40 protein-coding genes (1 of these 40 running past the window's edge) are annotated in these 57671 nt (G+C 66.1%); 18 read left to right on the plus strand and 22 right to left on the minus strand.

Translation table 11 applies throughout. The features are described 5' to 3' along the window. Nucleotides 1-287: 287 nt before the first annotated feature. From LDN95_RS17165 to LDN95_RS17175, 3 genes are all read left to right on the plus strand, one after another. Entirely contained in the window at nucleotides 288-1028 is a 741-nt protein-coding gene (locus LDN95_RS17165) for a sterol desaturase family protein (RefSeq protein ID WP_226018839.1), read from the plus strand. A 56-nt stretch (nucleotides 1029-1084) separates the two neighbouring features. Then, on the plus strand, nucleotides 1085-2236 hold the full coding sequence (locus tag LDN95_RS17170) for a GNAT family N-acetyltransferase (RefSeq protein ID WP_226018801.1): 1152 nt from the start codon (nucleotides 1085-1087) through the stop codon (nucleotides 2234-2236). A gap of 137 nt (nucleotides 2237-2373) precedes the next feature. Further along, nucleotides 2374-3564, plus strand: a complete 1191-nt coding sequence (locus LDN95_RS17175) for an AI-2E family transporter (RefSeq protein WP_226018802.1) — start codon at nucleotides 2374-2376, stop codon at nucleotides 3562-3564. Nucleotides 3565-3629: 65 nt separating this feature from the next. Here the strand turns inward: LDN95_RS17175 and LDN95_RS17180 are convergent, their stop codons facing one another. Both LDN95_RS17180 and LDN95_RS17185 read right to left on the minus strand, forming a co-directional pair. Beyond that, nucleotides 3630-4244 (minus strand): superoxide dismutase, encoded by a 615-nt coding sequence (locus LDN95_RS17180; RefSeq protein WP_226018803.1) that lies wholly within the window; start codon nucleotides 4242-4244, stop codon nucleotides 3630-3632. 134 nt (nucleotides 4245-4378) lie between these two features. Further along, the gene (locus LDN95_RS17185) at nucleotides 4379-5719 is read right to left on the minus strand and encodes a dicarboxylate/amino acid:cation symporter (RefSeq protein WP_226018804.1); all 1341 of its coding nucleotides are present in this window, start codon (nucleotides 5717-5719) and stop codon (nucleotides 4379-4381) included. A 124-nt stretch (nucleotides 5720-5843) separates the two neighbouring features. Here LDN95_RS17185 and glmM point away from each other — a divergent pair, with 124 nt between their 5' ends. Next, the gene (glmM, locus tag LDN95_RS17190; RefSeq protein ID WP_226018805.1) at nucleotides 5844-7181 is read left to right on the plus strand and encodes a phosphoglucosamine mutase; all 1338 of its coding nucleotides are present in this window, start codon (nucleotides 5844-5846) and stop codon (nucleotides 7179-7181) included. A 14-nt stretch (nucleotides 7182-7195) separates the two neighbouring features. Next, nucleotides 7196-7423, plus strand: coding sequence for a DUF1272 domain-containing protein (locus tag LDN95_RS17195; RefSeq protein WP_226018806.1), 228 nt, complete (start codon nucleotides 7196-7198; stop codon nucleotides 7421-7423). Between the two features lie 54 nt (nucleotides 7424-7477). On the opposite strand, the gene LDN95_RS17200 is transcribed toward LDN95_RS17195, so the two are convergent. Then, nucleotides 7478-8461: a CsgG/HfaB family protein gene (locus tag LDN95_RS17200; RefSeq protein WP_226018807.1), complete on the minus strand. Its 984-nt coding sequence runs from the start codon at nucleotides 8459-8461 to the stop codon at nucleotides 7478-7480. A 190-nt stretch (nucleotides 8462-8651) separates the two neighbouring features. On the opposite strand from LDN95_RS17200, the gene thiD reads away from it, so the two are divergent. Then, a complete protein-coding gene (gene thiD, locus LDN95_RS17205) occupies nucleotides 8652-9401 on the plus strand; it encodes a bifunctional hydroxymethylpyrimidine kinase/phosphomethylpyrimidine kinase (RefSeq protein WP_226018808.1) in 750 nt (249 codons plus the stop codon). 1 nt (nucleotide 9402) lies between these two features. Here the strand turns inward: thiD and LDN95_RS17210 are convergent, their stop codons facing one another. Next, nucleotides 9403-10401 (minus strand): TIGR00730 family Rossman fold protein, encoded by a 999-nt coding sequence (locus LDN95_RS17210; RefSeq protein WP_226018809.1) that lies wholly within the window; start codon nucleotides 10399-10401, stop codon nucleotides 9403-9405. 330 nt (nucleotides 10402-10731) lie between these two features. On the opposite strand from LDN95_RS17210, the gene LDN95_RS17215 reads away from it, so the two are divergent. From LDN95_RS17215 to LDN95_RS17225, 3 genes are read left to right on the plus strand one after another with little or no spacing between them, the layout of a single operon-like run. Beyond that, nucleotides 10732-12753 carry a TadE/TadG family type IV pilus assembly protein gene (locus LDN95_RS17215; protein WP_226018810.1) on the plus strand — a complete coding sequence of 674 codons (2022 nt, stop codon included), beginning with the start codon at nucleotides 10732-10734 and terminating at the stop codon, nucleotides 12751-12753. Continuing rightward, nucleotides 12750-13364: a TadE/TadG family type IV pilus assembly protein gene (locus LDN95_RS17220; protein ID WP_226018811.1), complete on the plus strand. Its 615-nt coding sequence runs from the start codon at nucleotides 12750-12752 to the stop codon at nucleotides 13362-13364. Before LDN95_RS17215 ends, LDN95_RS17220 begins: the two co-directional genes overlap by 4 nt. A 44-nt stretch (nucleotides 13365-13408) precedes the next feature. Next, on the plus strand, nucleotides 13409-14029 hold the full coding sequence (locus LDN95_RS17225; protein WP_226018812.1) for a TadE/TadG family type IV pilus assembly protein: 621 nt from the start codon (nucleotides 13409-13411) through the stop codon (nucleotides 14027-14029). Nucleotides 14030-14083: 54 nt separating this feature from the next. Here the strand turns inward: LDN95_RS17225 and LDN95_RS17230 are convergent, their stop codons facing one another. The 5 genes from LDN95_RS17230 to LDN95_RS17250 all read right to left on the minus strand — a co-directional run bounded on the left by LDN95_RS17230 (nucleotide 14084) and on the right by LDN95_RS17250 (nucleotide 25660). Next, nucleotides 14084-15196 carry an acyl-CoA dehydrogenase family protein gene (locus LDN95_RS17230; protein ID WP_226018813.1) on the minus strand — a complete coding sequence of 371 codons (1113 nt, stop codon included), beginning with the start codon at nucleotides 15194-15196 and terminating at the stop codon, nucleotides 14084-14086. A gap of 5 nt (nucleotides 15197-15201) precedes the next feature. After that, complete coding sequence (locus LDN95_RS17235; protein WP_226018814.1) at nucleotides 15202-16398, minus strand: acyl-CoA dehydrogenase family protein; 1197 nt, start codon at nucleotides 16396-16398, stop codon at nucleotides 15202-15204. Nucleotides 16399-16658: 260 nt separating this feature from the next. Beyond that, nucleotides 16659-18821 (minus strand): penicillin-binding protein 1C, encoded by a 2163-nt coding sequence (gene pbpC, locus LDN95_RS17240; protein ID WP_226018815.1) that lies wholly within the window; start codon nucleotides 18819-18821, stop codon nucleotides 16659-16661. Next, entirely contained in the window at nucleotides 18809-24580 is a 5772-nt protein-coding gene (locus LDN95_RS17245) for an alpha-2-macroglobulin (RefSeq protein ID WP_226018816.1), read from the minus strand. Before LDN95_RS17245 ends, pbpC begins: the two co-directional genes overlap by 13 nt. A gap of 123 nt (nucleotides 24581-24703) precedes the next feature. Beyond that, complete coding sequence (locus LDN95_RS17250; RefSeq protein ID WP_226018817.1) at nucleotides 24704-25660, minus strand: LysR family transcriptional regulator; 957 nt, start codon at nucleotides 25658-25660, stop codon at nucleotides 24704-24706. Between the two features lie 153 nt (nucleotides 25661-25813). Between LDN95_RS17250 and LDN95_RS17255 the strand changes: the two genes are divergently transcribed. Further along, nucleotides 25814-28288 carry a TonB-dependent receptor gene (locus LDN95_RS17255; RefSeq protein ID WP_226018818.1) on the plus strand — a complete coding sequence of 825 codons (2475 nt, stop codon included), beginning with the start codon at nucleotides 25814-25816 and terminating at the stop codon, nucleotides 28286-28288. A gap of 49 nt (nucleotides 28289-28337) precedes the next feature. On the opposite strand, the gene LDN95_RS17260 is transcribed toward LDN95_RS17255, so the two are convergent. From LDN95_RS17260 to LDN95_RS17300, 9 genes are read right to left on the minus strand one after another with little or no spacing between them, the layout of a single operon-like run. Beyond that, entirely contained in the window at nucleotides 28338-29300 is a 963-nt protein-coding gene (locus LDN95_RS17260) for a YncE family protein (RefSeq protein WP_226018819.1), read from the minus strand. A 59-nt stretch (nucleotides 29301-29359) separates the two neighbouring features. Next, nucleotides 29360-31129, minus strand: a complete 1770-nt coding sequence (atzF, locus tag LDN95_RS17265; RefSeq protein ID WP_226018820.1) for an allophanate hydrolase — start codon at nucleotides 31127-31129, stop codon at nucleotides 29360-29362. After that, nucleotides 31126-34725 carry an urea carboxylase gene (gene uca / locus LDN95_RS17270; protein ID WP_370631710.1) on the minus strand — a complete coding sequence of 1200 codons (3600 nt, stop codon included), beginning with the start codon at nucleotides 34723-34725 and terminating at the stop codon, nucleotides 31126-31128. Before uca ends, atzF begins: the two co-directional genes overlap by 4 nt. A gap of 5 nt (nucleotides 34726-34730) precedes the next feature. Then, entirely contained in the window at nucleotides 34731-35366 is a 636-nt protein-coding gene (locus tag LDN95_RS17275) for an urea amidolyase associated protein UAAP2 (RefSeq protein WP_226018822.1), read from the minus strand. Between the two features lie 16 nt (nucleotides 35367-35382). Further along, complete coding sequence (locus LDN95_RS17280; protein WP_226018823.1) at nucleotides 35383-36219, minus strand: urea amidolyase associated protein UAAP1; 837 nt, start codon at nucleotides 36217-36219, stop codon at nucleotides 35383-35385. Then, the gene (locus tag LDN95_RS17285) at nucleotides 36216-36695 is read right to left on the minus strand and encodes a CopG family ribbon-helix-helix protein (protein WP_226018824.1); all 480 of its coding nucleotides are present in this window, start codon (nucleotides 36693-36695) and stop codon (nucleotides 36216-36218) included. The genes LDN95_RS17280 and LDN95_RS17285 overlap by 4 nt, the downstream gene beginning before the upstream one ends. Before the next feature lie 13 nt (nucleotides 36696-36708). Next, complete coding sequence (locus tag LDN95_RS17290) at nucleotides 36709-37488, minus strand: ABC transporter ATP-binding protein (protein ID WP_226018825.1); 780 nt, start codon at nucleotides 37486-37488, stop codon at nucleotides 36709-36711. After that, nucleotides 37485-38300 (minus strand): ABC transporter permease, encoded by an 816-nt coding sequence (locus LDN95_RS17295; protein ID WP_226018826.1) that lies wholly within the window; start codon nucleotides 38298-38300, stop codon nucleotides 37485-37487. Before LDN95_RS17295 ends, LDN95_RS17290 begins: the two co-directional genes overlap by 4 nt. 39 nt (nucleotides 38301-38339) lie before the next feature. Further along, entirely contained in the window at nucleotides 38340-39428 is a 1089-nt protein-coding gene (locus LDN95_RS17300) for a putative urea ABC transporter substrate-binding protein (RefSeq protein ID WP_226018827.1), read from the minus strand. 280 nt (nucleotides 39429-39708) lie between these two features. Between LDN95_RS17300 and LDN95_RS17305 the strand changes: the two genes are divergently transcribed. Beyond that, nucleotides 39709-40593: a sterol desaturase family protein gene (locus LDN95_RS17305; RefSeq protein ID WP_226018828.1), complete on the plus strand. Its 885-nt coding sequence runs from the start codon at nucleotides 39709-39711 to the stop codon at nucleotides 40591-40593. Between the two features lie 105 nt (nucleotides 40594-40698). Here LDN95_RS17305 and LDN95_RS17310 read toward each other — a convergent pair whose 3' ends face one another. Next, nucleotides 40699-41715, minus strand: a complete 1017-nt coding sequence (locus tag LDN95_RS17310; protein ID WP_226018829.1) for a class 1 fructose-bisphosphatase — start codon at nucleotides 41713-41715, stop codon at nucleotides 40699-40701. 280 nt (nucleotides 41716-41995) lie between these two features. On the opposite strand from LDN95_RS17310, the gene LDN95_RS17315 reads away from it, so the two are divergent. Further along, on the plus strand, nucleotides 41996-43429 hold the full coding sequence (locus tag LDN95_RS17315) for a sulfatase (RefSeq protein ID WP_226018830.1): 1434 nt from the start codon (nucleotides 41996-41998) through the stop codon (nucleotides 43427-43429). 75 nt (nucleotides 43430-43504) lie between these two features. On the opposite strand, the gene LDN95_RS17320 is transcribed toward LDN95_RS17315, so the two are convergent. After that, nucleotides 43505-44896, minus strand: coding sequence for a HAMP domain-containing sensor histidine kinase (locus LDN95_RS17320; RefSeq protein ID WP_226018831.1), 1392 nt, complete (start codon nucleotides 44894-44896; stop codon nucleotides 43505-43507). After that, nucleotides 44893-45549: a response regulator transcription factor gene (locus tag LDN95_RS17325; RefSeq protein WP_226018832.1), complete on the minus strand. Its 657-nt coding sequence runs from the start codon at nucleotides 45547-45549 to the stop codon at nucleotides 44893-44895. The genes LDN95_RS17320 and LDN95_RS17325 overlap by 4 nt, the downstream gene beginning before the upstream one ends. 93 nt (nucleotides 45550-45642) lie before the next feature. Between LDN95_RS17325 and LDN95_RS17330 the strand changes: the two genes are divergently transcribed. The 5 genes from LDN95_RS17330 (at nucleotide 45643) to LDN95_RS17350 (ending at nucleotide 55303) form a co-directional block, all read left to right on the plus strand. Beyond that, nucleotides 45643-46809 (plus strand): efflux RND transporter periplasmic adaptor subunit, encoded by a 1167-nt coding sequence (locus tag LDN95_RS17330; protein ID WP_226018833.1) that lies wholly within the window; start codon nucleotides 45643-45645, stop codon nucleotides 46807-46809. Nucleotides 46810-46811: 2 nt separating this feature from the next. After that, nucleotides 46812-49928, plus strand: coding sequence for an efflux RND transporter permease subunit (locus LDN95_RS17335; protein WP_226018834.1), 3117 nt, complete (start codon nucleotides 46812-46814; stop codon nucleotides 49926-49928). Beyond that, the gene (locus tag LDN95_RS17340; protein ID WP_226018835.1) at nucleotides 49921-51192 is read left to right on the plus strand and encodes a TolC family protein; all 1272 of its coding nucleotides are present in this window, start codon (nucleotides 49921-49923) and stop codon (nucleotides 51190-51192) included. Before LDN95_RS17335 ends, LDN95_RS17340 begins: the two co-directional genes overlap by 8 nt. A gap of 227 nt (nucleotides 51193-51419) precedes the next feature. Further along, nucleotides 51420-53906 carry a TonB-dependent receptor gene (locus LDN95_RS17345; RefSeq protein WP_226018836.1) on the plus strand — a complete coding sequence of 829 codons (2487 nt, stop codon included), beginning with the start codon at nucleotides 51420-51422 and terminating at the stop codon, nucleotides 53904-53906. A 125-nt stretch (nucleotides 53907-54031) separates the two neighbouring features. After that, nucleotides 54032-55303 (plus strand): cyclopropane-fatty-acyl-phospholipid synthase family protein, encoded by a 1272-nt coding sequence (locus tag LDN95_RS17350; RefSeq protein WP_226018837.1) that lies wholly within the window; start codon nucleotides 54032-54034, stop codon nucleotides 55301-55303. Between the two features lie 545 nt (nucleotides 55304-55848). Here the strand turns inward: LDN95_RS17350 and LDN95_RS17355 are convergent. Continuing rightward, on the minus strand, nucleotides 55849-56940 hold the full coding sequence (locus tag LDN95_RS17355) for an IS110 family transposase (RefSeq protein WP_124809297.1): 1092 nt from the start codon (nucleotides 56938-56940) through the stop codon (nucleotides 55849-55851). Between the two features lie 130 nt (nucleotides 56941-57070). Between LDN95_RS17355 and LDN95_RS17360 the strand changes: the two genes are divergently transcribed. Further along, nucleotides 57071-57671, plus strand: the 5' portion of a protein-coding gene (locus LDN95_RS17360) for a S24 family peptidase (RefSeq protein WP_124809296.1). Its footprint extends 23 nt past the window's final position; only the first 601 of its 624 coding nucleotides appear in the window; its start codon is at nucleotides 57071-57073; its stop codon lies beyond the right edge, outside the window.

Raw genomic sequence — 57671 nt, forward strand, 5'->3', positions numbered from 1 at the left:
CCCGCACCTTCCCGCATATGCTTGCGGCGAGCGGTATCAGTCCAGGGCATGTGCTTCCTCCATCGTCTCGACAACGACGCTGAATCACAACCTACTGATATCGCTCAACCACTTTTCGCTCGGGCTCTAAGGCGATTGCCGCAATACCGCCGCAAAGTTGCGCTTTAACAGTCATCAACGCGCCGCCATCGGCTGTGCGCCTTTGATCAAGGATCCGACTCGTGTCGCAAACCGCCGCCGATAATGCCAAGCTGCCGTTCTGGAAGCGCAGCCACTATCTTGACCGCATGACCCTGCGCGAACTGACGGTCGCCTATTTCCAGCACTACACGATCGTGGCCTATCTTGCGATCACGGCGGTCAGCGTGGGCGTATTCGCGTTCCATCCTGCGGGCCTGATCCCCACGCTCGGGTCGATCGTGGTGGCCTTGCTGGTCTATCCGCTGGTCTGGCACCTGCTGCACCAATATGTGCTGCACAGCCGGTGGATGTGGAAGTGGAAGATGCTCTCGCCGACGTGGAAGCGCATCCACTATGATCACCATCAGGATCCCAACAACCTCAACGTGCTGTTCGGCGCACTGCATACAACGGTGCCGACCGTGGCGCTGGCGACGATCCCGGTCGGCTGGCTGATCGGCGGGATCGGCGGGGCCGCCGCAGCCTTTGCCACCGGCATCCTGACCACCTGCTATTACGAATTCATGCACTGCATCCAGCATCTGGCGTTCAAGCCGCGCTGGAAGTGGGTGCAATTCATGAAGCAGCGCCATAACGAGCATCATTACTTCGACGAGGACGGCAACTTCGGCATCACCAACTATTTCTGGGACCGTGTGCTGGGCACGTTCTATGAAAAGAAGGATCGTCCGCACCGCTCGCCCACCGTGTTCAACCTTGGCTATACCGAGGAAGTGGCGGTGAAATATCCGTGGGTGAAGGCGCTTTCAGGCGGTATCGCCTCTGGACACCCGCGCCGCCGCGTGCTGGGCAAGGAAGCGAACGAGCAGGACAGCAAGGCTGCCTGACGCACGCCCCCGCGGGGTGGGCGTCGGTGCCGGCCTCCGGGGAGCAGACCAGACCAATGACCGCAATCTCGATTACTCCGGTGGTGACCAAGGCCGACCGCGCCGCTTTCGTGGATCTGGCCTATCGCCTCAACGCTGCCGATCCGGCCTGGGTTCCGCCACTGCGGATGGAGGCCATGGAACTGGTCACGCCGGGCAAGAACCCGTTCTTCGAACACGCCGACGTGCAGCTTTTTCTTGCCCGCCGGGACGGCAAAGTGGTCGGACGGATTTCGGCGCATATCGATCACCTTGCCGTTGCCATGGACCCGGTGCAGGGCATGGGACCGGGCACCGGCAACTGGGGCCTGCTTGAGGCTGAGGATCAGGCGACTGCCACTGCCTTGATCGCCCGTGCCGAGGATTGGCTGCGCGAAAAGGGCATGAACCGCGTGCTGGCCCCGCTGTCGATGTCGATCTGGGAAGAGCCGGGGCAACTGACCAAGGGCTTCGACCACGCACCCACGGTGATGATGGGCCACCAGCCCGAACGCTACAACACCTGGATCAAGGCGCTTGGCTATCTGCCGGCCAAGACGCTCAAGACCTTTGAACTGGACATTACCAAGCCGTTTCCGCCGCTGATCCAGCGCATCGTGGCTTCGGGCGAGAAGAACCAGCGCATCCGCATCCGCAATGTCGACCGCAGCAAGTTCGCCAGCGAAGCGGCGCTGATCCTCGACATTCTCAACGATGCGTGGTCGGACAACTGGGGTTTCGTGCCCTTCACCGACACCGAAATCGGCTACGCCGGCAAGAAGTTCAAGCCGATCGTGCGCGAAGACCTGATCATGGTGGCCGAATACGACGGCGAGCCGGTGGCCTTCATGATGACGCTGCCCGACCTCAACGAAGCGATCAAGCCGATGGGCGGCAAGCTGTTCCCGTTCAACTGGATCAAGCTGCTGCGCTGGCTCAACAAGCCGCGCGTGCGCACCATGCGCGTGCCCTTGATGGGCGTGCGCAAGAAGCTGCAGTCGTCGCGCCTTGCCAGCCAGTTGGCCTTCATGATGATCGAATACATCCGCCGCAATTCGGTGGAGCGCTATGGCGCCACCCGCGGCGAAATCGGCTGGATCCTTGAGGACAATCAGGGGATGGTCGCCATCGCCGATGCCATCGACAGCCACGTCAACAAGGAATACGAGATCTACCAGAAGGGGTTGTAAGACCGGAGGCAATGTCGGGTCCGAGCGAACCGGCATCAATTCGGCGCGCACGGCCACGGTTTCGCAACTCTTGCTTTCCGATCAGGGCAGGCAAGGCCTTGATCGCACAGGCATGAAGGCGCAAGACTGAGCAGGTCATGGCCAGCCTTCCGGACCCGTCCGCCCCTCCGATCACCGCCGATCCCGCAGCCCTTGCGGCAGAGGACAACCGCACGCGCACCCAGTCGGCGATCGTGCTGTTGCTGATGCTGGGGCTGTTCCTTGCGCTGCCCTTCGTGCTGTCGATCGGTGCGGTAGTGTTCCTGCCGCCGGTGACGGCCTTGATCTTTTCCATCGTGCTCTCGCCTCTGGCGGATCGGCTGGTGCGGATCGGCGTGCCCAACATGCTTGCCTCGGCATTGTCGCTGCTGCTCATGCTGGCGATCGTGGTGGTGGTGCTGGCGGTGATTCTGGCGCCCGCATTCGACATGGTCGATCAGGTTCCCGCCATGGCGCGCGAGGTGGCACGGCGCTTTGCCGAAGTGCGCAACCAGATGGACTGGCTGACCGATTTCAACCGGCAGTTGGGACGGCTGGTCGGCCATCCCACGCGCGAGGTGTCGCTGGCTTCGCCCTCGGTGATCGAACAACTGGCCTTTGCCACGCCCAGCGTGGTGCTCGAAACGCTGCTGACGATCCTGATGACGTTCTTCATGATCGAGGCGCGGGTGCGGATGCGCCGCCGCCTGCTGGTGCAGCACGCCAGTTCGACCGCCTCGGTACGCATCGCGCGGGTCTTGCGCGATGTGCAGGATCGGGTGGCCAGCTACATCCTGACGGTCGCGCAGATCAATCTTGCGGTCGGCGCGATCGTGGCCGGAGGCGCTTATGGCTGGGGCATGGCCGCGCCGGTGATGTGGGGCGGGCTGGCCTTCGTGCTCAATTTCCTGCCCTATCTGGGCCCGCTGGTGATGGTGTCGCTGCTGGCGCTGGTCGGATTGGGCTCGGCCAGCACGGTGCCGCTGGGGCTGGTGCCGCCGCTGGCATTTCTAGCGCTTCACGCGTTGGAAGCCAACGTCGTGACACCGGCGATTCTGGGCGCGCGGTTCACGCTCAACCCGGTGTCGATCCTGATCGCGTTCGGCTATTTCACATGGATCTGGGGCCCGCTCGGGGCGATCCTGTCGGTGCCGATCCTGCTGACGATATCGGCGTTCATCGACCACCTCGGCCGCCCGAACATCGTCGGTTTCCTGTTCGGTGAACCGTTGTTCGAGCCCGGTCGACTGGCGCATGTGTCGATCTCGGACACGCCGACCGACGAAGCTGAAACCGGCCTGATGCTCTGAAACATATACTCCGGCGCTGCCCGATGCAGCGCCGGAGCGATGTCATGCCGTTACCGGCAGGCCAATCAGGCCGGATACGTCCACAGCGTGCCGCGCGCGAAGTTCTCGGCGGCAAAGCCCCAGTTGAGGTGCTTTTCGGTCACGGCCTTCAGGTAGGCCGGGCGCAGGTTCTTGTGGTCGAGGTAATAGGCATGCTCCCACAGGTCGATGACCAGCAGCGGGTTGCCCGACAGATCGGCATAGGAAGCCGCGTCGTGCGTCTGTTCGACGCTGAGCTTGCCGTCCTTGGCCACCAGCCACACCCAGCCCGACGCGAAGTGTGCAGCGCCTTGCGCGGCCAGTTCGGTCAGCAGACCGGCGAGCGAACCGAACGAGGTGTCGATCGCGGCGGCCAGATCGCCTTCGGGGGTCTGGGCTTCAGCGCTCAGGCTGTGCCAGTAGAAACCGTGGTTCCACGTCTGCGCGCTGTTGTTGAACAGGCCCTTGTTGCCCTGTGCGATGGCGGCGGCAACGATGTCTTCCAGCGGCTTGCCGGCAAGATCGGTGCCTTCGACCGCGGTGTTGGTGCGATCGACGTAAGTCTGATGGTGCTTGCCATGATGGGTCTGCAGCGTGGTGGCCGAAATCGTCGGCTCCAGCGCGGTATCGGCATAAGGCAGCGGGGAAAGGGTGATGGCCATGGGTCGCTCCGGTTGGTTGTAGTTGACGCCTGTGAGCCCTGCGCGAGGCGTGGCTTTCCTTCGACTAGGAAGTTTGCCGGGCAAAGCCAGCAAGTTTTTCTAAAACGACCCGCAAGGACATATGATCATGACAGCTATGCTCGGTCCGGCGCGTGCTCTGCCCGGTCGGTCGCATCGGCGTCAAAGGTCGCCCGATCGACCGCGCACGTGACCGCAACGTCCATCGTCACGTTGCCCAGCGTACGCATCAGGTCGGGCAGAACCTCGACCGCAACGAGCAGCGCCAGCGGCGCCACCGGCACGCCCATCGCCAGCGCGATCGGTCCGACCGAGGCGATGAAACTGATCGTTCCGGGCAGGCTGACCGAACTGAGCGCCACCAGTACGGCCATGATCCCGCCCGAAATCAGCACTTGTGGGGTGAGGTCGACCGCGTACCAGCGCGCGACGTAGACGACGACCGCAAGGTTCATCGCCGGGCTGGTGGCGCGGAACAGCGAAACCGCCAGCGGCAGCACGAATTCGGCAGTGGTCTCGCGCGCCTTCAGGTTCTTGCAGGCGCCGAGCATGGTCGGCAGCGAAGCGAGCGAACTTTGCGTCGACAGGGCGAACGCCTGCACCGGCAGCATCGCGCGGGCAAAGGCGCCCAACCGCTTGCGCGCGCCCACCACCGCGACGGCATAAGCCGCAAGGAACACGACCGAGCCGGTCAGCGTCACCACCACCACGTAATGCGCGAGCGCGCCGATCGCGGCGGGACCGCTCTTGGCGGCCACCGTGAGGCTGAGCGCCAGCACGCCGACCGGCGCCAGCGCCAGCACCCAGCCGATCACCACCAGCATGGCCGAAGCGATCGCGGCAAAAAACGTGGCGAGCAGATCGCGCTGGCTGGCGATCAGTCGCGTGCTGGCGATGGCGAACACCGCCATGAACAGGATCATCGGCAGCATGCGGTCTTTTGCTGCGGCATCGAGCACGTTGGTCGGCACGATCGAGAGCAGGTAATCGGCCAGTCCCGGTACCGGACCGCTTGGTGGCGCTGCCAGACTCGATCTCAGTGCCTCGCCCGCGCTGCCCGGAATCGGCCAGATGTCGAGCAGCAGCGAGGTGATCCCCATCCCGACCACCGCGCCGAACGCCAGCAGCAGGAAGAACGTGGCCACCGCGCGGCGGGCCAGTGCGCCCGCGCTGGCCGTGGCGACGGTCTGGACGATACCGGTAAACAGCAGCGCCGCCACCAGCGGCACGATCGTGGCCTGCAGCGCGCGCAGCCACAGGTCGCCCACCGGACCGCTGATCGCCAATACCGGCGGCAGCGCCTGCGGTGCGTAGAATGCCAGTGCCAACCCGCCCAGCAGTCCGCCGACGAGCGCGGACAGCGTCCAGCCTGCCGGAACCTGCGGGATCGGCGGCAATGTCAATGCTGCGGCGCGGGGCGGCAAATCCGGTGAAGGATTGGTTAGCGGTTGGTTCATGTCTTCGCCAGATTAATGGTCTATGGACGCTTGGCAATCGGTCGTGCGTACATAAGGTGCGCAGGGCCGCATCGGGGCGGCACAGGGGCCGCCAAGGGCTTGGCAAAGGACCGGATTTTTCACGATGGGACGCAAATATTTCGGCACCGACGGGATTCGCGGTCGGACCAATGCAGGCGTGATGACCGCAACCACCGCGATGAAAGTGGGGCAGGCAGCCGGTACGTACTTCCAGCGGGGCGATCATCGCCATCGCGTGGTGATCGGCAAGGACACGCGCCTTTCGGGCTACATGCTTGAAAACGCGATGACCGCCGGGTTCACCAGCGTGGGCATGGACGTGGTGCTGGTCGGTCCGATGCCGACGCCCGCCGTGGCGCTGCTGACGCGCGAGATGCGCGCCGACGTGGGCGTGATGATCTCGGCCAGCCACAACCCCTATGAGGATAACGGCATCAAGCTGTTCGGTCCCGACGGGTTCAAGCTGTCGGACGAGGACGAACTGGCGATCGAGGCGCTGATCGATCAGGAACTGGCGCTTGCCGCGTCCGAGGATGTGGGGCGGGCCCGCCGCATCGAGGACGCGCGCGGCCGTTACATCCACGCGGTCAAGGCCAGCCTGCCGCACAACGTCCGCCTCGACGGGCTGCGCATCGTGGTCGATTGCGCCAATGGTGCGGCCTATCACGTCGCCCCGTCGGCGTTGTGGGAACTGGGCGCAGAGGTCATCGCGATCGGCGTCGAGCCCAACGGCAAGAACATCAACGCCGGGGTCGGCTCGACCCACCTTGACGCGCTCAAGACCAAAGTGCGCGAAGTGCGCGCCGATATCGGCATCGCGCTCGATGGTGATGCCGACCGGCTGATCGTGGTCGATGAACGCAGCCAGACCGTCGACGGCGACCAGATCATGGCGCTGATCGGCAGCCGCATGGCCGACCTTGGCGCGCTGCGTGGCGGTGGGGTGGTCGCCACGGTGATGTCGAACCTGGGGCTGGAACGCTTTCTGGCCGGGCGCGGACTTGAACTGGTGCGCACCGCGGTGGGCGACCGCAACGTGTTGGAACACATGCGCGAACACGGCTACAATGTGGGCGGCGAGCAGTCGGGGCACATGATCCTGATCGACCACGCCACCACCGGCGATGGAACGATCGCCGCGCTGCAAGTGCTGGCCGCGCTCGTCGCCAGCGGCAAACCCGCCAGCGAGACTCTGCACTTGTTCGATCCGGTGCCGCAACTGCTCAAGAACGTACGCTTTGCCGGGGGCAAGCCACTCGAGGCCGAGAGCGTCAAGGCGGTGATCGCCGAAGCCGAAGCGGAACTGGCGGGCAAGGGGCGACTGGTCATCCGTCCGTCGGGCACCGAGCCGGTTATCCGCGTGATGGCCGAAGGCGACGATGCACGACAGGTCGCCGACGTGGTAGAGCGCATTTGCGACGCCGTGCGCCGCGCGGCGTGAGCAGGAGAGAATCGATGCTGGAAATGCGACCCGACTGCGAACGCTGCGGCACCGATCTACCGGCCGAAGCGCCCGGTGCCTTCATCTGTTCGTTCGAATGCACGTTTTGCGCCGAATGCGCCGAAGATCTGGATGACCGCTGCCCCAATTGCAGCGGCGAACTTGTCGATCGGCCGACGCGGGCCAGCGCCGCGCTGGCCAAGCACCCGGCATCAACCGAGCGCAAGTTCCGCCGGGCCTGAGCCGGACAACGCCCCCTCCTGCGCGCAAGAGGGGGCGTCCGGTCATTCTGCGGGTCAGTTGGCCGGGGCGAGCTTGGTGTTGAGCACCCAGCCGACGTTATCGTTTTCATCGGCCACTTCCCACCACAGGCCGTCCTTCTTGCCGGTGGGGTACAGCTTGTCGCCGGGGTTCAGGCTGCGGATCGCCTTGGCCCCTGGCAACGCAGCGGCGCGCATCACGACCGGCGCGATCGCGGCGAATACCTTGGCCGGAGCAGCTTCGGCGGTGCCGGTGGAGCCGACCTCGACCCCGCCAAGCTGGTCGACCAGCTTCCGATAGGCGTCGATGAACGAGAGCGTCACGATGCGGCCGATGTCGGTGTTGTCATAGCCGCCGCCGACCGCGCCCACACCGATCCCGCCGAAAAAGCCGCCACCGCCGCCGAAGCTGATGTCGTTCTTGGCAGCATAACCTTCGACCGTCGCGAGCGTTTCGGTGGTGCGCACGTTGGTGACCGAAAGCACGGTGTTGGCTTCAAGCTTGCGCGACTTGAGCCCGCCGACCAGTCCGCCGAAAGCGCCACCGATCAACCCGCCGATGGCGCCTGCCGCGCCCGACCCTTGCGCATTGCTGTTGGCCGCCTGCACTTCGGCCTGCAGCACGTAGTCGGCGGCCTTGACCTGACCCAATCCAACGTTTGATCCGCGTTGCAGACCCAGCCCGCCGCCGATGTCGCGCTCACGCTGCGCCGCCTGCAGGCCCGTACCGCGATCGACGATGTTGAAGCAGCCCGAGCGCTGGACGATCACCTTGAGCAGCTTTTGCGGCGGGGCAAGGCTGTATTGCGTCCAGCCCGAGGGATCATCGCCATCGACAATCGAGATCGTGCCCAGCTTGCGCACGCAGTGGGGTACGTCGCTGACCGCCTGACGCTGCAGCTTTTCGGCGTTGGAAGGTTTGGCCTGCTGCGGTCCGGCAAGGGCGGCTTCGGGAGCCAGGCTGGCAAGGCAGGCCAGAACGGCTGCGATTGCACCGATATCATGCAAAACCCGCTTCATTACTGTTACCCCCGCCAATGGATTCGTCGCCAATTACTGTGGAACAACCAGAACGCTTATTCAATCCGATATACCTGCCTCAGCAAATAGCGCGCAGTTGACGACGATTTGGCGACATGGCCGCTGATCGAGGGCAAACAAGGGGCAAGGCCCTTGTCAGACCCGCGATAGTTCGGCCAAGGACCGGGGCATGATCACTCCCCCACGCATCCTGTCCATCGCCGGGTCCGATTCCGGCGGCGGGGCCGGCATTCAGGCCGATATCAAGACCATCACCATGCTTGGCGGCTATGCCATGACCGCGATCACCGCGATCACCGCGCAGGACACCACCGGGGTCCATGCGGTTGCGGCGATGGCGGGCGAACTTGTGGCCGCGCAGATCGACGCCTGCATCGGCGATATCGGGGTCGATGCGGTCAAGATCGGCATGCTGGGATCGCCCGAAATCGCCGCCATCGTCGCCGACCGGCTGGAAGGGCTGGGTGTGCCGGTGGTGTTCGATCCGGTGATGATCGCCACCAGCGGTGCGGCGCTGGCCGATGCCGCCACCATCGCCGGGTTCGAACGGCTGATGGCTCTGGCCACGCTGACCACGCCGAACGTTGCCGAACTGGTGGTGCTGGGCGGGGATGAAGCCATGCAGGCGCGCGGCGTTGCCTGGTTGGCCAAGGGCGGCGATGCCGAAGGGCCGGACATTACCGACCGGCTGGCCGTGCCCGGCGAGCCCGTGCGTCAATGGACCGCCCCGCGCATCGTCACGCGCGACACCCATGGCACCGGTTGCACCCTGTCGAGCGCGATCGCCACGCTGCTGGGCATGGGGTTGCCGCTGGATGAAGCGGTGGAGGATGCGCGCGAATTCGTGCGCGCCGCGCTGCTGGCCGCCCCCGGTTTTGGTAAAGGGCACGGACCGCTGGGCCATCACGCGGTGCGGTGAATCAGGTTGCCGCGCCCTCGTTGGCGGACTTGAGATCGTAGAATGCCGCGATGTGCGCCCATGCTTCGTCCGCCGTTTCCACGCGGTGGAAAAGGGTCAGGTCTTCGGCATTGATCATGCCTTCGTCGGCAAGCGCGGCGAAATCGATCACGCGGTCCCAGAATTCGCCGCCGAACAGCAGGATCGGGATCGGCCGCATCTTGCCGGTCTGGACGAGGGTGAGCAGCTCGAAGAATTCATCGAACGTCCCGAACCCGCCGGGAAACACCGCAACTGCCCGCGCGCGCAGCAGGAAGTGCATCTTGCGCAGCGCGAAGTAGTGGAACTGGAACGACAAGTGCGGGGTGACATAGGCGTTGGGCGCGTTTTCATGGCGCAGCGTGATGTTCAGCCCGATCGATTCCGCGCCCGCATCGGCAGCGCCGCGATTGGCCGCCTCCATGATCGACGGGCCGCCGCCCGAGCAGACCACGAAGTGCCGCTTGCCATCCTCGACGATCGCCGCATCGGCGGCAATCTGCGCCAACCGGCGTGCCTGATCATAGTATCGGGCCTTGGCCGCAAGCCGCTCTGCCACGGCGCGTTGCCGGGGGTCGGAGGCTGCGTCGATTCCGGCCTGCGCCTGTTCGGGTGACGGGATGCGCGCCGAGCCATAGACCACCAGCGTCGAGGCGATTGCCGCCTCATCGAGCAGCATTTCGGGCTTGAGCAGTTCCAGTTGGAAGCGCACCGGGCGCAATTCCTCGCGCAGCAAAAAGTCGGTGTCGCGGAACGCCAGCCGATAGGCGGGGTCTTGCTGTTGCGGGCTTTCCTTGGGCTGACTTTCGACAAAGCCCGCTTCCTGTTCGGCCTTGTAGAACCGGCGATGCGTCAGGTCGTGGCCGGATGGCGCGGCATTGGCGGAAGCAGGGGCGGCGGAAGCAGGGGCGGCGGAAGCAGGGGCGGCGGGGGCGGTGGAGGCCGGATCGGCGGGACCGGAGCGTTGGCTGTCATCGTTCATGCGGCGCAACTTCGGCGAGCGGCCATCAAAGTGCAATGGCTGAACGCATTAGGAATTTGGCGTAGGCAATGGGGCAACCGCTTCGGTGATTGCATCGCCAGCGGTAACCGTGATCGGCCGCTGAACTGCGCAATCGCGCGGTTCCCATCCATCGCTTGGTGCCAGATTGGAGCAATCTCCTCGAAATTCCCACTACGCGTTAACCGAATGTCATCCCGTTCCGGTGCTTAAAACGCATTGGCCCGGCCCTGTGCAAGGACTAGGCGAATCACCGGGGCCTCCCCGGTGCAGAGGCACGAAGAAGGACAAGTGCTGGGCATGATCGGGCGCATGAAGTCGCAAACGGTTCAGGCGATGCGGGTGTGGGGCGCGCGGCTGTGGCGCGATACCGCCGGCAACGCGCTGGCCATCGCGGCGTCGACCATCTTCCTGCTGATCGCGCTGACCGGCAGCGGCACCGATCTGACGCGTTCGTACATGACCCGCACCGCGCTGCAGAACGCCTGCGATTCCGGCGTTCTCGCCGGGCGCAAAGCGATGAGCAAGTCGGGCAGCTATTCGACGGCCGAGACCGCCAAAGCCAACAAGATGTTCAACTTCAACTTCAACCCGCTGCCGACCGAGGCCAACAACACGACGTTCGTGACATCGGCCGACACGCAAGGCGCGGTCAACGGCGTGGCGACGACCCAGATGCCGATGGCGGTGATGGGACTGTTCGGGTTCAAGACCGTGACGCTGTCGGTTTCGTGCAGCGCCGAACTGCAGATGGCCAGCGCCGACGTGATGTTCGTGCTCGATACCACCGGGTCGATGGCCTACGATGTGACCAACACCACTTGCTGCAATCGGTCGGACTCGAAGATCGTCGGCCTGCGCAGCGCGGTCAGCTCGTTCTACAAGACCGTGGCCGGAGCGGTGACCGACAAGACCAATACCCGCATCCGCTTTGCCTTCGTGCCCTACAGCTCAACGGTCAACATCAAGACGTTGGTCAGCAGCGGGGCCATGCCGACCAGCTATCTGGCCAGCTCCGCCGATTTCCAGACCCGGCTGGCCAATTTCAGCACGCCGGTGACCGTCAGCAATTCCCCGACGTCGCCAGGACCAGTGACCGAAACTTATGCGTCGGCGATCAGTTCGGCCAATTGCACCAACTACGGCAAGAACACCTACCCCAGCGGATCGGGCGGTACGCCGATCAACGGTGGTGGGCCATCGCCGGCGGCAACCACCGTTACCACCTATGCCTGGCTGTCGTGGGTGCAGACCGGCACCAGCGGCAAGACGGCCATCGGCACGTGCAAGCGGACCAAGACGGTCACCACGACAACCTACAAGACGCTCTACAACTTCACCAACTGGAGCTACACCAAGAAATCGAGCATCGATGTATCGGCGTTCAAGGGGCTGGGCGCGGTCTCGCTGTTCACCAGCTTCAATGCGGGCGCTACCGTTCCCACGTCCGGGCCCAAGGATCGCGTGGAACTGGCCAAGCTGGTCGGCCAGACCGATGTCAGCGGGCTGAACACCAGCAGCTACACCTGGAACGGCTGCATCGAGGAGCGCGCGACCGTGCAGCAACTCTCGATGTCGCCGGTGCCCAGCGGCGCGTACGATCTCGATCTCGACAGCGCACCGACCAGCGACCCAAAAACGCAATGGAAAATGTATCTTGAGCCGCTGGAATGGTATCGCGGGACGGGCACGAGCACCTGGACGACCTGGGACGTGACCGACAGCGACCTGACGACCAAGTACAACTCGGCTTCGTACACCAGCCCACAAGCTGCCTATTGTCCGGCGCCGATGGCACAGTACACCACCGTCGACGTGTCGGACCCTGCCACCGTGCCAAGCTGGCTGACGACTTACCTCAACAGCCTGTCCGCATCGGGCGCGACGTATCACGATCTTGGCATGATCTGGGGCGGGCGGCTGGGCAGCCCGAACGGCATCTTTGCCAGCAACGTGAATGCCGATGCCACCAAGTTTCCGTCGGTCAGCCGCCACGTGATCTTCATGACCGACGGCACGATGGAGCCGACAAGCACGATCTACAACGCCTATGGCACCGAATGGTATGACAACCGCATCGCGCCCTATAACGCGACCAGCGGCTCCACCGGCACGCTGGCCACGTATCACAACAACCGCTTTCTGGCGGCGTGCGACAAGTTGAAGGCGATGGGCTATACCATCTGGGTGATCGGTTTCGGGCAAAGCCTGACCACGCCGATGCAGACCTGCTCCACCGCCAATCGCGCCTATTACGCCAGCAACACCACCGAGCTGACCAATACCTTCAAGTACATTGCGGGGCAGGTCGCCGACTTGCGCATCAAGAAATGAGGCTGCCCTCGGCCCGTCGTGCCCTGCGCAAGGTGCGGGCGCTGATAACCGACAGGCGCGGCGCGGCGGCGGTGGAATTCGCCATGACCGCGCCGATCCTTTTCGTGATCATCGGCGCATCGCTGCAATTTGCGCACTTGTTCTATGTCCGCAGCGTGCTGACCTCGGTCGTCAACGCGGCGGGGCGCAATTCGGCACTGCAAAGCGCGGCCACTTCGCAAACGGCAATCGACACGCGGGTCTCGACGGTGATCCACGAGATCGCGCCCAAGGCGACGCTGACCTTCACCCGGCGCAACTATGCCGACTTTTCGAAGATCGGCGTTCCCGAAGACTTCACCGACACCAACGGCAATGGCGTTTACGATCCCAAGGAATGCTTCGTCGACATGAACGGCAACGGCCAATGGGACGATGACATGGGCAAGACCGGGCAGGGCGGCGCGGACGACGTCGTGGCCTACACCGTCTCGGTCACGTATCCGGCGCTGTTCGGGTTCACCCATGCCTTCGGCTATCCGCTGAGCCAGACGATCAACGCCACGACCATCCTCAAGAACCAGCCCTATGCCACGCAATCGACGCGGACGGGCGTGCAGGTTTGCCCATGACTCACGTATCGCAGCCCGGCCTTCGCCAACGCCTCCTGCGCCTCATGCATCGCTTGAGGCGCGATCGCAGCGCGGTGACGATCGTGGAGATCGGCGTGTCGATGCCGCTGATGCTGGGCTTGGCGCTGGCCGGGGCCGAGACGGTCAATCTGGCGCACCTGCACATGCGGCTCAACCAGCTGGCGATCACCACCGCCGACAATGCCAGCCGCGCCAAGCAGGCCATCGTCGGTGGCGCCCCGCGCATGCGTGAGGTGGACGTGGCACAAGTGTTCAATGGCGCGGCGCTGTCTGTCGCCGACCTCGACTTCACCAACAACGGTCGGGTGATCCTGTCCAGTCTGGAAACGAACGGTTCGGGCGGACAGTGGATTCACTGGCAGCGGTGCTTTGGCACCACCGCCTACAAGTCGCGTTACGGGGTGGAGGGCACGGGGATCACCGGCACCGCCTTTGCCGGAATGGGCCAGACGACGACCAAGATGGTGGCCGACACCGGCAGCGCGATCATGTTCGTGGAAGTCGCCTACAATTACCGGCCGATGTTCTTCGACACGTTCGTTCACAACATGGTGATCCGCAAGGAAGCGGCCATGTACGTGCGCGACGATCGCGACCTGACGCAGCTTTATGCGTCCTCGCCGACAGTCCCTGCTACTTGCTGAGACGGACGCATGGGGCCGAGGCGTTGCCTTGGCCCCATGCGGTTGCGTTCATCGTCAGGCGGCGCGGCCCAGCGCGATGTAGCGCGCGAGATGGTGGTCATCGTCGCCCAGTTGATGGCCCAGCATGATCAGCCGCTTGGCATAGTGCGACAACGGCAGTTCCCAGGTCATGCCGATGCCGCCGTGCATCTGGATCGCCTCTTCGGCGGCCAGCGTGCCCGCCTTGCCCAGCGTGACCTTGGCCGCCGACACCGCGCGTTCGCGCGTCACCCGGTCGGCTTCGAGCGCGGCTGCGGCATTGATCGCGGCAGAGCGCTGCTGCTCGATCTCCAGCGCCACGGTTGCCATGCGGTGCTGCAGCGCCTGGAACTTGCCGATCGGCACGCCGAACTGCTTGCGCGTGCGCAGATAGTCGAGCGTGCTCTGCTTGAGCACGTCGGCCACGCCGACCGCTTCCCAGCTCAACGCGACCAGACCCGCAGCCACCGCATCTTCGATCAGCGGAAGGCCGTCGGTGGCGATCAAGGTTGCCGGCGTGCCCGCCAGCGTGATCTCGCCCCCGCGTCCGCCATCGATCAGCGCATAGGCGCGCACCGACAGACCCGCCGCGCCCTTGTCGACCGCGAACAGGCCGATCCCGGCTTCATCGCCAGGCGCACCGGAAATGCGCGCCGAAACGATCAGCACGTCGGCGGTATCGGCTTGCGGCACCACCGCCTTGGTCCCGGTCAGCGTCCATGCACCGGCGGTTTCGCTGGCCTTGGCGGCGATCCCGGCCAGATCATAGCGGCTGTCGGCTTCCTCATGCGCGAAGGCCAGCACTTTGGCACCGGCGATCACTTCGCCCAGCAGGTCTTCCTGTCCGCCAGCGCGTTCGAGCACGCGGCCCGCCAGCAACGTGCCCAGGAACGGTTCGACCACCAGCGAACGGCCAAGTTGTTCGAACACCACCGCGATGTCGAAGCCCTTGCCGCCAAACCCGCCAGCCTCTTCGCCGAACAGCGCGCCGATCACGCCCAGTTCGGCCAGCGCCGCCCAATGTTCCGCCGACCAGCCCTCGGCCGAAGCCGCGATCTTGTGGCGCACATCGATGGGATAGCGCTGTTGCAGGTAACGGCCCAGCGAATCGCTGAGCATCTGGCGGTCTTCGGTATGGTTGAAATCCATGGTTCTCAGAGCTCCAGCACGGCTTTGGTGATGATTTCGCGCTGCACCTCGTTGGAGCCGCCAAAGATCGAAAGTTTGCGATTGTTGAAGTATTCCGCCGAAATCGGTGCGGCATAGTCGGCGCCCACCGGCTCGGCATTGCTGCCTTCGATGAACGCTTCGGGCACGAAGGGCTGGGCATAAGGGCCCAAGGCCTTGCGGGCGAGGGTGTTGATTTCCTGCCGGATTTCGGTGCCGCGGATTTTCAGCATCGAGCTTTCCGCCGTCGGCGCCGCGCCATGCCCGGCCGCTGCCAGCACGCGCATGTTGGTGGTCTTCATGTTCTCCAGCTCGATTTCGAGCCGGGCAAGCCGCGCTGCGAACAGCGGATCTTCGGCCAGCGGGCGGCCGCCCTTTTTCTGGGTGGCGGCGATGTGGTGCAAGTGGTCGAGCGCGGCCATCGAACTGCCGACCCCGGCAATGCCGGTGCGTTCATACGTCAGCAGGTACTTGGCGTAAGTCCAGCCCTTGTTCTCCTCGCCGACCAGATTGGTCACCGGCACGCGCACATCGGTGAAGAACACTTCGTTCACTTCGTGCTCGCCATCGAGCAGATAGATCGGGCGCACTTCGATGCCCGGCGTGTTCATGTCGATCAGCAGGAATGAGATGCCTTCCTGCCGCTTGCCCTCGTTCGAGGTGCGGACAAGGCAGAACATCCAGTTGGCGTGGTGGCCCAGTGTGGTCCACGTCTTTTGTCCATTGACCACATAGTGATCGCCATCGCGTACCGCGCTGGTCTTCAGGCTGGCAAGGTCGGACCCTGCGCCCGGCTCGGAATAGCCCTGACACCACCAGTCGGTGCCATCCAGAATGCGCGGGAGGTAGTGCTGCTTCTGCTCTTCGGTGCCGAACTTGATCAGCACCGGGGCCAGCATCGACGTGCCGAAGGGCAGGATGCGCGGCGCATGCGCGATCGAGGTTTCCAGATCGAAGATGAATCCCTGCGTCACGCTCCAGCCGGTGCCGCCCCATTCCTTGGGCCAGTGGCTGGCCAGCCAGCCGCGCTCATTGAGAATGGCGTGCCATTCTTCATGGTCGGCCTTGGTCAGGCGCTTGCCGGTGCGGATCTTGTCCGCCAGCCGCTTGGGCAGCTTGTCCTTGAGGAAGGCGCGCACTTCCTGGCGGAATGCCTCGTCTTCGGGGCTGAACGAAAGGTCCATGCCAATTCCTCTCCAAATGAGCGTCCGGTCCACCTGCGGCGCCGGATTTCTGTCCTTTTCCTAGCGCTACTGACACGGCTGTTCAAATGGTGCGCGTTGCCCCGGTGTGCATTTTTGCGTTTCCGCTACGGCACTGCTGCCACCGGGACCGGTGCAATCAGGCAGGGACGAACGGTTGCGCAGCAATCGGGTGCACAACAGCGCCTGATGCCGATTCGAATCGCCCCGTTTCGGCGCGAGTACGAGCTTCCGCCGGTGGCTCATTTCACGGTGAAGCGAACCTGATCGAGCGTCCGGCCGCCCACATCGCGCAAGGCCAGCAGGTGCGATCCCGGCACCAGCGGCAGTTGCGGCAAGCCTTGCGCGCCTGCAAAATCGCGTCCGTCGAGCGCCAGCCGCAAGTCCGATGCCGCGCCGCTGACCGCCACCCCGATCGACTGGCGCGCGGGCGGAATGTCGGGATCCCAGGCATAGACCGCGCCCGAGACCGGGTTGGTGATGCGCGGGCGGCGGGCAAAGGCGGGAGCGGGCGCCATCAGGCCTTGCGCGGTTCCGGCGATGAACCATTCGCTGCGCGCCGGTTCGCGCGCGCCGGCAAAGCGGACGGTCGAGCCGGTGACGTTGGCCGGGCGCGCCGGTTGCACACCCGGTCGGTCGCGGTGCAGCGCGATCATCACGTCGCGCCAGACCGGGGCCGCGCCGCTGGTGCCCGAAACCGCGCGCATCGGATCGCCTTCCAGATTGCCGACCCACACCGCCACGGTGAAGCGGTCGGAAAAGCCGATGCACCAGTTGTCGCGCATTGCCTTGCTGGTGCCGGTCTTGGCCGCCGCCCAGAACGGCAGGCGCAGCGCGGAATCGACGCCGAACGTACTCGCCCGCGCGCTGGCATCGGACAGGATGTCGCCGACGATCCACGCCGCGCCCGGGTCGAGCAAGTGGCGCACCGGCTCGCCCGGATCACCGGGCACCAGCTTCAGCGGCGACCAGCGGCCCAGATTGGCGAGCGTGCGATAGGCGTTGGCCTGTTGCAGCAGCGTGACCTCCGCCGATCCCAGCGCCAGCGAGAAGCCGTAGTACGAGCCATCGTTCTCCAGCCCGACATAGCCCAGATCCCACAGCCGGTCGCGGAACGGCTGCACCCCGTCAAGCAGCAGCGCGCGCACCGCTGGCACGTTGAGCGAGTTGGCCAGCGCCCGCCGCGCCGAAACCGGGCCCATGAAGGCATTGTCGTAATTGCGCGGCACATACAGCCCGGATGCAGTGTCGAGTTGCACCGGCGAATCGTCGAGGATCGAGGCTGCGGTCAGCCACTTGCGCTCGATCAGTTGCGCATAGAGATGCGGCTTGAGCGTCGATCCCGCCTGCCGGGGGGCGGCGGCGCCATCGACTTGCGCCGCCGTCGAATCCAGCCCGACCCCGCCGACATAAGCCAGCACTTCGCCGTTGGCGTTGTCGACCACCACCACCGCGCCATCGCGCGCGCGCCGGGGGCCAAGCCCCTGCAACTGATGGCGCAGGGCGGTGACGGCGATTTCCTGAATCCGCGCATCGAGCGTGGTCGTCACGGTCAGGCCCGGCCGGGTCAGCAGGTGCGCGGCCAGATGCGGGGCAAGGCCGGGATCGAGGCTGCGCAAGTTGGCGCTGCCGCTCACCGCTTCGGCCAGCGCCTGCAAGGCCGGGCAATCGCTGGCGGGCAGCATCCGGCAGGCGCGGCGGGCGACGCGATCGGGCGGGGCGTCGGCGCTGCGCAGCATCGCGATCATCACGGCATCTTCGCGCCGGTCGAGCGCGGCGGGGGCTTTGCCGAACAGTGCCAGCGCGCCCGCACCCACGCCTTGCGTCTCGCCCCGGAAGGGGGCGAGGTTGAGGTAGGCTTCGAGCACTTGCGGCTTGGTCCAGCGATCCTCGATCGCCCACGCCGCGCGCATCTGGCGCAGCTTGTCGAGCAGCCCGCGCTTGCCGGGGCGGCCGATCTCTGGCCACAGGAATGCGGCGGTCTGCATTGTCAGCGTGGAGGCGCCGCGCGTGCGGTGTCCCCGGATGCCGGCACGCAACCGGTCGCGTGCGCTGGCCAGCAGCGCCAGCCAGTCGACCCCGCCGTGGTAGGCAAAGCGCCGGTCCTCGGCCGCGATCAGCATGTGGCGCAGATCGCGCGGCACATCGTCAAGCCGGGTCCAACCGAGCCTGCGGACGCTGAAGTTGACCCGCACCGCGTCGAGCAGGCGCCCATCGCGGTCGCGCAGCCACGCCTCGCTCGATGGCCAGTCCTGCCGCATCGCCACGAAGTCGGGCACGGCAGGCGGCGCGGTCCGCCAGTCCAGCGCCAGCAGGCCGAGCAGCAGCGCGATGGCCGCAACCCATCCCGCCTGCCGTCGGCGGTGCGGCGGCACGCGGCCTGCAGCGCGCTTCAGGAACCCCATACCGTGACCGGTCCGATCGGCAATTGCGCGCGGATGGCCGGGGCATACATCGCTTCAACCCGCGCGGGCGGCAGGCTGAACGTGCCCGGCGCATTGAGCCGCACGGTATATTCGATCACCGTGGTGCCGCGCGGCAACCAGTCGAAATAGGCGCGCCATGCCTCACGCGTGCTCTCGCGATAGCTCGGCGCCGCGCCGCTCGCCTGTTCGCCCTGCTGGAGGATCGCCGACTGGCCGCCCAGACTGGACAGCACTGTCGCGCCGGGCAGCAAGGGATCGGACAGCACCACTTGCGAGCGGTCGGCATTGGCGTCGATCTGCAGGTGCACCCGCACCACGTCGCCCGCGCTCCACCGGCCGGGATGGCGGGCGGTGACGACTGTGACGCTGCGCGACAGGCGATAGCCCGCCATCAGCGGCTGACGCAAAGGCACAGCGGCGCGCACCGTGACCGTGGCCCACGGCCCGGCGCCGCCGCTCTGGCTCAGTGTCAGCGGTCCGGCGGCAAGCGGGAACGACAGCGGCACCGCCTCACCCTTGCGCGGCCAGTTCACGGTCAGGCCGCGTGTGCCGAGCGCGACGCGGGTGGTGCCGGTGATCGCGCTGGCCGGATAGGCCGCGGCAAAACGGCGGCTGGCGATCACGCCCCAGGCGTTGGCAGGCGTGGTGTCCCAGTGTCCGCGCTGTTGCCGCGCGGCGACGCCGGTCATCAGCCGGGGCACATCGCCCGACCAGCCGGGCTTGCCGATCACCGCGTCGAGCGCCTTGATCGCCATTTCGTCGGCGCCGACCATCATCCACCAGGGCGCATTGGCCTGATCGACCAGATCGAGCCGGGTGCCGGAATAGACCAGACGGCGGCGCAGTTCACCCTCTGCCGCCGCTTTCAGACCTGCTGCATTGGGAGCACGCGGCAGCCGGTCGAGCGCGACGATCCAGTCGGCCAGCGTGGCTGTCGGCATGTCGGCGGGGACCATGTCGATCCGCGCCACCAGCCCCGGATCGGCGGCCCCGGCGCGGGCGAGCGCGGCCAATGCGGCGATCCGCACCGGTCGTTCATCCACCCGCAGCGGTCGGTCGCGCGTCAGCCGTCCTTGCACCACGCGGGTCAGCGCAGCGGTGATCTTGGTCTTGCCATCTTCGGGCAAGGGCAGACCCGCCGCGCTGGTCATCGCCAGAACATAAGCGGTCAGTTCCGCCGAGCCTTGCGCCTGCGCTTCGGGCCAGTAACGCACCAGCCCGTCACCATCGAGATACGTCGGCAAGGCGCCCGCCAGCACGCCCCAGCCCGCCGCATCGCCGGTCACGACGATGCGCGACAGCCGCTGTTCGAAGCAGGTGTAGGGGTAGTCCGCCATGTAGGCGCGCACGCCCGCCAGCGGCGCGGACAGGCTGTCGGTCAAATCGACCGTCACCCGGCCACCGGGCAGCGCGCCTTGCGGCACCGCGATCATCGGTGCCGGATCGCCGACCCGCAGCAGGCTGGCCGCCCACACTTCCTCGGGCACGGCGGGGGCCACATCCTGCGTGGTGGTGACGCTGTCCTGCGCGCGGCCATCGTCGGCCTTCACCTTCAGCGTCCATTTCAGCGGCCCTGCGGCATCGGGTGCAAAGACCCCCCAGCGGACCCGACCCGCGCCGCCTGCCGGAATCGTCAGCGTAAGCGGGCCGGGCCGCGCGATCAGCGGTTCGACCGAGGCTTGCGCGGTGACGGTCATCGCATGGTCCGACCCGTTGCGCAGCGTGAATGCCGCCTCGAAATGATCGCCGGTGCGCACCAGCGAGGGCAGGCCGGGATAGGCCGCCAGATCCTGCGCGGTGCGCACGCTCGCTTCGCCCGTGCCGAACAGTTGCGCGCCTTCGGTGGCGACCGCGACCAGACGGAAGCGCGACAGCGCATCGGACAGCGGCACGGCGACCAGCGCCTCACCCTTGGCATCGAGCGCGACATGGCCCTGCCACAGCAGCACCGGCTGGAAGTTCTCGCGGTTGACCGCACTTGCATCGCCGCCGCCGCCGCCCGCAGCCACGGCCTTCTTGCCATAGTGGCGTTTGCCGACCACCTGCATCTGCGCGGTGGAAGTCGCCACCTCAAGGCTGCGCTCGCCCATCATGGCGCCGATCAAGTCCCAGCTCTTGTTGGGGCTGAGTTGCAGCAACGCCTCGTCCACCGCCACGAACGCCACGTCCGCGCCGCTTGCCGGGCTGCCATCGGGCCGGTGGACCGCCAGCGCGACTTGCGCGGTTTCGCGCACGGCATAGCGTTCGCGCTGCGGCTTTAGCGAAACCGCAAGGCGGTGCGCTTCGGCGCCGACGGCGACTTTGGCCATGCCGATGCGGTAACTGGGCTTGGCCAGATCGACCATCGCGGTGGGGCTTGCCGCATCCTGCCGGAAGAACGGCAGGTGCCAGCGCCGCGCCAGATCGGCAAACCACAGCGCCCAGCCGCCCACGCGGCCGCGCACCGCCATGACCGAGACATAGACATTGGGCGCATAGTCGCCCGGCAGCTTGACCTCGACCACCGGATCGGTGCCCGACAGCGTGGTGACGAAGCTGGACAGCACGCCCTCGCGCTCGACCGTGACCAGCGCGGTCGCCTCGCGGAAGGGCATGCGCACCTGGAACTTGGCGACATCGCCCGCCTTGTACTCGGTCGCTTCGGGGATCACGTCCATGCGGTCGCCGTTGTCGCCGCCGAACCACCAGTCGTCCTTGCCCGCCAGCCAGACCGACTTGACCGCGCGCGCCTCGCGCCCCTCGGCATCCTTGACCCGCGCCACGACCGTCACCTCGCCCGATACGCCCGGCGCCAACTGGCACGAAGCGCGGCCCAGTGCATCGCTGCGCGTGGTGCAGCCGCCAGACAGCTTGGTGATTTTCTCCTGATTGTCATAGGCATAGAAGCCGCCGATCAGCCGCCTGCGCGCCGTTATCGTCTCGCGCGAGTAGAGGTCGATGGTCACGTCCTGCCCGCTCACCGGCTTGCCGTGCAGGTCAAGCACGACCATCTGCAAGCGCAAGTCGTCATCGCGCATCAGCCAGCCGTCGCTGCGCAGGCCGACTTGCAGCGCGGAAGGGTAGAGCGTCAGCACGCGCGAGGCGGTCATCGTCTCGCCGTTGGCATCGGGATAGTCCATCTCAACCGTCAGCGACAGCGGGCGGGTGATGGCCTGATTGATGGCGATGTCGGCGCGTGCAGTACCGTCCGCGCCCAGCGATGCGGGCAGGGTCTGGGCATAGGGCAGGGCGGTTGGCGTTTCGGCCTCGTCGGCGCCCAAAGCGCGGGTGCCTTCCTGCACCGGATCGCCACCAAAACTGAAGGCGTCCCAGCCGCGCGGGGTCGGGAACCACGCGCTGAAGTCGGTGCGCAGCGTTACCGGCATGTGCCCGGCGCCCCCGCCCGACAGATAGCCGACGAACAGCGACAGCGGCACGCTGGCGGGCTGCACCAGCGCGTCCTTGGGGCCAGTGATCGTGGCGCGCATCGTCGGCAGCTTGTATTCGTCGACCTTCACCGTCTGGCCGGTGTCGATGGTGCGATCGCCGACGGTGAAGCTCAAGGCATAGTCGCCCAGCGGCGCGCCGGTCGGAACGGTCCACTCACCGGTGCCCGAACCCATGCCATCGATGGTGGCATCCTGTTCGAACCTGGTGTCCGATCCCTGATGCTGGAATACCAGCTTGCCCGAAAAGCCTTGCCCGAAGGCAAAGCCCGGCCCCACCGGCTTGCGCAAGATGTGCTTGAAGTGGACCGTTTCACCCACCCGCACCAATGTGCGGTCGAATACGGTGTGCACGATCTCGTTGCGCTCGTCGCTGCCGAACGACAGGTCGAAATCATAGGGCGAGATGCCCTTGTTCCAGTTCGACAGGGTGAAGCTCATGTCGTCGCCCGCGCGGGCCGAAACCATCAAGGTATGGTCCGCGCCTTCGTCGCAGCCGGTATAGAGCGAGGCCTTGGGCAATCCGGCGCGGATGGTCAGCGTGCCGTCCGCCCCGGTGCGCCCGGTGACAAGCTGGCGGCCATCGCAACTGTCGCTGATCCGCACCGCAGCGCCCGCCACCGGCTTGGCGCTGTCGAGCGCGGTCACCCACACCAGCGAGGCTTCGCGCCCCCATTTGAAATGCACCGCCATGTTGGTGACCAATGCGCCAGCAGCGACATAGCGCGGCACGTTGCGCCCGAGCAGCGCATTGCCCAGCGCCGGGCTGGCCAGTTCGACCACATGGAAGCCCTTGCCGCCCAGCGGTACGCCGACCACCTCGAACGTCTTGCCCTTGCCCGGCAGGTCAAGCTTGATCGCGCTGCCCTGACCGCCCGTCAGCAGGGGCTTTTCGCCGGTGTGGTTGATCGAGACGGTCGGGGCATCGGGCTTTTCGATGCGCTCGATGTTGTCCTCGCCCGCCTTGTCCAGACGGCGCAGCCAGTCGGCGATCTGCGCATCGTTGTCGGCGATCTTGGCCGATATGCCCGCAACGGAGGTGAACTTGCCGGCCAGTTGCGGTTCGACCGCGCGCACCGTGACGGGCAGGTCGTGCGCCTCGTTCGCCTCGATGATGCCGAAGTTGGCGGCAAACTTGACCAGCGGCGGCGCGGGATCGAACCGCACCGGCAGCGGAAAGCGCGCCGCGTTGGCGAGATTGCGGCCCGACAGGTCGCGGATGCCTTGCGGCAACACCACTTGTGCCTGGCTGTCCGCCGGGAACGGCCCGGCAAAGCTGACCTGGCCGACTTGCGCGTTGTTCTTCTCGTTGTCGTCCAGAGTCGGGGTGCGCTCGCTGCCGTCGGCCAGCTTCAGCCGGATCGCCAGCGCCTGATTGCGGTCGATCGCGCTGGAAAAGCGCAAATGTGCCGGCAGGATCGGGTTGCATCCGGCGCTGCCATTGCTGCGGCTGCATTCGAACGTCGCCTCGAAGGCGTGGCGCACGGTGAAGTCGAACCGCTGATCGCGCCCGGCGGCCTTGCCGGCAAGGTCGGTGATCGCCGAAGGCCAGACCAGCGCCATGTCCTTTTCGGGCGGCAGCGGGCGGCGGCATTTGAGCGCCAGCACATTGCCCAGCGCCGCCTGCGCCCGGCGCGGATCGGAAACCACATCCGGGCTGATCTCGGCCTGGCTGAGGAAATCGTTGCGCCGCCAGTCATCCTTGCCAAGCGCCGACAGCACCTTGAGCGCGGTGTCGGCGGGCAGCACGTCGACGGCGGTCGTCTCACCCACGCCGTCGATGGCGCAGGCGGCGTGCGCGGCGACCGAAGCCGGGTCGGCGCGGTCGTTGGTGGCGACGAGGAACACCTGATCCTCGTCGATCTCGCTGCCCTCCTCACCCGGCGCCAGCACCGCGCGCAGCGACGGCCCGGCGGTGTCGATGGTGAAGCTGCGCTGGCCGATCAGCCGGGTGCCCGATGCCGTCGCCACGCCATCTGTCAGCGTGACCTTGCAACTTGTGCCAGCGGGCAGAGTACGTTCGAAATCGAGCACGTACGTCTGCGGATCGACCCAGTTACCGGTCGAGGCCACCTTGCAATCGTTGGTGACCGGTGCCTTGGCGCGTGGATCGCCCAGCGCCACCATGGCTTGCGAAAAACGGATGGTGAAGCGGTCGATCGCCCCGCTGCCGCTGCCGGTCGAACCGGGCGTGGCCAGCGTCACTTGCGCAGGCAGATCGCCGCGCGCGGTCAAGGGCGCCAGCGCCAGCAGCGGCAGCAGCATCCGCCAGCCGCCCCCGACCGATCGGCCATGCCCGAACTTGCGCGCCATCAGCCTACTCCCCCGGCGAATCGCCGCTGCCCGCCATCGCGGTAAATCGTCCGGTAAGGGTCATCCGCGATTGCGCCGGGCCTGTCCATCCATGGTGCGGTCGCCGGGCTGGAGCCAGCCTTGCTATGTCCGCTGCTTGGCGCGCAGGCGGCGGATCATCTCGTCAAGGAACAGTTGCGCCGCCGTGTCGCGCTCGGGCATGGCGCGGGCGAGCAGATAGATGTCGTAGGACGGTTCGGCATCGCGCGTCAGCAAGGGCCACAAGGTGCCCCTTGCCACCAGTTCGGACGCCGCCAGAACCGGCAGAAAGCCGATCCCGACCCCCAGTGCGATCAGCCGCCGCGCCTCGTGAATGTCCTCAGCCCGGCCGTTGACCACCGCGCCCAGCCCATAGCGCTGGCGCAGGCGGGTGATGGTTTCGAGTTCATCCTCGCCGGTCAGGACAAAGCCTTCCTCGCGCAGCTCGCCAAGCCGGGTAATGCGGCGACCGTAAAGCGGGTTGTTGCGGGCGCAGTAGAGTTGCTGCGCCTCGACGAACAGCGGTTCATAATTGAGGCCGGGGCGCACGCCGCTGTCATAGCCGACGCCGATCTCGGCCTCGCCGCGTTCCAGCGCATTGAGCACCTCACGCCAGGGCGACACGCGCAGTTCGATCTGGATTGCGGGCTGGCGGCGGTGGAAGGTGGCGATTGCCTCATCGAATTCGGTCGAGATGATCGACGAGATCGTGTGGATGCGCACCCGCCCTTCGACATGCTTCACGGCCTGGGCGATCTGGTGCGGGGCCATGCGCGCGGCCTCGAACATGTCCTCGCAGATCAGCAGCAGCGCGCGGCCGGCCCCGGTCAGTTCCACCCCCGCAGCCGACCGGTGCAGCAACCGGACCCCGGCGTGGGTTTCCAGTCGCTTGAGCGCGGCGCTGATGGTCGGCTGCTGGCGGTTGAGACGGCGCGCGGCCGCGCCGATCCCGCCCGCGCGCACGATTTCCACGAAAAGGCGCAGCAGGTTCCAGTCGACTTTGGTCGCGAAGTTGCGGTCGATCCGCTGGGCATGATCGATCGGCGGCAGTGTGTCCGGCAAGCAGGCCCCCAAGTCGGCGTGTCGCAGGCGCATCCCTGCAATACGCTCATGCCATAGATCAGTTTTATGACCATCATCGAAAATCAGTGCCTAGCGTGATGCCCTGCGCTGCGGCAACGCATGTGCAGCATTTCGGCGCAGAGGGGCTCCGCCATGACCAAGCATAACACTTCCGTCCGCAGCGATCGCCGCGGCATGGCAACCGCGACCTCGCTGATCGCCATGTTGTGCGCCGCAGCACCGGCGCTGCTGCCCTCGCTCGCCCACGCGGCTGTGGCAGCCGACAGCGCGCAGACCCCCGCTCCGCCCGAAGCCCTGCCCGGCGCCGATCTTGGCGGCGAGATCGTGGTGACCGCGCAAAAGCGCAGCGAGGATATCCGCACCGTACCGATCAGCCTGTCGGTTCTGTCCGGGGCCGACCTCAAGGACCAGCGCATCGCCAGCTACGATGATCTGAGCCGCGCGGTGCCAGGCGTTGCCTTCAATGCGGTGGCCGGTCAGGAAGGGCGCACCAACATCATCATCCGCGGGATCAGCTCCACCTCGGGCGCATCGACCGTCGGGCTCTATCTTGACGATGTGTCGGTGACGATCCCCAACCTCTATCGCGATGGCGCGATCGACCTGCGCCTGCCCGATATCGAGCGCATCGAGGTGCTGCGCGGGCCGCAGGGCACGCTTTATGGCGACAGCTCCGAAGGCGGCACCATCCGCTTCATCACGATGGCGCCCAACATGACCACGTTCGGCGGCGCCGCATCGGGCGACGTTTCGACGACGCTGCATGGCGGCACCAATTATGCGCTGTCGGGGATGATCAACCTGCCGGTGGTCAGCGACGTGCTGGCGGTGCGGGCGAGCGTCAACTACGTCAACGACAGCGGCTGGATCGATCACTTCACCCCCGCCGGGGTGCGCGATGGCAAGGGCGTGAACAGCGAAAACAGCCTGACCGCGCACGTCACCGCCAAATGGACGCCCGCGCCCGACCTCACGATCACGCCCGCGTTCTTCTATCAACGCGCCAACAATGCCGATAACGCGGCGTTCTATCCCGGTGTCGGCCTGTGGCAGCAGAACAAGCTGGTGGCCGAACCCAGCCACGACACGATGACGCTGGGCAGCCTGACGATCGAAAAGGGGCTTGGCTTTGCCGACCTGACTTCGGTGACCGGCGTGTTCCACCGCAAGGCCAGCCGGATCGAGGACGGCACCTATTTCAACAGCACCGCGTTCGCGCAGTTCTTCCTTGATGCGATCTACCCGGAATATCAGACGCAAAACGACACGGTGATCGCCAATCTGCCGTCCTACGTTCACTACGACACCACGTATCAAAGCTTCAATCAGGAACTGCGACTGGCTTCGAACGCAAGCAGTCCGGGGGCAAGCTGGCTCAAGTGGGTAGTCGGGGCCTATTTCAGCTCGCAAAAGGTGCACAACGTCAATTTCCAGCAGATTGCGGGCATCAATTCCACCTTCAAGAGCATTTACGGCATCGCGATGGAGGATTCGCTGGTCGAGACGACCTTCGGCAATCCCGCGTATGGCCAGCCGGGCGGTGGTGCGGCGATCCCGCTGTTCCCCAACGACATCGACGAGTCCGACGACCGTACCTACAAGCAACAGCAGTACGCGATCTTCGGGCAGGTCGGGATCACTTTCGCGCCTGGCTGGAAGCTTGATCTGGGTGGGCGTTTTGCCCATGCGCACGAGGATTTCGTCTCGGTCGAAACCGGGTTCTACCAGATCGGCAATCTGGGCTACCAGACGGCGGGCCAGCCTGCGTCTGCACCCTATACGCAGGCGGCATCGTCAAACGCGTTCCTGCCCAAGGCGACGCTCTATCATGACTTGAGCGCGGGCAGTTCGGTCTATGCCACCGCCGCCAAGGGCTTCCGTCTGGGTGGTCCGACCGGCCCGATCGTGTTCGGCCCGACATCGGTATGCAATGGCGATTTCGAGGCAATCGGCCAGACCACCCAGCCCACGCAGTTCGCCTCGGACAGCCTGTGGACCTACGAGGCGGGATCGAAGAACGAGTTTCTGGGCCGCCGCCTGCGCCTCAACGTCTCGGGCTTCTACACCGACTGGACCAACATCCAGCAGCAGATCTATCTGCCCACGTGCGGGTACTATTTCACCAGCAATGTCGGCAATGCGCGGATCTATGGCGCCGAACTGGAAGCATCGTTGAAGCTGACCCCGCATTTGCAGATCGGGGCGACGGCCAGCGTCAATCACGCCACGATCACCAAGTCGAACAACCCGACCGACATTGCCGTGGGCCAGCATCTGATCGACGTGCCCGGCGTCACCGCCACCGCATCCGCCAGCTACAACACGCCGGTCAGCGCCGACATCGGGTTCACCAGTCTGGTCAACTTCACTTATACCGGCCATTCGTACGGCAGCTATCAGGCAGCCAATCCCAACTACTACAACCCCGCCTATGGCGTGCTCAACGCCAGTATCGGCTTGATTCACGGGCGCGGACAGGTTTCGCTCTACGTCAAGAACCTGCTCGACAACCGCACGATCATCCAGAGCCCGCAGATCAACACGGTGATCGAAGGCTATACCGTGCATCCGCGCACGATCGGCCTGACCAGCCGACTGGTGTTCTGACGACGATCCGGCCGGACTTGCGGTGGTCCGGCCGGATTTGAAGCGAGGGTTACTTTCCGCCCGCTTTGGCCCCCGCTTTGGCCCCCGCTTTTGCCAGCGCGGCCTTGGGCCACCATGACAGGGTGTGCTGATCGTGCGCGGTGGTCCACACGCCCGAGCGGGTATAGCGCAGCGCGCCGCTGCCCGCAGCCTTGCCGATCCGCGCGTCGATCGCCAGCGATCTGGCGTCGATCACGGCGAACACCTGATCGTCGGTCGTGCGCAGCCAGACTTTGCCCGCCCCGGTGTCGATATCGCCCCATTTCAGGTTGTCGCCCACTTTGACCCGGCCGGTCACGGTGACGCTGGCGGGATCGACGCGCACCAGCGTGCCGTCGCCTTGTTCCTGAACCCAGACGGCGCCTTCACCCGCTGCCAGAAAGCCCGGCGTGCGGCCCAGCGCGACTTTGCCGGTGACGGTGTTGGTGACAGGATCGATGCGTTGGAGCGACTGCTGCGTGGCGCTGACTGCCCACAACGCATCAAGCCCGAACGCCAGATACCAGGTGTCGGGATCGACCGCGATCGTGGCGGTCACCGTGTTGCTGACCGGATCGACGCGGGCGACCGCGCCCTTGGTATCGCTGGCGACCCAGATCGAACCGGCCCCTGCGGCCACGTTCAATTCGCCTTGCGGATTGGCGATGCCGGTCGCAATCGTCGCGGTGATCTTTGCCGAGCGCAGGTCGATGCGGTTGAGCGTGCCGTCCTTGCAATCGGCCACCCACAGCGATCCTTGCGCCACCGCCATTGCGCCGCAGGGGTGCGCCATCGGCACTTCGGCCAGCTTGCCCTTGCGCGACCAGTGTTCGACCCGGCCCTTGTTGGTGGCCCACACGGTCTTGCCATCGACCGCCAGGAAGTCGGCAAAGCCCGGCACGGTGATGACTTGCGCCTGTTGCGCCTGCGCGGCGGTGCAAGGCAAAGCGCAACCGGCAAGTGCCGTCAACAGCATCATCCGCAACGTTTTCATGCCGGTTCCCTTTGGTTTGCGTGCAACAATGTCAGCGCAGAAGTTTCAGGCCAGTATTTTCAGGCGCGCTGCGCGATGTAGGCGCGCCAGCCGCCAAGGCTGGTGATGTCCTGGGCCCCTGCCAGCGCGCGCGGTTCGGCGACAAAGCCCTTCACGCTGGTGCCATCGGCCAGCGTGACCGTGCCGATGGCCAAAGGCGCCGGCACTTCGACGACAAAGCTGCCGAATTCGGCCACGCCCAGTTCGTACACCTCCAGCGCGATCGTGCCACCGGTCTCATCATGCACCAGCGCGGGCTTGGGCGGCACGCTGTCAGCCATGGCATAGAGCCGGTAGGTGGGCGCGGTCTCGAACGCGCCGACGAACGTGGCATTGCGCGACGTCAGCTGCCAGTGCAGCGGCATGTCTTTCAGGTGGGCTCCGACAACGGCGAGTTTCACGGTCTGCATTTTGCCCTCCAGGTCGAGCGGGGGTGGAGATGGGAGATCGGCTGCGGCAAGATAGGCATCGGCGGTTTCAAGCAGCGCGCGGTCGGTGTCGGCTGGGCCGATCAGGGTAATGCCAAAGCCGGTGGCATTGGCGCGCGCGCCGGCGGGCACGGCCACCGCCGCCATGTCGAGCAGGTTCACGAAATTGGTGTAGAAGCCCAGATTGCTGTTGAGGGCGATGGGCGCCGCCGCCAGTTCGGCCACGCGATAGGTCGTGCCCGTGGTCGGAAAGGCCAGCACGTCGATCGAGGCCCACACGCTGTCGGCATGGCGCTTGATCTCGGCGAGGCGGTAGATGCCGTTGAACAGTTCGACCGCGCCCTTGTCCCAGCCTTGTTCGACGACCGCGCGCACGGTCGGGTCCACCGCATCGGGGTCGGTGGTGAGCAGACCGGCAATCGCGGCCGTCCGCTCGGCCACCCATGGCCCGCCATAGAGCAGTTGCGCCGCCTCTTGCAGCGGGGCGAGGTCGATCTCGACGATGGTGCCAAGCGACGCCAGATGTTCCAGCGCGCGGTCATAGAGGTATTCGGATTCGGCGTCGCCGAACCAGACGCGCTGGCTGCGGCGTGGCACGCCGATGACCTTGTGGCCGCGCGGGGCATCGGCCAGTGGCTTGGACCATGGATCGGCGGGGTCGAAGCCCGCCAGCACGTGATCCACCAGCGCGGCATCGGCGGTATCGTCGGTGAACACGGTGACGCAATCGAGCGTGCGGCAGGCGGGCACCACGCCGCGCGTGCTCCAGCGGCCCTTGCTCGGCTTGAACCCGATCAGGTGGTTGAACGCAGCGGGCACGCGGCCAGAGCCTGCGGTGTCGGTCCCCAGCGCGAACGGCACCAGCCCCGCCGCCACCGCGACCGACGATCCCGAACTCGATCCGCCGCTGACATAGGCAAGGTTGGAGGCGTTGCGCGGAATGCCATAGGGGCTGCGCGTGCCGACAAGGCCGGTGGCGAACTGGTCAAGGTTGGTCTTGCCCACGCACAGCGCGCCCGCTGCCAGCAGCCGTTCGGCCACGCCTGACGATGCCTCGGGGGAATAGGCGAAGGCCGGGCAGGCGGCTGTCGTTGCGAACCCGGCAACGTCGATGTTGTCCTTGGCCGCAAAGGGTACACCGGCCAGCGGCAGCACTTCGCCCGCCGCCACCCGCGCGTCGATGGCGCGTGCGGCTGCCAGCAGATCGTCGGGCGCGGCCCGGCTGATCCAGATCTGCGGCTGGATGGCGTCATAGGCGGCGATGCGGGCGAGCGTCTGCTCGGCCACCGCGACGGCGCTGGTCAGACCCGAATTGACCGCCGCCGCGATGGCGACGGCGCTATGGCGAACGGGGGCGGTCATGCGTCACTCCTGAGCGCGAGCATCGGCGCGCCGGGTTGCAGGGACTGGCGCTCGGCAATGTAGAGCGCGGCGATCGTGCCCGCGGCCGGGCTTTGCACGGGGCATTCCATCTTCATCGCCTCGATGATGGCGATCGTCTGGCCCGCTGCCACCGTGTCGCCCTCATCGACCAGCAGCTTCCACACGCTGCCGCCGAACGGTGCCTCGACCAGCGTGGCGCCTTCGGGAACCGCGATTTCGCCCACCGGCGGCGCATCGGCCTCGGCAAGGTCGGTCACCCGATCGAATTCGCCGCGCCGCTGCCAATCGGCGCGTTCCTCATCGAAGGCAGCCTGCCGGCGGGATTCGAACGTGGCGATGCCTTGCGCGTTGTCGGCAAGATAGGCGCGGTAGTCGGCCAGCCGGAACTCGGATGGCTCGATCCGGATCGAGCGACGGCCGCTGGGAAAGTCGCGGCGCCATTCGACCAGTTCCTCGGCGCTGACCGGGTAGAAGCGGATCTGGTCGAAGAACCGCAGCAGCCAGGGCTTGCCCTCGATGAAGGCGTCGGTCTGGCGATAGGTGTTCCACACCTGAAGGGTCCGGCCGAACAACTGGTAGCCGCCCGGCCCCTCCATGCCATAGATGCACATGTAGGCGCCGCCGATGCCGACGACATTGGGCGGGGTCCAGGTGCGCGCGGGGTTGTACTTGGTGGTGACCAGCCGGTGGCGTGGATCGACCGGGGTTGCAACTGGCGCGCCCAGATAGACATCGCCCAGCCCCATGACCAGATAGTTGGCCTCGAAGATCAGGTTCTCGACCGCCGCCACATCGGGCAAGCCATTGATGCGGCGGATGAACTCGATGTTGTCCGGGCACCACGGCGCATCATCGCGGACCGCGCCGATGTACTTCTCGATGGTCTCCAGCGTGGCCGGATCGCGCCAACTGAGCGGCAGGTGGACCACGCGCGAAGGAATCGTGAAATCGGCAAGGTCGCCCAGCCGTTCCTCGGCCGCGATCAGCATCGCCAGCGCGGCGGCCTGATCCATCTGCACCCCGTCGAAATGCAGTTGCAGCGAACGGATGCCGGGAACGATGTCGATCACGCCGGGCGCTGCCAGCCGCTCCAACTCGGTCATCAGCGCGTGGACGCGGATGCGCAGCTCGATATCAAGCACGATCGGGCCGTATTCGACCAGGATGTTGCGGTCGCCCTGCTGGCGATAGAGCGTGCGCGGACGGCCGGGCGCTTCGGCGATTTCAGCGAGAATCGGCGAGAGCGCGGCGATCTCGCGCGCGGGGCCGGGTTGCCCGGTGGTGCCACTGTCGAGCAGCGCGTGCTGGTCGGCGGCGGCTTGCGCGGCATCGGCGATGGTCACGGGCACGAAGCGCAGCCGGTCGCCCGGCACAAGCTGGCCGATCTTCCAGCGATCCGCCGCGATGATCACGAACGGGCAGACGAACCCACCCAGCGAAGGGCCATCAGGACCAAGGATGATCGGCATGTCGCCGGTGAAATCGACCGCGCCGATGGCATAGGCGTTGTCGTGGATGTTCGAGGGGTGCAGCCCCGCTTCGCCGCCGTCCTTGCGCGCCCATTGCGGCTTGGGGCCGATCAGGCGCACCCCGGTGCGGTTGCTGTTGTAGTGGACCTGCCAGTCCGCCGACACGATCATGGCGATGTCATCGGGGGTGAAGAAATCGGGTGCGCCATGCGGGCCATAGAGCACCCGCACGGTCCATTCTGTGGGCAGGGCGGGCAGTTCGCTTGCCTCCAGCGGCGCGCGCGTTGCCGCACCGGCCAGATGCAGCACATCGCCCGCCACCAGCCGACGCGCGGCATGGCCGCCGAACTGGCCGAGTTCGAAAGTGCTGCGGCTGCCAAGGTAGGGCGCGATGTCGAGCCCACCAGCCAGCAGCAGGTAGCCGCGCATGCCGCCGCCGGTGGCGCGGCCCAACTCCAGCGTCTGCCCGGCGGCCACCTCGATCACCTGTCCGCGCGGCACGGCCAGTCCATCGAGCGTGGCGCCGAAATCGGCTCCGGTCAGGCAGATGCGGGCGGGCGCGGCGAAGGCCAGTGTCGGGCCGGTCACGGTCATTTCCAGCCCAGCGGTGCCCTCGGGATTGCCCAGCAGGCGGTTGCCGAGGCGGAACGACTGGTCGTCCATCGGCCCCGACGGGGGCACGCCCACCGCCCACAGCTTCTGCCGTCCCGGCCAGTCCTGTACGGTCGTGGCGGTGCCGCCGCTGATCACCCGCAGGCAGTGCGGCCGGAACGCGATGGCATCGAGCGCGCGGGTCGAGACTTCGCCGCTGACGAAGGCGTCCGAGCGCACCACCTCGCGCAGCCAGCGCAAGTTCGTCTCGATGCCGTCGATGCGGCTTTGGCCGAGCGCGGTCTGCATCGCGGTGATCGCTTCGGCGCGGCTGGGGGCATGGACGATCAGCTTGGCCAGCATCGGATCGTACCATGCGCTGACCGTGCTGCCAGCCATGACCCAGGTTTCGGTGCGGATATCGGCCGGGAACTCCACCGCCGTCAGTGTGCCCGAGGTGGGGCGATAATCGAGCGCGGGGTCTTCGGCATAGAGCCGCACTTGCACCGCATGGCCTTGAGGCAGGGCGGGCGCTGCGTCCATGAAGCTGAAATCGCCAGCTCCGCCGCGCACCATCCATTCGACCAGATCGATGCCCATGACCGCCTCGGTCACGCCATGTTCGACCTGCAGGCGGGTGTTCATCTCAAGGAAGAAGAACTCGGCGCGGTCCGCATCGTACAGGAACTCGACGGTGCCCGCCGAGCGATAGCGCGCTGCCTCACCCAGCCGGATCGCGGCGGCATAGAGATCGCGCCGCACCGTTTCGGGCAGCAGCGGGGCTGGGGCTTCCTCGACCACTTTCTGATTGCGGCGTTGCAACGAGCAGTCGCGCTCGCCCAGCGCCACGATGCGGCCCGCGCCATCGCCGAAGATCTGCACTTCGACATGCCGCGCGCGCCGGACATAGCGTTCAAGGAACACGCCCGCGTCGCCGAAGTTGCTCTGGCCCAGCCGGGCGACGGCGGCAAAGCCATCGCGCACGGCGGCTTCGTCCTCGCACACCCGCATGCCGATGCCACCGCCGCCGGCGGTCGCCTTGAGCATTACCGGATAGCCGATCTGCTGCGCGGCCAGCACCGCGTCGGCTTCACTGGTCAGCAAGTTGGAACCCGGCGCCAGCGGCACGCCGTGCCCTGCGGCCAGCGCGCGCGCGCTGTGCTTGAGGCCAAACGTGCGGATGTTGTCGGGCGTCGGGCCGATGAACACGATCCCTGCGGCCGCGCACGCCTCGGCAAATTCGGTGTTTTCGGCCAGAAAGCCATAGCCCGGATGGATCGCGCCCGCGCCCGTTTTGCGCGCGGCGTCAAGGATCGCGGCGATGTTGAGGTAACTGTCCGAGGCCGCCGCGCCGCCGATGCACACCGCCTCATCGGCCTGCGAGACATGCAACGAGGCTTCGTCGGCGTCCGAATAGACCGCGACCGAGCGCAGGCCCATCGTCCGCAAGGTGCGGATGATGCGGGTGGCGATGGCGCCCCGGTTGGCGATCAGGACCGTGTCGAATGCGGGCACAGCGTTCACGCGGTCACGATCATGCGCACGGGCGTCGGGTTGAAGCCGTTGCAGGGGTTGTTGATCTGCGGGCAGTTCGACACGACCACGATCACGTCCATCTCGGCGCGCAAGTCGACCGTCAGGCCCGGCGCGGAAATGCCATCGACGATGCCCAGCGCGCCATCGGGTTCGACCGGCACGTTCATGAAGAAGTTGATGTTGGCCACGATGTCACGCTTGGTGCGCCCTTCGATCAGGTTCGCCTCAAGGAAGTTCTCGACGCAGGCGTGCTGCGCCTTGGTGTGATGGCCATAGCGCAAGGTATTGGATTCGCACGAACAAGCGCCGCCGATCGTATCGTGATAGTCGACCGAGGTGTCGGCGATGGTCATCATCGGCCGCCCTTCGTTCGAGCGCAGGACCGTGCCGGTGCGCAAGAACAGGTTGCCCTGCGCCGCAACGGTATCTTGCGCGCTATAGCGTTCGGCATCGTCGGCTGCGGAATAAAGCAGGAAGTCGACGGCCTGATTGCCTTCCAGATCGACGATGCGCAGCGTCTGCCCGGCGGCAACGTGGTGCAGCCAGGGCGCGCGGGCGGGGACGATGGCGTCATGGATCACGGCGCCCGAAAGGCCGGACAGATGGGGATCGGTGGTCATGGTGGCCCGTCCTTGTTCAGCGGCGGAAATAGTCTTCGACGTTCAGGAAGGCGCGCAGGCCCTCTGGCGTCGCGGTGCGGATGGGGTCGTCGAGCGGGGTCACCGGCCCGCGCCACGCGGTCGCGCGCAGCGGGGTGACGGTATAGTCGGGCCGGGGATCGAGCACGTGCGGGCAGTTGGCGATCACCACGATCACTTCCATCTCGGCGCGCAGCACCACGCTGCGGCCCGGCGCGAAGGGGCCTACCACCGGGGTGATCGTGCCATCGGCCTCGATTTGGGTGCCCTTGAACAAGTTGACGCAAGCATGCACGTCGCGCCGCCCCAGCCCATGCTTGGCAGTGCCGAGCAGGAACCGGTCGCGCCCGTTGGGGTAGGGGCCGCTGTTGCTGCCATTGCCATATTTTGCGGCGTTGGTGGCCGCGTTCGAGGTTCCGGCAAAGCAGTCGTGCGTTCCGGCGTCGTCCGCGGTCAGGCTCATCAGCACGCGGCCCATGTCGGACAGCAGCAGCTTGCCCTGCCCCAGATAGGCGTTCCACTGTACCTTCACCGTGTCGGCAAAGCTGAGCCGTTCGGTGGGCATCTCGGCGTTGAAGATCAGCAGCGAGGCGCAGGCATCGCCGTGCAGGTCGATCAGCCGCAACCGCCCCCCGCGCGGCAGACGCCGCGTGGCATAGCCGCCAGCCGCGATGGTTTCTTCCCACAGCAGATCGGCGGTGGCGACATCGGCGGGCAGGTCGCTGGCCACCGGCGGCAGCAGCGGCATCGCCTCGACCACGGTGCCGCCCATGGCGCGGGCATGGTCGCGGGCGGCCAAGGGGTTGGCCAGCTTGTTTGCGAGCGTTTCGGTCATGCAGCCGCTCCTTCGGATGAACCCTGGCCCGGCTCCTGTTCGTGGAGCGGCGGCAGCAGGGCGGTGGTGGTGACAAGTTCAAGGTGCTGGACGCCGCGCACCCGGCGCAGCGCATCGGACAAATGCTTCAGCCGGATCGCGGGCCCTTGCACCAGCAGCACTTCGAGCGACTGGTCGTCTTCAAGGAACACGTGCTGGGTCGAGATCACTTCCTTGAGGTAATCGGTCTGGGTCTGCGCCAGTTGCTGGCGGACCCGGCCCCGGTCGCCCCGGTAGACCAGCGTGATCGTTCCCGCGAGCAACTCGTCGGGCCGGGTCAGCGCTTCGTGCGCGGCCAGCGCCTGGCGGATCAGCTCGGCGATCAGTTGCGAGCGCGAGGGGAGCTGGCGCTCTTCGACCATGATGTCGAGCTTGCGGAACAAGTCGGCCGGAAGGCTCATGCTCAGCCGCGCAAGGCTGGTTGGTTCGGTGCTCATCGGCGGTCCTCTCTCAGCTTGCGCCGGTCGTTTCGCTGGCGCTTTGGGTATCCGCCGCAGCCTGCGCTGCCTTGTCGCGCAGCGGCAGATCGTAGACCGCCGTGGCGCCGAAGCGGTGCGGTGCGTGCGGATCATGGCGGCGCTTGTCGAGCGCCAGCACTCGGGTGCCGAGCGTGAAAGCCTCGCGGATATCGTGCGTGACCATGATGATGGTCAGCGCATAATCGCGCCACAACCGGGTGATCAGCGCGTGCATGTCGGCGCGGATGCCGGGATCGAGCGCGCCGAACGGTTCATCGAGCAGCAGGATGCGCGGCCGCTTGATCAGCGCCTGCGCGATCGCCAGCCGCTGTTGCATGCCGCCCGAAAGCTGCGCCGGGTACAAGTGCAGGCTGTCGGCAAGGCCGACCGCTGCCAGCATCTCGGTCGCCTCGGCCATCGCCGCGCGGCGGGCGCCGCCGAACAGCCGCGCCAGCAACGGCGATTGCGCGCACTCCAGTCCGAACACGGTGTTGCCCAGTGCGGTCAGGTGCGGGAACACCGAATAGCGCTGGAACACCACCCCCCGGTCGGGTCCGCATTCGGGCGCCAGCGGCACGCCATCGAGCAGGATCTGCCCGCGCGTCGGCGCTTCCTGTCCGAGAATGAGGCGCAGCAGGCTGCTCTTGCCCGCACCCGATGGCCCGATGATCGAGACGAACGATCCCGCGGCCACGTCCAGATCGACCTTTTCGAGGACGATCTTGTCGCCGTATTCGACCCACACGTCGCGAAGGGAAAGGAGCGCGCTCAATGGTTTGCTCCATGTGCCCAGCCGAACATGCGCTTGCTGAGGAAAGCCAGCGTCACGTCCATGACGATCGCCAGTATGGCGATCCACGCGACGTAGGGGATGATCACGTCCATCGACAGATAGCGGCGGACAAGGAAGATGCGGTAGCCCAGCCCGACGTCCGAGGCGACCGCCTCTGCCGAGATCAGGAACACCCACGCCGGGCCAAGCGCCAGCCGCAGCGCCTGCAACAGGCGCGGCATCGCCTGGGGCAGGGCGACGCGGATCATGATCTGCCAGCTGTTGGCGCCCAGCGTCTGCGCCTTGATGATCTGTTCGCGTGGCAGCGCGGTGACGTGGGCGGCGATGTCGCGGATCATCACCGGGGCGATCCCGATCACGATCAGCGCGACTTTGGCGGTGTCGCCCAGCCCCAGCGCGATGAACAGGATGGGCAGCAGCGCGATCGGCGGGATCACCGCGATCCCGGTCACCAGCGGGCCGAACGTGGCGCGCATCGGCGGCAGCACGCCCAGCACCAGCCCGACGACCAGCGCCATCAGCGTGGCGATGCCAAGGCCAAGCCCCAGCCGTTGCAGGCTGGCCAGCGTGTCGGCCCAGAACAGCAGGTTGCCCGAAAGCGGATCGGGCTGGAAGATCAGCGCCGACACCGCCTGCACCATGCCGCCGGGCAGCGGCAGGATCTTGTCGGCCGGGTTCACCGCATGGCGCTGCGCGGCCATGAACAGATAGAACAGCACGATCAGCGCGATCGGCACAGCGCCCAGCGCAAAGCGTTGCGAGGGGCCGATCTGGCGGTTCACCCAGCGCATGCGGCGTCCTTTGTGGTGGTTGCTGACGCGTCCATGCGCTTAAAGCTTCCCGTCGGCGGCCAGCTTCATGAAGCTGTCGTCAAAGCGCAGCGTCACGTGCGCCGGATCGCCCAGCGTCTTGCCAGCGGGGAAGGACATGCCCACCGCGTCGGCCGACGATGCGCCCTTGAACAGGCCCTTGGAGAAGCTGAAATCGCGCACCCGCGTCATCGTGGTGATCAGCGACGGATCTTGCGTGGCCGCCACCGCCGCCTTGGGATCGGCATAGAGGAACGTCGTCTTGAGCTGATTGTCGAACGTCTCGGCGCTCGCTCCGGCAAGCTTGGCCATTGCCGCGCGCGCTTCCTTGCCCTTGGCGTCCTGCCGCTGCATCAGCGCCACGGTTTCGTACCAGATGCCGGTCAGCGCCTTGCCCAGGTTCGGGTTGGCCTTCAGCGTGGCGGTGTCGACCACCAGCAGGTCAAGGATTTCGCGCGGAATGTCGGCGGAACTGAACACTTGCGTGACGCCGGGCTGGGCCTTCATCACCGAAAGCTGCGGGTTCCACGCGACAGCGGCCTTCACGTCGGGGCTGGCAAAGGCGCCGACGATATCGGCGTCCGACGTGTTCACCGTCTTGACGTCGGTCAGCGACATGCCTGCCGAATTGAGCGCGCGCGCCAGCAGGTAGTGCGATACCGACAGCTCGACCAGATAGACCTGCTGGCCCTTGATCGCCTGCAAGCTGTTGGCGCCTTTCAGCAGGACGCCGTCGTTGCCGTTGGAATAATCGCCCATGATGATGGCGCTGGTGTCCTTGCCACCGGCGGCGGGGATGGTCAGCGCGTCCATGTTGGCCACCGTCACGCCGTCGAACTTGCCGGCGGTGTACTGGTTCACCGATTCAACGTAATCGTTGACCTGAACGATGTTGATCTTGATGCCGTACTTGTCGGCCCACTTCTTCACGATGCCGGCCTGCTGGGCATAAGGCCAGGGCATCCAACCGGCATAGATCGACCAGCCGATGCTGAATTCCTGCCGCTTTTGCGAAGCGGCGTCCGGGGACGGCGAACAGGACGCGGCAAGCAATGCCGGTGCCAGCAGCGCGAGCCTTGCGGCCCTGCCTGCGATGGTCCTGCGTGTCATGGATCTGGCCAGTATGCTGAGCACGAGTCTGTCCCCTTTCGCACTGCAGCATCACGGCGGAATTCCCGATTGTCCACTTCCTATTATTACGATTGGACGCCTTTGTAATAAAAATGGGGGTTGCCCCTAGGGGTTAAATATCTGATTAAAAACAAATTATTTCCGTTTGTCTGCGGCGCCTACGTCAAATAGCGTAGGTTGGCGCGGCGTGATTCGACTTAGCCTTCGATTCGAAAGGCGTGGATTGCGCGCCGCTAGTCATGCCACGGATCGGGAAGTCATGAAGAAGCTTGCGGTCGACCTGTTGCCCCCTGCCACGGTCGCGGTGATCGTGCTGTTCTGGGCTTTCGCCCCGGCAGCATTGGTGACGAACCCGTGGACCATGGTGGCGGTCACATCGCTGGTGACGGCGTTCGTGCTGGGGCTGGAACTGGTGTTCGAACGCCATCCCGGCTGGCGCATGGACCGGCGCGAGTTTCTGACCGACTTGTTCTACATGGTGCTCAACGCCACCGTGATCTCGCAAGCGAGCCACTTTCTGGCCGAGGAGCCGATCCTTGCGGCCAAGCATTCGCTGGGCATCGCCACGCCTTGGGCAGAGCACATGCCGTTTCTGGCGCAAGTGGCGATGGTGATCTTTCTGGTCGAGTTCGGCCAGTACTGGATGCACCGCCTGATGCACAATTCGACGCCGTTCTGGCTGACCCATGCGCCGCACCACCACATCACGCAGTTGAACGCGATGAAGGGTGCCGTGGGCAACCCGATCGAGCTGTTCCTGATCAGCCTGAGCGTGGTGGCCTTCTTCGACTTCCAGTTGAGCGCCGAACTTTGCGCGTTCAGCGTCACGGCGGCGATTTCCACGTTCAACCATGCCAACGTGCGGTCGGACCCGCCGCTGTTCTATTCGTTCTTCTTCACCACGATCCGGCACCACAGCCTGCACCATTCGGTCCCCTATGAGGACACGCGCTGCAACTATGGCAACTCGCTGATCCTGATCGACCGCATCTTCGGCACCTACAAGGAAGGGGAGGCGTCGATCGTCGGACAGGACGAGCGCAAGCGGCTGTCGATCGTGGAGCAGTGGGTGTTCCCGTTCCGCCCGCTGGTGGCGATGATCAAAGACCGCCGGACAGGTTCGTCCTCACCAATCGGCAACTGAACCGCGCGGCCATCGCCCCGCAAACATTGCTGCAAAAGGCGCAACAAAAAGGCCCGGACCGCTGGTTGAAACAGCGGACCGGGCCTTTTGTCATCCCGCGATGGTTCAGGCGGGAGAGAGCGCCGGTTCGGCGGTGGCGGCGGCCACTTCGGCCACATCACCCAGCACCACGCCGACGCGCTGGTGCAGGCTGGTGGGCACGACTTCCATGATGCGGATTTCGCCATCGGTGGCAGCGCCGCCGGCTTGTTCGATCAGGAACGCCATCGGGTTGCCTTCGTACATCAGGCGCAGCCGCGCCTTGCCCGGGGTGCGGACGTCGGCGGGATAGAGGAACGTGCCGCCGCGCTTGAGCACGCGGTGCACGTCGGCCACCATCGAGCCCGGCCAGCGCATGTTGTAATCCTTGCCCAGCGGACCGTCCGAACCGGCGACGCGGTCGTCGATGAAGCGGGTTACGGTGTCGTTCCACTGGCGGCGGTTGGACATGTTGATCGCGAATTCGCGCGTGCCCTGCGGCAGGCGGATCGGCCCGTCGGTCATCCGCCACGATCCGACTTCGCGGTCGAGCGTGAATTCGTACACGCCGGTGCCGACGGTCAGGACCAGCAGCGTCTGCGGGCCATACAGCGCATAGCCTGCCGCGACTTGTTCGACGCCGGGCTGGAGGAAGTCAGCCTCGGTCACTTCGCGCCCAGCCGCTTCGGCCGGGGCCTTGAGCACCGAGAAGATCGTGCCGACCGACAGGCACACGTCGATGTTGCTGGAACCGTCGATGGGATCGAACAACAGCAGGTATTCGCCCTTGGGATAGCGGTTGGGGATGAGGTGGATGGTCTCCATCTCTTCCGAGGCCATCGCTGCCAAGTGGCCGCCCCATTCGTTCGCGTCGAGCAGCAGTTCGTTGGCGATCACGTCGAGCTTCTTCTGCACTTCGCCCTGCACGTTTTCCTGGCTCAGGCTGCCCAGCACTTCGCCCAGCGCACCCTTCGACACGGCGTGGCCGATGGTCTTGCAGGCGCGGGCGACGGTCTCGATCAACAGGCGCAGTTCGGCGGGGAGCGCGTTTTCGCGCCGCTGTTGTTCGATCAGAAATCGGGTCAGCGTAAGGCGTTGGGTCATCGGCGGCGGTCTCCGGACAGTGTCGGCCATAACAGGATCGGAGCACGGCCAAAGGTGCCCCGTTCGCGCGATAGCACATGTCAGTTGCCCAATCGTGACGCAACCGCATTCGTATGCAATTGGCGCATCCCCAAGCAAGAAGGATGGCGCGGGGCGCTGGCAACCTTGCGGTTTACTTCATCGGGCCGGGCGATATGAAGGCGCTCGCACGTTCCCTACGCGACCACGCGCGGGTCATGCCGCCCCCGACTTCATCATTTTATCGTCCGGAATTGCGCCCATGACCAAGCCCAAGCCCGTTGCAGGCATCACCCGTCGCGCCACCGTTGCCGGTGCTCTGGCCGGGGCGCTCGCCCTTCCGGCAGCCCGTGCCTTTGCTGCCGCCACCCCGCGCCCGGCACGCCAGCCCAACATCCTGTACATCATGGCCGACGACATGGGTTATGCCGACGTGTCGTGCTATGGACGGCGCGAATACCGCACCCCGGCGATCGATGCTCTGGCGGCGCAAGGGCTGCGCTTCACCAGCGCCTATGCCAACAGCGCGGTGTGCACGGCGACGCGGGTCGCGCTGATCACCGGACGCTATCAGTATCGCCTGCCGGTCGGGCTGGAAGAGCCGCTGGCCGGACGCCGCAACGTCGGCCTGCCGACCGACCATCCGACGCTGCCGTCGCTGCTGGCCAAGGCGGGCTATCGCACGTCGCTTGTCGGCAAGTGGCACCTTGGCAGCCTGCCCGATTTCGATCCGCTTAAAAGCGGGTACGCGCATTTCTGGGGCATCCGCAGCGGCGCGGTCGACTACTTCAGCCACAAGGGCAGCGACGGCAAGCCCGACTTGTGGGACGGCGCGACGGCGGTCGATCAGGCGGGCTACCTGACCGACATGCTGGGCGATCGCGCGATCGCCGAGATCGGCGCGGGCGCGAAGGAGGGACGGCCCTGGTTCCTCAGCCTGCATTTCACCGCGCCGCACTGGCCATGGGAAACCCCTGAGGATCAGGCCGAATCTGCCCGCCTTGGCGCGCGCAAGGATCCCGAAGCGCTGATGCATTTCGATGGTGGTACCGCTGCGACGTATGCCGCGATGGTCCAGCGGCTGGACTTGCAGATCGGCCGCATCCTTGCCGCGCTAAAGGCCAGCGGGCAGGAGGACGATACCATCGTCGTGTTCACCAGCGACAATGGCGGCGAACGCTTTTCCGACACCGGACCGTTTACCGGGCGCAAGACCGAACTGCTGGAGGGCGGCTTGCGCATTCCAGCCATCGTGCGCTGGCCGGGCCTGACCCGCGCGGGCGCCACCAGCGACGCGCAGATCATCACCATGGACTGGCTGCCGACGTTCGTTGCCGCTGCCGGAGCCGCGCCCGACGCGGCCCATGCCAGCGACGGCATCGACATCGCCCCGGCCATCGCGGGCGGCACCCTGCCCGAACGCACGCTGTTCTGGCGCTATCGCAACCATGATCAGCAGGCGGCGCGGCGCGGCCAGTGGAAATACCTGAAGATCAACAGCAACACCTTCCTGTTCGACGTGGTCGCCGACTCGCAGGAGCGCGCCAACCTGAAAGAGCGCGAACCGGGCATCTTCCACGAGCTTGCCAGCGCGTGGAGCGCGTGGGACCGCACGATGCTGCCGCTCGATCCGCAGAGCTATACCCATGGCTTCACCGGCAAGGAATTGGCGGACCATTACGGCGTGGGCGACTGATTCGAATTGGCGGGACGTTTCAGGCGGGCCTGTTCAGGCGGGCCTGTTCAGGCAGGACGTTTCAGGCAGGACGTTTCAGGCGGGGATCAGCAGTTCCGCCACCAGTCCGCCAATTTGCGCACCATCCGCATCGGCGCTCGTCAGGTTCAGCGTGATGCCCCAGCCTTCGGCAATGTCGCGGGCGATCGCCAGACCCAGCCCCGATCCGGGCATGGCCGGGTCGAAGCGGGTGCCGATGGCGCAGGCCGTGGCGATCTGTTCGGCGGTCATGCCCGGACCGTCGTCGGCGATGCGCAGCCGTACTTGCGCCGGGTGCCGGTCGATGGTGACGGTCACCGCCGTGCGCGCCCACTTGCCCGCATTGTCGAGCAGGATCGAGAGCAGTTCGGCAAGGTCGACCGGATCGACCGCGACCTTGGCGGTGAAATCGGGCGGAAGCTGCAGGCGGAACAGCTTGTCGCGGTGCAGGCGGCCCATCGCGCTCAGCACCGGGGCGATCACGTCGGGCAACGGGCTGCTGCGTCCCGATGTGCGCGCGGCGGCGCCCGAGCGGGCGCGGGCAAGCTGGTAATCGATCTGCTGCGCCATCGCTTCGGCCTGTTGCAGCAGCACATTGCCTTGCGCGCGGGTCTGCGGATCGCCTGCCAGCGTTTCGGCCTCGTCGGTGATGACCGCCAGCGGGGTGCGCAAGCTGTGCGCCAGATTGCCCGCCTGCACCCGGCTGCGCTCGATGATCGCGCGGTTTTCGGCGACATAGGCGTTCAGATCGCTGACCAGCGGCGCGATCTCGTCGGGATAGCGTCCTTGCAGCGGCTCGCCCCGGCCGTCGCGCAGCGCGGCCACCGCCAGCACCAGCCGGTCGAGCGGGCGCAGCGCAAACGCGATGGCAAGCAAGCCGGTGCCGATCAGCGCGATCGCCAGCACCACCAGCCACACCGACAGTTCCACGGTGAACCCGGCAATCGCCTGATCCAGATAGCGCTTGTCGGTGGCGATGACGTAATGGATCACGCGACGGTCGGACGTCAGCCGGGTGAAGCCATAGGTTATGGCCGGGCCGGTCGGGCCGCTGTCGACCGCGTGGAACACTTGCGGCGAATGCGCAACGTTGTCGTCCAGCGCGCCACGGGTCAGCGAGCCCGAACGCAAGGTATCGCCCTTGTCGACCGTCACTTGCCAATAGAACCCGCCCAGCGGCTCAAGAAAGCGCGGGTCGGACAGCGGCCGCATCAACCGCAGGTGCCCATCGCCCGTCTCCGTGACCAGATCGGCCAGTTCGCGGACGTGGCCGTACAATTCGTCATGGTATTGCAGTTCGATATGGCGGGCAAAGACGCGGGTGGCCGAGTACCAGATGCCGCCGATGCCGATCGCCACCCACAGCAGGATCGCGCACAGGAAACGCAGGCGCAGACTGCCCGCCTGCCAGCGCTGTCCCGGTGCCGGGTGAGGGTGCGGCCCGCTCATGCGGCAAACCTGTAGCCAAGGCCGCGCACCGTCTCGATCCGGTCGATCCCGACCTTGCGGCGCAGGCGGCTGATCAGCACTTCGACCGCGTTCTGGTGGCGCTCGCTGTCCAAGTCATAGATGTGCTCGATGATCTGGCCTTGCGGCAGGATCTGCCCCGGATGGCGCAGGAACAAGTGCAGCAGGCGGAACTCCATCCGCGTCAGCGTCAGCGGCGCGCCATCCAGTTCGGCGGTGCGGCTCGCCGGATTGAGCCGCAGCCCGCCGCGCTCCAACCAGCTTTCGCCCGGCCCCTGCCGGCGGCGCAGAACCGCGTGCAGCCGCGCCAGCAGTTCCTCGAACCGCACCGGCTTGACCACGAAATCGTCGGCCCCGGCGTTCAGGCCCTGCACTTTTTCCTGCCAGCCGCCGCGCGCGGTCAGGATGATCACCGGCGTCGCCACCCGCCGCGTCCGCCACAGCCGCAACACGTCCATCCCGCTGCCATCGGGCAAGTTGAGATCGAGAACGATGGCGGCAATCTTGTCGAGATCGGGCCAGTCCTCGCCCTCGCTGCGGGTGCGCGCGACATCGACGGCAAAGCCTGCATCGCGCAGCCGTCCGCTCAGCCGCATGGCCAGTTGGGCATCGTCTTCGACCAGAAGGAGGCGCAAGTATGAGTCCTTTTCGCACAACGCACGTTCCAGATGACCTTGGTCGGTGAAACTGACAAGTTCCTGTCAGACTGGCCTTGCAGATGGAGCACCATGAACAACCGTCTTTCCCCGTTGTGCCTGCTGGGTGCGCTGCTCGTCGTGCCCGCGCTGTCGGCCTGTCAGAAGGCGCAGAGCGATGCGGCATCCCTGTCCGCTGCGGCCTCCGCACCCGCCGCAAAGGCCGATCCCGACCGGGTCGTGCTGACCGCGGACCAACGCGCGCGGCTGGGCATCCGGATGGAGACGGCGACAGCGGCCGATGCGGTGCCGGTGGGCACGGTGCCCGGCGTCGTGTCCTTGCCGCCCGAGGCGCGCGTGGCGGTGACCACGCCCTTTGCCGGAACGGTGGTGCAAGTGCTGGTCATTCAGGGGCAGGCAGTGCGCAAGGGCGAGGCGCTGGCCGTCGTCCGCGCGGCAGAAGCGGTGCAATATGGCGCGGCGCTGGCCCGGTCTCAGGCCGAATTGCCGGTGGCTTCGGCCAGCGCGGCGCGGCTGGGCCAGCTTGCCCGCGAAGGGATCATCGCCCCGGCCCGCGCCGACGAAGCGCGCGCCGTGCTGCGCGCCACGCAGGCGACCGTCGCCGAAAATCGCCGCCTGCTGGCGCTGGGCGGAGCCGGGAGCAACGGCACCATCACCTTGCGCGCGCCGATCAGTGGCCGGGTGGCCAGCGTCGGCGTCGATACCGGCGGCGCGGTGGGCATGGGCCCTGCGCCGTTCATCGTCGAGAACACCAGCGCGTTGCGGCTCGATCTGCAAGTGCCCGAGCGGCTGGCCGGGCAAGTTCGCGCTGGCATGCCTCTCAGCGTCGTTCAGGACGGCCACAGCGTGCGCGGAACGATTTTGGCGGTCACCGGGTCGCTCGACCCGCTGACGCGCTCTCTGACCGCCAGAGCGAGCTTGCCGCCGGGAACCGCCTTCGTGCCGGGCAAGGGCGTGCAGGTGACGATTGCCGGGGCGCCGGCAAAGGGCAGCGGTATCGCCGTGCCGACCAGCGCGGTCACCCATACCGATGCAGGCGACGTGGTGTTCGTCGATGACGGCAACAACCTGCGCCGGGTAAGGGTGGTGGTCGCAGGCGAACTCGACGGGCACAGCATCGTGCGGGCAGGGAGTGCCACCGGAGGCGCCCCCGGAGGTGCCAGCGCGGGATTGCGCGCGGGTGATCGCGTGGTCAGCGCGGGCATCGCCGAACTCAAAGCCATCGGTCAGGGACAGTAACGATGCTGCGCAGACTGGTCGAACGCGCGCTGGCGATGCGGCTGGCGGTGCTGGGAATTGCGCTGGCGCTGGCCGGCGCGGGGGTCTGGGCATTCGTTGGCCTGCCGATCGATGCCTTTCCCGATATCTCGTCCACGCAGGTCAAGATCATCCTCAAGGCCCCCGGCATGACCCCCGAAGAGGTCGAGAGCCGGGTCATCGCCCCGATCGAGACCGAAATGCTGGGCATTCCGCATCAGGACGTGGTGCGCTCGGTCGCCAAGTACGCGATCGCCGACATCACCATCAATTTCGATGACAGCACCGATGTGTACTGGGCGCGCAATCAGGTGGCCGAGCGGCTGGCCGGGGTGATGGGCAACCTGCCCGCCACGGTCAGCGGCGGCATGGCGCCGATCTCCACCCCGCTGTCCGACATGGTCATGTTCACGCTCGAAGGGCCGCAAAGCCTTGCCGAAAAGCGCCGCGTGCTGGACTGGACGATCCGTCCGGCGCTGCGCACGGTGCCCGGCGTGGCCGATGTCAACGCGCTGGGCGGCATGGTCGAAACCTTCGAGGTCGCGCCCGATGCCACCGCGCTGGCGGGCGCGGGGTTGAGCGTGGCCGACCTTGCCAGCGCGATCCAGGCGGGCAACCGCAACGATGGCGCCGGGCGGCTGGTGACGGGCGAGGAAGCGCTGATCGTGCGCGCCACCGGGGCGATCCGCAATGTCGACGATCTGGCCGCCGTGGTGGTGCGTTCCGGGGCGACCGGGATCGTGCGGGTCGGCGATGTCGCGGCCGTGCGCATCGGTGCGCTCACCCGCTATGGCGCGGTCACCCGCAACGGTCGGGGCGAGGCGGTCGAAGGACTGGTCATGGCGCTGCGCGGAGCCGATGCCTCCAAGGTCGTGGCCGGGGTCAAGGCGCGGCTCGACGAGATCGCGCCCAGCCTGCCTGCGGGCATGAAGCTCGACATCTTTTACGACCGTTCGGACCTGATCGGGCATGCCGTGGGCACCGTCGAGGAAGCGCTGCTCGAAGCCACGCTGCTGGTGGTCGTGCTGCTGCTGCTGTTCCTTGGCGATGTGCGGGCCTCGGTGATCGTCGCGCTGGCGCTGCCGATGGCGGCGCTGCTGACCTTCATCTTCATGCGCGCCATCGGCATCACCGCCAACCTGATGAGCCTTGGCGGCCTTGCCATCGCGGTCGGCATGCTGGTCGATGGCGCGGTGGTGGTGGTCGAAAACGTGGTCGAGCGGCTGAGCGATCCGCGCCGGGCGGCAGCGGGCAAGCTGCACGCCGTGCTGGCCGCCGCTGCCGAAGTCGCAACGCCTGTCGCCTCGGGCATGGCGATCATCGCGCTGGTGTTCCTGCCGCTGCTGACGTTGCAGGGGCTCGAAGGCAAGCTGTTCTCGCCGGTTGCGCTAACGATCGTGCTGGCGCTGCTTTCGGCGCTGGTGCTTTCGCTGACGCTCGTGCCAGTGCTGGCGTTCTATGTGCTGAAAGTGAAGCCCGATGCGGATGGTCATCATCACGAACCGTGGCTGATGCGGCAGTTGAACCCGCGCTATGCCGCGCTGCTGGCGGGGGCATTCGTGCGTCAGCGGCTGGTGTTCGCCATCGCGGGGCTGTCGCTGGTGCTGACCGGCGTCGCCTATTCCCTTACCGGCAAAACCTTTCTGCCGACGATGGATGAAGGTAGCGTGATCGTGCAGTTGATGAAGCTGCCGTCGATCTCGCTGCCGCACAGCCTTGACGGCGACATGAAAGTGCAGCGCGCGATCCTGGCCAAAGTGCCCGAAGTGACCGACGTGATCGCGCGGACCGGGTCGGACGAGCTGGGGCTCGATCCGATGGGCCTGAACGAGACCGACACGTTCCTGCGGCTCAAGCCCCGGTCCGAATGGCGGGTTGCTGACAAGGACTGGCTGGTCGAACAGATCCGCCTTGCACTGGCCGATCTGCCGGGCATCCAGACCAGCTTCACCCAGCCGATCGAGATGCGCATTTCCGAAATGCTGACCGGCGCGCGCGGCGATCTGGCGATCCGCATCTTCGGGCCGGACAACGCCGAACTGGCGCGCCTTGCCGGGCAGATCCAGACCCGGCTGAAGGCCATTCCCGGCACCAGCGAGGCGCTGAGCGTGGCCAATGACCGTGTCGATTACCTGCAGGTCGATATCGACCGCGTTGCCGCCGGGCGCGCGGGCATGCCCATCGACCAGTTGCAGGACGCCATGCGCGCCCAGGTCGAAGGCGTGCGGGCGGGGGTGGTGGCCGATGGCCTGCGCCGCGTGCCCATCGTCATCCGTTCCGCCGATGCCGAAACCGGGCAATCGCCCACCGCCTTCGCCGACCAGACGTACCGCTCGCCCACCGGCCAGCTGGTGCGCGCCAGCGACGTGGCGCGGGTGCAGCGCGTGGCCGGGCCGGTCAAGCTGGAGCACGAAAACGGCTCGCGCTTCGCCATGGTGCAGGCGTTCGTGTCGGGGCGCGATCTGGTCGGCTATGTCGATCAGGCCAAGGCCGACATTGCCGCCAACGTCAAGCTGCCCACCGGCTACCGGCTGGTATGGGGCGGACAGTTCGAGAACCAGCAGCGCGCCTCGGCCCGGTTGATGGTGGTGCTGCCGCTGTCGCTGGCGATGATCTTCGTGGTGCTTTACGCCACGCTGGCCAGTGTCAGGGCCTCGGCGCTGATCCTGGTGAACATCCCGTTCGCGCTGGTCGGCGGGATGATCGCGCTGGCGATTTCGGGCGAATATCTGTCGGTTCCGGCCTCGGTCGGGTTCATCGCGCTGCTGGGCATCGCGGTGCTCAACGGTCTGGTCATGGTCAGCTATTTCCGCCAGTTGCGCGAAGGCGGCATGGTGCTGGCCGAAGCGGTGCGACTGGGCGCGCGGCGGCGCCTGCGCCCGGTGCTGATGACCGCCGCGATCGCCGCCTTCGGGCTGGTGCCGCTGCTGTTTGCCACCGGGCCGGGCTCGGAAATCCAGAAGCCGCTGGCGATCGTGGTGATCGGCGGGTTGATCACCTCGACGCTGCTGACGCTGGTGCTGTTGCCGATCCTGTATGAACGGTTCGGAGAAAGCGCCGCCGAACGCGCGGCCGGCGCGCGGGAGAACGCCGATGCGTAAGGCCTTTGTCACCACGCTGGCGGTGTTGGGCGCGCTGTGTCCGCAGGTCGGGCTGGCCGCCGGTGAACCCGCCGAAGCGGGACTGCCCGCGCTTGCCGACGTGACCGCCGCGCTCGATGCGCACCCCGGCATGGCCGCGGCGCTGGCGCGGGTCCGCGCCGCGCAGGGTGAGGCCGATGCTCTGGCGCGCGGCCCCCACGAACTGACGCTGAGCGGCAGCTACATGCGGCGCAACGTCCGCAACGAAGGCCAGTTCAGCGAGTATGAGGCGCAAGTGACGCGCCCCGTCCGCCTGCCGGGCAAGGCCGCGCTCGACCGCACGATCGGGGCGCAAGGGCTGGCCTATGCCAGCAACATGGCCGAGGACGCGCGCCACCATACCGCGCTGCGGCTGGCGCAGGCGTGGTGGGACTGGCTTGGTTGTGCGCAGGAGGCCCGGGTCGACGCCCAGGCGGCGGTCAACCTGCAGGCGCTGCTGTCGAGCGTGCAGCGCCGCGTGCAGTTGCGCGATGCCGCGCAGATCGAGGCGGATCAGGCGGCGGCGGCGCTGGCCACGGCGCTTGCGCAGGCCGAACGCTCCGCCGGGCGCGAGGCGGTGGCGCATGCGCGGCTGGCGGCGCAGTTTCCCGGCCTGCCGCTGCCCGCCCGCGCGCAAGATTTGCCCGATCCGCAGATTCCGGCGGGTGGCTTGCAGTTCCTCCACGACAAGATCCTTGGCCGCAGCCACGAGATCGCCGCCGCCGAAGCGCTGGCCAATCAGGCGCAGGCGCAGGCCGACCGCGCGCGCAAGGAACGCACCGCCGATCCCTCGGTGGGTCTGCGCGTCTTTTCCGAAAAGGGCGGGATCGAGCGCGGTGGCGGGCTGGTGTTCTCGCTGCCGCTGGGCGGTGGCTATCGCTCGGCGCTGGCCGAGCGTGCCAGCGCGCAGGCAAGTGCCGCGCAGGCCGATCTGCAGGCGGTGCGGCTGGACATCGTCGAGACCGCCGACGCCGATCTGGCCGAAGCCGAAGCGGCTTATGCGGCGTGGGGCAGGGCGCGGGCGGCGCGCGATGCGCAGGACGCCGCCTTGCAAAAGGCGCGGCGCGGGCACCAGTTGGGCGAGATCGATCTGGCCGCCGTGCTGCTGGCCGAACGGCAGATGCAGGATGCGCTGCGCACCGAAAGCGTCGCGCGGGCAGACGCGCAGCGCGCCATCACCCGCCTGCGGATCGATGCGCACGAATTGTGGATCGGAGACGATGAGGCCCCCGAAGCGGTGAAGTAGGGCCGACCTCGGGCGTGATGCCGGGCCAGCGATGCCGGGCCAGCGATGACGAACATGCCTAACGATGTGTTGCAGCGGGTGAAACGACCGTGTGGACAGGCCTTCGCACCTTACGCTTAACCCTCTAATACTTTGGGTCAAATTGTGCCAGAACGCAGGTGCAATCGGTCGGGCTCGTGCTATGCCGCGTGATGCGCTGCACGGTGCTGGAGAGGAAAAGACAGGTCATGGTCTTGCGCTTGGCTGCCCGGACAAGGGCGGCATGGTTGATTTTGCCGTTGCTCGGAGCAGCGAGCGCGAGCGCCAATGCGCATGCAGCCGAGGCTGGGGCTGAGGCTGGAGACGCCGCGCCGCAGATCCTTGTCGTCGCCACGCCGTTGGGGCGCGATGCGGACCCGGTCGCCGATGCCGACACAATGCGTCGCACCAACGCCGTGTCGCTGGCCGACCAGTTGGCGCGCACCGCGCCGGGGGTCAGCATCAACGAAGTGCAGGGCAATCCGCTGCAACAGGACATCGCCTATCGCGGGTTCACCGCCTCGCCCTTGCTGGGCACGCCGCAAGGGCTGTCGGTCTGGCTCGACGGGGTGCGCATCAACCAGCCGTTCGGCGATGTGGTTTCGTGGGACGTGATCCCGCTGGCGGCGGTGCGGCAGGTGTCGGTGGTGTCGGGCGCCGCGCCGCAGTTCGGCCGCAACGCGCTGGGCGGCGCGGTGGTGCTGACGACCAAGGACGGGCGCAGCGACCCCGGACTGCGCGCCGAGGCGTCGGGCGGATCGTTCGGCCGGATCACCGCCAGCGTTCAGGCAGGCGGCGTGACCACCGGTGGCTTCGACTGGTTTGCCGCGGTCGATCACTTCCGCGAGGACGGCTGGCGCGCGTTGTCGGCATCGCGCGCGACGCGGGCCTTTGCCAAATTGGGCTGGAGCGATGCACGCGGCGACGTGGCGCTGACCGGGCTCTATGGCCGGAGCACGCTCAACGGCAACGGATTACAGGACGTGCGACTGCTCGCCGCCGACCAGGCGAGCATCTACACCGCGCCCGACACCACCCGCAACGACAGCGGCATGGTCACGCTCACCGCGCATCGCACGCTGTCGGAAGGCGTGACGCTCAGCGGCAATGGGTTCTGGCGGGGCAGTCTGGCGCGCACGCTGAACGGCGACATCAACGATGATTCGCTGGGGCAGGATCTCTATCAGCCCGACGACGAAGAACAGGCCGCGCTCACCGCAGCGGGCTATCACGGGTTTCCGCTGGCAGGTGAAACGCAAGGCAACACCGCGTTCCCCAAGTGGCGCTGCATCGCGGCGATCCGGTTGAATTCCGAACCGAACGAGGTGTGCAACGGCTTGCTCAACGCCTCGCGCACCCGGCAGGATGAATGGGGCGGATCGCTCGAACTGGCGGTTGCGGGGCAAATCGGCGCGATCGAGCAGCGGCTGACGCTGGGCGCGGCGTTTGTTTCCAGCCGCGCCGACTTTGGCCAGACATCGCGGTTCGGCTATCTGCTGCCCGATCGCACCGTGGCGACGGTCGATGGGCCGGGCGCCTTTGCCGATGGCACGCAGGCTTCGGACGAAGCGTTCGACGCGCGGGTCGATCTTCACGCGCGGACCACCAGTCTCGGTCTTTATGCGCTGGAAAGCGCGGCGCTGACCAGGACGCTCAGGCTCGATCTGGCCGGGCGCTATGATCGCACGCAAGTTCACAACCGCGACCGCATCACGCCGGGCGGCGGCACCGGCTCGCTCGACAGCGATCCGGTCTATGCCCGGTTCAATCCGTCCGCGGCGCTTTCCTGGCAACCGGGCGAGGGGATCGACCTTGCGCTGGCGTGGTCGCAGGCCAGCCGTGCGCCATCGGCCATCGAACTGGGCTGTTCCGATCCGGCCAGCCCTTGTCGCCTGCCCAACGCGCTGGCGGGCGACCCGCCGCTGCGGCAGGTCATCGCGCATACCGTCGAACTGCGCGCCGGCCTGCATGGCAAGCGCTGGTCGCTGGGCGCCACGCTGTTCCGCACCGATGCTGCCGACGATATCCTGTTCGTTACCGACAACCCGTCCGGCTACGGCTATTTCCGCAACTTCGGCAAGACCCGCAGGCAAGGCTTGGAACTGCGCGGCAGTGTCGCGCGCGGCGCCTTCACGCTGGCGGCCAGCTATACCCTGCTCGACGCCACCTATCGTTCGGGCGAGGTCGTTGGCGGATCGGGCAACAGCAGCAACGATGCCACAGAACCGGGGCTCGACGGGTCGATCACGATCGCGCCCGGCGATGCGATACCGCTGGTGCCGCGCCATCTGGGCAAAGTGCAGCTCGGCTGGCAGGCGACGCCGGCATTGGCTCTCTCGCTTGATCTGACGGCGGCATCGGGCGTGTGGGCGCGCGGCAACGAGAACAACCGCCACCAGCCGGACGGGGTCCATTACCTCGGCGCAGGGCGGACCGATGGTTACATGGTCGCCAATCTTGGCGGTGAATGGCAGGTGCAGCGCCGTGCACGACTGTTCTTCACGGTGCGCAACCTGTTCGACGCGGCCTATGCCACCGCCGCGCAACTGGGCGCTACCGGCTTCGACCAGCAGGGGCGCTTCGTGGCGCAACCCTTTGCCGCCAATGCCGCTGGCGAACATCCGCTGCGTTCGTCGACGTTCGTTGCTCCGGGTGCGCCACGTTCGTTTCAGGCGGGAGTTCGCCTGCAGTTCTGATCGCACCTTGCAGTAATGCCGTCCTTGCACGCCCCACTTCCCGAAATAGTCGATTTGGCCTATTGGTAGGGAACTTCGACTGTTCCCGGTGGTTTCAAGCCTTTCCGGGTGGAAGGGGCAATACCATGTGGCTGCTTGATCGCTTTTTGCGGGGTGCGATTCGCACCGGTCATTTGCGGGTTACCGATACCGACGGTCGGGTTTACGACTACGGTACTGGGCAGGGCGAGCCGGTGCACTTGCGGTTTGTCGACAAGCGCGCTGCGGGCCACATCGCGCGCCACCCGGCCCTTGGCGCGGGTGAGGCCTATATGCGCGGTTGGATGGTGGTGGAACCGCCGCACGATATCCGCGATCTGGTCCTGCTGGTCAGCGCGCAGGCCAATGCGGCCAACAAGCACATGGAAGCCCCCGGTGTGCTGTCACGCACCGCCGACCGGGCCGCATGGTGGCTGGATCAGTTCAACCACCGCACCCGCGCCAGCCGCAACGTCCGCCACCACTATGACCTGACCCGCGAATTCTACGAGCTGTTCCTCGACGAGGACCGGCAATACACGATGGCCTACTTCGCCGACGACAAAGTGCGGCTGGAGCGCGCGCAACTGGAAAAGAAGGCGCTGATCGCCGCCAAGCTCAACCTGCCGCGCGATGCCGACGGGTTCCGCGTGCTCGATATCGGCTGCGGGTGGGGCGGCCTCGCGCTCTATCTCAACCGGCACTACGGGTGCGAGGTGCTGGGCGTTTCGCTCGCCCCTGATCAGGTCAAGTTCGCGCAGGAACGCGCCGAGGCGGCGGGCGTGGCCGACAAAGTGCGTTTCGAACTGATCGATTATCGCGACGTGCGCGGATCGTTCGACCGGATCACCAGCGTGGGCATGATCGAGCATGTCGGCGCGCGCCATTTCGGCGAATACTTCGGCCGCACCTTCGATCTGCTGGCCGATGACGGGGTGATGCTCACCCACACCATCGGGCGCACGCGCGGGCCGGGCAGCACCGATGCGTGGACGCGCAAATACATCTTCCCCGGAGGCTATATCCCGGCGATGAGCGAACTGGTCGGCGCCATCGAGCGCACCGGCTGGCAGGTCGGTGACGTCGAGGTGCTGCGCTTTCATTATGCGCTGACGCTGGCCGAATGGTATCGCCGCACCACCTTGCACGCCGAGCAGATCACCAAGCTGTATGATGCCGAACTGCTGCGCATGTGGCAGTTCTATCTGGCCGGGGCCGAGCAGGCGTTCCGCAACGGCAATCTGGTCAACTTCCATATCCAGAGCGTCAAGCGGCAGGCGGTCTTGCCAAGGACGCGTGACAGCATCGCGCGCGAGATGAATCGCCTGCTCGATCTGGAGGCCGCGCCGCAATGGCATCTGGCCCTGCACGAAGCGTGAAGGCCCGGATCGGGCGGAGCGCGATGACAAGGGTCGGAGGCCCTTTGCCTCAGGCAAAGCGCTGCACCATCCGTGCGATATCGTCAGAAGCTGGCTGAAGAAACCACCCTCCCGGCCGATGCCGGGAGAGCAAGTGGTGCCCAGAAGAGGACCCGCATCGAATAATTTTTTCTGTGTTATAACAGCAACATAGACGATGTGGTTTTTGCGAAGGCCCGCACAAAAGCCCGCATTTCGGTGTGGTTTAGAGGTTCGAGTCTTTTGCTAGGACTCGAATCTTCAAAAAATGGCGGATTTCCGCCATTTTTGCACCGTGAACAAAAGCAGAAAATCTAGCCTTGTAGGGACCGAAAGGCCCGCAGAAAACCGTTCATGAAGCGTTCCAACTTGGCCCGCGTACTCTCAGGCGATCTCGTCCAACACGCGATTGGAATGGATAGTCTGGCGGCTGTGATCGGCAGGCCTGGCCCAATTACCTACGCCGGGGTGAGAGCCCCAGAAAACGATGCGGGGTCCAGGCCTGCCCCTCCGTCAGGAGGAACTTGTCATGTGCGAGCCGGGTCAAAGGAGGATCCAGACTTCCACATGTGAAGCATGACGACCGCCAGCTTTCGAGCCACAGCAACCCTGGCTTTCGACAAGCCTACTTTCTTCCTCAGTGTCAGCCCCCATGCCTGCAGTGCGCTTTCCGTCTTTGTCGAGCACAGCAAGACGGTGGCAGCCGAAACCAGGTGAGTCCGCGTGAGCTTGCTACCGAACCTGCTGATCCGGCCGACCCGGGCGAGAACGCCCGACTGATGGATTGTTGGGGTCAATCCGAAATAGGGGCCAACATCGCGGGTTCGCTGAAAGCGCGACGGATCGCCGATGGCGCTGTAAAAGGACAAGGCGGTGATTGGACCGACGCCAGGGACGGTCATGAGGTTTGAACAAACCGGATGAGCAAGAGCTGCCGCACGGAGCCGCTTGTCCATTCCTGCAATATGCGAACGAAGGTTTTCCGCAATCGAAATGAGCGGCCGGACGTCGGCATCGACATCGAGCCCGTCCGCCCGCAGAATTTCCAGCTGATCTTCGATGCCGCTCGCGAGCCTGCCAACCCCGCTGCTCGTCTTCAGCTTTCCTCCGTGCAAACGGACGATGGACTGAACCAGGGCGTCGATCTTCATGCGCTGCTGAATGAGGTTCTTGCGGACATTGAGGAGGCTGCGCAAGTTCTGACAGTCGAGTGGCTTTACGAAGACCTCTGCCCCGATGGTGCGTCCGACGCGGCCGAGCTCCGCAAGCCCTCTCGCATCGTTGGAGTCAGTCTTCTGCCGCCGGATAGCGAGGAACTTGGAGGCACGACGAACCTCAGCGACATAGACGGGAAAGCCCTGAGCCTGGAGTTCACGCACCATGTGAGTGCCTACGCCCGCTTCGATGGTGATGCGCTGCACCGCTTCGACACCAAATGGGCGCAGGATATCCTTTATCTGGCCAGCATGCGTTTCTCGTTTTCCTTCGAACAGGATTTCACCGAATTCGTCGATGAGGCACACTGCTGTTTCCGCAACTCCGGTATCCAAACCAACCCAGTACCTCCGACCTGCCAACACTATCCTCCATGAAAACATAGCATTTTGGCGCGGCGTCATTTAATCTCGCGGCAGGAGCCCTGCAAACTTCCGACGTCCGCAAACCAATGTGAGGGTAGCAATCGGAAATGGATTCGCCGAATGGGATTGCTCCTTCGAATTACGAAACATGTTCTAGGAAATCGTAGGAATGGCCAAGCTCGATCCTCGCCGCGCGCTCGACGAGCTAATCAAGGAACGGGGCGAATCTTATTCGTCAGTCTCGCGCCTGCTGAGCCGGAATGCGGCCTACATCCAACAGTTCATCAAGCGGGGTAGCCCGGCGCATCTCGACGACAGCGACATCGCGCAGCTGTCGGTTCATTTTGGCGTCCCCGCCGCTGTCTTTGGCGGAGACGAGGTTCCGGAAAGCGCGGGGCTATCGACGATTGCGATCCCGGTTCTTGGCGCCACCGATGCTGACGATAGCCTTGGGCGTGTCCGTCTGGTCGACGAGGCATGGCTGCGCAGTCTCAGTCACAAGCCGACGGGAGTTTCGATCGTCAGAATCGAAGGCGACGCGATGTATCCGACATTGCGGGATGGCGATGAGGTGCTGATTCAGCGCTATCTCGCCAACGAAAATCCTCGCGACGGACTCTACGTCATCCGAGCCGATACCGGATTGCTGGTACGAAGGATCGCGCTCGAACCGGCGCGAAACCGCATCGCCGTACTGACTGACAATCCAAACTATCCCAACTGGGATGGACTAATCAGAAACGCGATACAGATCGTAGGGCGCGTCATCT

Source organism: Novosphingobium sp. FKTRR1, assembly GCF_020404405.1.
Taxonomy (GTDB): Bacteria; Pseudomonadota; Alphaproteobacteria; order Sphingomonadales; family Sphingomonadaceae; genus Novosphingobium.

Coding starts and splice junctions, on each gene's coding strand:
- LDN95_RS17165 (WP_226018839.1), top strand. CDS start 288: ATGACCCTGCGCGAACTGACGGTCGCCTATTTCCAGCACTACACGATC.
- LDN95_RS17170 (WP_226018801.1), top strand. CDS start 1,085: ATGACCGCAATCTCGATTACTCCGGTGGTGACCAAGGCCGACCGCGCC.
- LDN95_RS17175 (WP_226018802.1), top strand. CDS start 2,374: ATGGCCAGCCTTCCGGACCCGTCCGCCCCTCCGATCACCGCCGATCCC.
- LDN95_RS17180 (WP_226018803.1), bottom strand. CDS start 4,244: ATGGCCATCACCCTTTCCCCGCTGCCTTATGCCGATACCGCGCTGGAG.
- LDN95_RS17185 (WP_226018804.1), bottom strand. CDS start 5,719: ATGAACCAACCGCTAACCAATCCTTCACCGGATTTGCCGCCCCGCGCC.
- glmM (WP_226018805.1), top strand. CDS start 5,844: ATGGGACGCAAATATTTCGGCACCGACGGGATTCGCGGTCGGACCAAT.
- LDN95_RS17195 (WP_226018806.1), top strand. CDS start 7,196: ATGCTGGAAATGCGACCCGACTGCGAACGCTGCGGCACCGATCTACCG.
- LDN95_RS17200 (WP_226018807.1), bottom strand. CDS start 8,461: ATGAAGCGGGTTTTGCATGATATCGGTGCAATCGCAGCCGTTCTGGCC.
- thiD (WP_226018808.1), top strand. CDS start 8,652: ATGATCACTCCCCCACGCATCCTGTCCATCGCCGGGTCCGATTCCGGC.
- LDN95_RS17210 (WP_226018809.1), bottom strand. CDS start 10,401: ATGAACGATGACAGCCAACGCTCCGGTCCCGCCGATCCGGCCTCCACC.
- LDN95_RS17215 (WP_226018810.1), top strand. CDS start 10,732: ATGAAGTCGCAAACGGTTCAGGCGATGCGGGTGTGGGGCGCGCGGCTG.
- LDN95_RS17220 (WP_226018811.1), top strand. CDS start 12,750: ATGAGGCTGCCCTCGGCCCGTCGTGCCCTGCGCAAGGTGCGGGCGCTG.
- LDN95_RS17225 (WP_226018812.1), top strand. CDS start 13,409: ATGCATCGCTTGAGGCGCGATCGCAGCGCGGTGACGATCGTGGAGATC.
- LDN95_RS17230 (WP_226018813.1), bottom strand. CDS start 15,196: ATGGATTTCAACCATACCGAAGACCGCCAGATGCTCAGCGATTCGCTG.
- LDN95_RS17235 (WP_226018814.1), bottom strand. CDS start 16,398: ATGGACCTTTCGTTCAGCCCCGAAGACGAGGCATTCCGCCAGGAAGTG.
- pbpC (WP_226018815.1), bottom strand. CDS start 18,821: ATGGGGTTCCTGAAGCGCGCTGCAGGCCGCGTGCCGCCGCACCGCCGA.
- LDN95_RS17245 (WP_226018816.1), bottom strand. CDS start 24,580: ATGGCGCGCAAGTTCGGGCATGGCCGATCGGTCGGGGGCGGCTGGCGG.
- LDN95_RS17255 (WP_226018818.1), top strand. CDS start 25,814: ATGACCAAGCATAACACTTCCGTCCGCAGCGATCGCCGCGGCATGGCA.
- LDN95_RS17260 (WP_226018819.1), bottom strand. CDS start 29,300: ATGAAAACGTTGCGGATGATGCTGTTGACGGCACTTGCCGGTTGCGCT.
- atzF (WP_226018820.1), bottom strand. CDS start 31,129: ATGACCGCCCCCGTTCGCCATAGCGCCGTCGCCATCGCGGCGGCGGTC.
- LDN95_RS17275 (WP_226018822.1), bottom strand. CDS start 35,366: ATGACCACCGATCCCCATCTGTCCGGCCTTTCGGGCGCCGTGATCCAT.
- LDN95_RS17280 (WP_226018823.1), bottom strand. CDS start 36,219: ATGACCGAAACGCTCGCAAACAAGCTGGCCAACCCCTTGGCCGCCCGC.
- LDN95_RS17285 (WP_226018824.1), bottom strand. CDS start 36,695: ATGAGCACCGAACCAACCAGCCTTGCGCGGCTGAGCATGAGCCTTCCG.
- LDN95_RS17295 (WP_226018826.1), bottom strand. CDS start 38,300: ATGCGCTGGGTGAACCGCCAGATCGGCCCCTCGCAACGCTTTGCGCTG.
- LDN95_RS17300 (WP_226018827.1), bottom strand. CDS start 39,428: ATGACACGCAGGACCATCGCAGGCAGGGCCGCAAGGCTCGCGCTGCTG.
- LDN95_RS17305 (WP_226018828.1), top strand. CDS start 39,709: ATGAAGAAGCTTGCGGTCGACCTGTTGCCCCCTGCCACGGTCGCGGTG.
- LDN95_RS17310 (WP_226018829.1), bottom strand. CDS start 41,715: ATGACCCAACGCCTTACGCTGACCCGATTTCTGATCGAACAACAGCGG.
- LDN95_RS17315 (WP_226018830.1), top strand. CDS start 41,996: ATGACCAAGCCCAAGCCCGTTGCAGGCATCACCCGTCGCGCCACCGTT.
- LDN95_RS17320 (WP_226018831.1), bottom strand. CDS start 44,896: ATGAGCGGGCCGCACCCTCACCCGGCACCGGGACAGCGCTGGCAGGCG.
- LDN95_RS17330 (WP_226018833.1), top strand. CDS start 45,643: ATGAACAACCGTCTTTCCCCGTTGTGCCTGCTGGGTGCGCTGCTCGTC.
- LDN95_RS17335 (WP_226018834.1), top strand. CDS start 46,812: ATGCTGCGCAGACTGGTCGAACGCGCGCTGGCGATGCGGCTGGCGGTG.
- LDN95_RS17340 (WP_226018835.1), top strand. CDS start 49,921: ATGCGTAAGGCCTTTGTCACCACGCTGGCGGTGTTGGGCGCGCTGTGT.
- LDN95_RS17345 (WP_226018836.1), top strand. CDS start 51,420: ATGGTCTTGCGCTTGGCTGCCCGGACAAGGGCGGCATGGTTGATTTTG.
- LDN95_RS17350 (WP_226018837.1), top strand. CDS start 54,032: ATGTGGCTGCTTGATCGCTTTTTGCGGGGTGCGATTCGCACCGGTCAT.
- LDN95_RS17355 (WP_124809297.1), bottom strand. CDS start 56,940: ATGACGCCGCGCCAAAATGCTATGTTTTCATGGAGGATAGTGTTGGCA.